The organism is Streptomyces sp. col6, assembly GCF_008042035.1.
Classification (GTDB): domain Bacteria; phylum Actinomycetota; class Actinomycetes; order Streptomycetales; family Streptomycetaceae; genus Streptomyces.
The window spans coordinates 536,499-580,719 of the sequence record NZ_RDBL01000006.1; the positions used below are offsets into that span (position 1 = coordinate 536,499).

Annotated in this window: 33 protein-coding genes and 2 pseudogenes (1 of these 35 running past the window's edge); 21 read left to right on the plus strand and 14 right to left on the minus strand. The window is 72.3% G+C overall.

Annotated features, from left to right (window positions below):
- Positions 1 to 187: the beginning of a DUF6234 family protein gene (locus tag EAO73_RS06585; RefSeq protein ID WP_224756191.1), read on the minus strand. Its footprint begins 230 nt before the window's first position; 187 of the gene's 417 nt are visible here — the first part of the coding sequence; the start codon lies at positions 185 to 187; its stop codon lies beyond the left edge, outside the window.
- A 304-nt stretch (positions 188 to 491) separates the two neighbouring features.
- Here EAO73_RS06585 and groES point away from each other — a divergent pair, with 304 nt between their 5' ends.
- Positions 492 to 800: a co-chaperone GroES gene (gene groES / locus EAO73_RS06590; protein WP_018101172.1), complete on the plus strand. Its 309-nt coding sequence runs from the start codon at positions 492 to 494 to the stop codon at positions 798 to 800.
- A 102-nt stretch (positions 801 to 902) separates the two neighbouring features.
- Positions 903 to 2,528 (plus strand): chaperonin GroEL, encoded by a 1,626-nt coding sequence (gene groL / locus EAO73_RS06595; RefSeq protein ID WP_018519251.1) that lies wholly within the window; start codon positions 903 to 905, stop codon positions 2,526 to 2,528.
- A gap of 263 nt (positions 2,529 to 2,791) precedes the next feature.
- On the opposite strand, the gene EAO73_RS06600 is transcribed toward groL, so the two are convergent.
- The 5 genes from EAO73_RS06600 to EAO73_RS06620 form a co-directional block, all read right to left on the minus strand.
- Positions 2,792 to 3,820: a hydroxyacid dehydrogenase gene (locus EAO73_RS06600; RefSeq protein WP_147970486.1), complete on the minus strand. Its 1,029-nt coding sequence runs from the start codon at positions 3,818 to 3,820 to the stop codon at positions 2,792 to 2,794.
- Between the two features lie 29 nt (positions 3,821 to 3,849).
- Positions 3,850 to 4,704, minus strand: coding sequence for a carbohydrate ABC transporter permease (locus tag EAO73_RS06605; protein ID WP_147970487.1), 855 nt, complete (start codon positions 4,702 to 4,704; stop codon positions 3,850 to 3,852).
- Positions 4,701 to 5,588, minus strand: a complete 888-nt coding sequence (locus EAO73_RS06610; protein ID WP_147970488.1) for a carbohydrate ABC transporter permease — start codon at positions 5,586 to 5,588, stop codon at positions 4,701 to 4,703. Before EAO73_RS06610 ends, EAO73_RS06605 begins: the two co-directional genes overlap by 4 nt.
- Before the next feature lie 4 nt (positions 5,589 to 5,592).
- Complete coding sequence (locus EAO73_RS06615; RefSeq protein ID WP_147970489.1) at positions 5,593 to 6,921, minus strand: ABC transporter substrate-binding protein; 1,329 nt, start codon at positions 6,919 to 6,921, stop codon at positions 5,593 to 5,595.
- 108 nt (positions 6,922 to 7,029) lie between these two features.
- A complete protein-coding gene (locus EAO73_RS06620) occupies positions 7,030 to 8,109 on the minus strand; it encodes a substrate-binding domain-containing protein (protein WP_147970490.1) in 1,080 nt (359 codons plus the stop codon).
- 214 nt (positions 8,110 to 8,323) lie between these two features.
- On the opposite strand from EAO73_RS06620, the gene EAO73_RS06625 reads away from it, so the two are divergent.
- Entirely contained in the window at positions 8,324 to 10,084 is a 1,761-nt protein-coding gene (locus EAO73_RS06625; RefSeq protein ID WP_147970491.1) for a DUF2264 domain-containing protein, read from the plus strand.
- Positions 10,085 to 10,102: 18 nt separating this feature from the next.
- Here the strand turns inward: EAO73_RS06625 and EAO73_RS06630 are convergent, their stop codons facing one another.
- Both EAO73_RS06630 and EAO73_RS06635 read right to left on the minus strand, forming a co-directional pair.
- On the minus strand, positions 10,103 to 10,876 hold the full coding sequence (locus EAO73_RS06630) for an SDR family NAD(P)-dependent oxidoreductase (protein WP_147970492.1): 774 nt from the start codon (positions 10,874 to 10,876) through the stop codon (positions 10,103 to 10,105).
- Between the two features lie 65 nt (positions 10,877 to 10,941).
- Entirely contained in the window at positions 10,942 to 11,613 is a 672-nt protein-coding gene (locus tag EAO73_RS06635) for an MOSC domain-containing protein (protein WP_191134012.1), read from the minus strand.
- Positions 11,614 to 11,702: 89 nt separating this feature from the next.
- On the opposite strand from EAO73_RS06635, the gene EAO73_RS06640 reads away from it, so the two are divergent.
- Positions 11,703 to 12,593: a LysR family transcriptional regulator gene (locus EAO73_RS06640; RefSeq protein ID WP_147970494.1), complete on the plus strand. Its 891-nt coding sequence runs from the start codon at positions 11,703 to 11,705 to the stop codon at positions 12,591 to 12,593.
- Positions 12,594 to 12,766: 173 nt separating this feature from the next.
- Positions 12,767 to 12,964: pseudogene (locus tag EAO73_RS06645) on the plus strand (WhiB family transcriptional regulator); the annotation flags it as partial.
- Here EAO73_RS06645 and EAO73_RS06650 read toward each other — a convergent pair.
- A pseudogene (locus EAO73_RS06650) lies at positions 12,918 to 13,229 on the minus strand (WhiB family transcriptional regulator); the annotation flags it as partial. The pseudogenes EAO73_RS06645 and EAO73_RS06650 sit on opposite strands and share 47 nt — an antisense overlap.
- A 492-nt stretch (positions 13,230 to 13,721) precedes the next feature.
- Between EAO73_RS06650 and EAO73_RS06655 the strand changes: the two are divergent.
- The 4 genes from EAO73_RS06655 (at position 13,722) to EAO73_RS06670 (ending at position 18,028) form a co-directional block, all read left to right on the plus strand.
- Positions 13,722 to 14,333, plus strand: a complete 612-nt coding sequence (locus EAO73_RS06655; protein WP_003948568.1) for a response regulator transcription factor — start codon at positions 13,722 to 13,724, stop codon at positions 14,331 to 14,333.
- A gap of 245 nt (positions 14,334 to 14,578) precedes the next feature.
- Positions 14,579 to 15,154 carry a sigma-70 family RNA polymerase sigma factor gene (locus EAO73_RS06660; RefSeq protein WP_018101160.1) on the plus strand — a complete coding sequence of 192 codons (576 nt, stop codon included), beginning with the start codon at positions 14,579 to 14,581 and terminating at the stop codon, positions 15,152 to 15,154.
- 138 nt (positions 15,155 to 15,292) lie between these two features.
- Positions 15,293 to 16,798, plus strand: coding sequence for an IMP dehydrogenase (gene guaB / locus EAO73_RS06665; protein ID WP_147970495.1), 1,506 nt, complete (start codon positions 15,293 to 15,295; stop codon positions 16,796 to 16,798).
- 105 nt (positions 16,799 to 16,903) lie between these two features.
- The gene (locus EAO73_RS06670) at positions 16,904 to 18,028 is read left to right on the plus strand and encodes a GuaB3 family IMP dehydrogenase-related protein (protein WP_018490868.1); all 1,125 of its coding nucleotides are present in this window, start codon (positions 16,904 to 16,906) and stop codon (positions 18,026 to 18,028) included.
- A gap of 82 nt (positions 18,029 to 18,110) precedes the next feature.
- On the opposite strand, the gene EAO73_RS06675 is transcribed toward EAO73_RS06670, so the two are convergent.
- Positions 18,111 to 18,641 (minus strand): hypothetical protein, encoded by a 531-nt coding sequence (locus EAO73_RS06675; RefSeq protein WP_147970496.1) that lies wholly within the window; start codon positions 18,639 to 18,641, stop codon positions 18,111 to 18,113.
- Positions 18,642 to 18,763: 122 nt separating this feature from the next.
- Entirely contained in the window at positions 18,764 to 20,026 is a 1,263-nt protein-coding gene (locus EAO73_RS06680; RefSeq protein ID WP_147970497.1) for a nucleotide sugar dehydrogenase, read from the minus strand.
- A 247-nt stretch (positions 20,027 to 20,273) separates the two neighbouring features.
- On the opposite strand from EAO73_RS06680, the gene EAO73_RS06685 reads away from it, so the two are divergent.
- A complete protein-coding gene (locus tag EAO73_RS06685) occupies positions 20,274 to 21,980 on the plus strand; it encodes a glycerol-3-phosphate dehydrogenase/oxidase (RefSeq protein ID WP_147970498.1) in 1,707 nt (568 codons plus the stop codon).
- Between the two features lie 39 nt (positions 21,981 to 22,019).
- Here EAO73_RS06685 and EAO73_RS06690 read toward each other — a convergent pair whose 3' ends face one another.
- Positions 22,020 to 23,087 carry a serine hydrolase domain-containing protein gene (locus EAO73_RS06690; RefSeq protein WP_191133956.1) on the minus strand — a complete coding sequence of 356 codons (1,068 nt, stop codon included), beginning with the start codon at positions 23,085 to 23,087 and terminating at the stop codon, positions 22,020 to 22,022.
- 166 nt (positions 23,088 to 23,253) lie between these two features.
- Between EAO73_RS06690 and EAO73_RS06695 the strand changes: the two genes are divergently transcribed.
- The 6 genes from EAO73_RS06695 to EAO73_RS06720 all read left to right on the plus strand — a co-directional run bounded on the left by EAO73_RS06695 (position 23,254) and on the right by EAO73_RS06720 (position 35,840).
- A complete protein-coding gene (locus tag EAO73_RS06695; protein WP_147970499.1) occupies positions 23,254 to 25,107 on the plus strand; it encodes a serine/threonine-protein kinase in 1,854 nt (617 codons plus the stop codon).
- Positions 25,108 to 25,296: 189 nt separating this feature from the next.
- Positions 25,297 to 28,344 (plus strand): protein kinase, encoded by a 3,048-nt coding sequence (locus EAO73_RS06700; RefSeq protein WP_147970500.1) that lies wholly within the window; start codon positions 25,297 to 25,299, stop codon positions 28,342 to 28,344.
- A gap of 122 nt (positions 28,345 to 28,466) precedes the next feature.
- Positions 28,467 to 30,113, plus strand: coding sequence for a serine/threonine-protein kinase (locus EAO73_RS06705; RefSeq protein ID WP_224756192.1), 1,647 nt, complete (start codon positions 28,467 to 28,469; stop codon positions 30,111 to 30,113).
- Between the two features lie 152 nt (positions 30,114 to 30,265).
- The gene (locus EAO73_RS06710; protein ID WP_147970501.1) at positions 30,266 to 31,891 is read left to right on the plus strand and encodes a succinic semialdehyde dehydrogenase; all 1,626 of its coding nucleotides are present in this window, start codon (positions 30,266 to 30,268) and stop codon (positions 31,889 to 31,891) included.
- A gap of 58 nt (positions 31,892 to 31,949) precedes the next feature.
- Positions 31,950 to 33,830 carry a GMC oxidoreductase gene (locus EAO73_RS06715; RefSeq protein WP_147970502.1) on the plus strand — a complete coding sequence of 627 codons (1,881 nt, stop codon included), beginning with the start codon at positions 31,950 to 31,952 and terminating at the stop codon, positions 33,828 to 33,830.
- 321 nt (positions 33,831 to 34,151) lie between these two features.
- On the plus strand, positions 34,152 to 35,840 hold the full coding sequence (locus tag EAO73_RS06720) for a peptidase (protein ID WP_147971424.1): 1,689 nt from the start codon (positions 34,152 to 34,154) through the stop codon (positions 35,838 to 35,840).
- Between the two features lie 313 nt (positions 35,841 to 36,153).
- Here EAO73_RS06720 and EAO73_RS06725 read toward each other — a convergent pair whose 3' ends face one another.
- Positions 36,154 to 36,477, minus strand: coding sequence for a chorismate mutase (locus EAO73_RS06725; protein WP_147970503.1), 324 nt, complete (start codon positions 36,475 to 36,477; stop codon positions 36,154 to 36,156).
- Between the two features lie 456 nt (positions 36,478 to 36,933).
- Between EAO73_RS06725 and guaA the strand changes: the two genes are divergently transcribed.
- From guaA to EAO73_RS06750, 5 genes are all read left to right on the plus strand, one after another.
- A complete protein-coding gene (gene guaA / locus EAO73_RS06730) occupies positions 36,934 to 38,520 on the plus strand; it encodes a glutamine-hydrolyzing GMP synthase (RefSeq protein ID WP_147970504.1) in 1,587 nt (528 codons plus the stop codon).
- A gap of 285 nt (positions 38,521 to 38,805) precedes the next feature.
- Positions 38,806 to 39,561 carry an SAM-dependent methyltransferase gene (locus EAO73_RS06735; protein WP_147970505.1) on the plus strand — a complete coding sequence of 252 codons (756 nt, stop codon included), beginning with the start codon at positions 38,806 to 38,808 and terminating at the stop codon, positions 39,559 to 39,561.
- A 166-nt stretch (positions 39,562 to 39,727) separates the two neighbouring features.
- A complete protein-coding gene (locus EAO73_RS06740; RefSeq protein ID WP_147970506.1) occupies positions 39,728 to 40,498 on the plus strand; it encodes a class II aldolase/adducin family protein in 771 nt (256 codons plus the stop codon).
- A 126-nt stretch (positions 40,499 to 40,624) separates the two neighbouring features.
- On the plus strand, positions 40,625 to 41,890 hold the full coding sequence (locus EAO73_RS06745) for a hypothetical protein (RefSeq protein ID WP_191133957.1): 1,266 nt from the start codon (positions 40,625 to 40,627) through the stop codon (positions 41,888 to 41,890).
- Between the two features lie 246 nt (positions 41,891 to 42,136).
- Entirely contained in the window at positions 42,137 to 42,646 is a 510-nt protein-coding gene (locus EAO73_RS06750) for a DoxX family protein (RefSeq protein ID WP_147970507.1), read from the plus strand.
- 156 nt (positions 42,647 to 42,802) lie between these two features.
- Here EAO73_RS06750 and EAO73_RS06760 read toward each other — a convergent pair whose 3' ends face one another.
- Positions 42,803 to 44,113: a PspC domain-containing protein gene (locus tag EAO73_RS06760; protein ID WP_147970509.1), complete on the minus strand. Its 1,311-nt coding sequence runs from the start codon at positions 44,111 to 44,113 to the stop codon at positions 42,803 to 42,805.
- Between the last annotated feature and the right edge of the window lie 108 nt (positions 44,114 to 44,221).

The following is a 44,221-nucleotide window of genomic DNA, read 5'->3' on the forward strand; positions in this document are numbered from 1 at the left end:
CGGCCTCCGCCATGTCCGGGTTCGGCGGCCGGGGGTCGGAGCCCGTGTACGCGTAGAAGAGGACCGCGCTCACCAGCGACTCCAGGGCGATGAGCAGCACGCCGAGCACCACGTCGAGGCAGCCGGTCACCACCGGGCCGGGGCGCGAGGGGGCCGGGCGGTCCGTGCCGGCGGATCGTATGCGCATCCCGCCACCGTCCACCGGAACGGACCGGGCGGCCCCGGCGTTGTCCCTACGGTGTCCGGAACGTTGCACGGCCGCAGCCGTACGGGGCCCGCAGGCCCCCGCGTACGCCACGAGGGGCGTGAATTGGCACTCCGCTTGACCGAGTGCTAATCGCAGTCATAGTGTCAGTGCTGGCACTCCCCACTGGAGAGTGCCAGCAGTACTGTGCGACCGGCAGGTCCGGCACCCGCGACGACGGGCTCACCTGGTCGCCCTACCCAAGACTGTTAAACCCCGTGAGATCTCCGAAGGGGGAGACCGGATCGTGTCGACCGCCAGCTCCAAGGTTGCGATCAAGCCGCTCGAGGACCGCATCGTGGTCCAGCCGCTCGACGCCGAGCAGACCACGGCCTCCGGCCTGGTTATCCCGGACACCGCCAAGGAGAAGCCCCAGGAGGGCGTCGTCCTGGCCGTGGGACCGGGCCGCTTCGAGAACGGCGAGCGCCTGCCGCTCGACGTCAAGACCGGCGATGTCGTGCTGTACAGCAAGTACGGCGGCACCGAGGTGAAGTACAACGGCGAGGAGTACCTCGTCCTCTCGGCTCGCGACGTGCTCGCGATCATCGAGAAGTAATTCACCCACGTTTGCTTCTGTTCTGCGCCCCTGGCCCCCTGCGACATCACTAGCCGGGCGGCAGGGGCGCAGTTCTTGTTTTTGAGAGGACAGTTCAGCTCCATGGCGAAGATCCTGAAGTTCGACGAGGACGCCCGTCGCGCCCTCGAGCGCGGCGTCAACAAGCTTGCCGACACGGTGAAGGTGACGATCGGCCCCAAGGGCCGCAACGTCGTCATCGACAAGAAGTTCGGTGCCCCCACCATCACCAACGACGGTGTCACCATCGCGCGCGAGGTCGAGCTGGACGACCCGTACGAGAACCTCGGTGCCCAGCTGGTGAAGGAGGTGGCGACCAAGACCAACGACGTGGCCGGTGACGGTACGACCACCGCCACGGTCCTCGCCCAGGCGCTCGTCCGCGAGGGTCTGCGCAACGTCGCCGCGGGCGCCTCCCCGGCCGCCCTGAAGAAGGGCATCGACGCCGCGGTCAAGGCCGTGTCCGATGAGCTTCTGGCGACCGCCCGCCCGATCGACGACAAGTCCGACATCGCCGCCGTCGCCGCGCTCTCCGCGCAGGACGCCCAGGTCGGCGAGCTCATCGCGGACGCGATGGACAAGGTCGGCAAGGACGGTGTCATCACCGTCGAGGAGTCCAACACCTTCGGTCTGGACCTCGACTTCACCGAGGGCATGGCCTTCGACAAGGGCTACCTGTCCCCGTACATGGTGACCGACCAGGAGCGTATGGAGGCCGTCCTCGACGACCCGTACATCCTGATCCACCAGGGCAAGATCGGCTCGATCCAGGAGCTGCTGCCGCTCCTGGAGAAGGTCATCCAGGCCGGTGGCTCCAAGCCGCTGCTGATCATCGCCGAGGACGTCGAGGGCGAGGCCCTGTCGACCCTGGTCGTCAACAAGATCCGCGGCACGTTCAACGCCGTCGCCGTGAAGGCCCCCGGCTTCGGTGACCGCCGCAAGGCCATGCTCGGCGACATCGCCACCCTCACCGGTGCGACCGTCATCGCCGAGGAGGTCGGCCTCAAGCTCGACCAGGCCGGTCTGGACGTGCTGGGCACCGCCCGCCGCGTGACCGTCTCCAAGGACGACACCACCATCGTCGACGGCGGCGGCAAGTCCGACGAGGTCGCCGGCCGGGTCAACCAGATCAAGGCCGAGATCGAGGCCACGGACTCCGACTGGGACCGCGAGAAGCTCCAGGAGCGCCTGGCGAAGCTGGCCGGCGGTGTGTGCGTGATCCGCGTCGGTGCCGCGACCGAGGTCGAGCTCAAGGAGAAGAAGCACCGTCTGGAGGACGCCATCTCCGCGACCCGCGCCGCGGTCGAGGAGGGCATCGTCTCCGGTGGTGGCTCCGCCATCGTCCACGCCGTCAAGGTCCTTGAGGGCAACCTCGGCAAGACCGGCGACGAGGCCACGGGTGTCGCGGTCGTCCGCCGCGCCGCCGTCGAGCCGCTGCGCTGGATCGCCGAGAACGCGGGCCTGGAGGGTTACGTCATCACCTCCAAGGTCTCCGAGCTCGACAAGGGCCAGGGCTTCAACGCCGCGACCGGCGAGTACGGCGACCTGGTGAAGGCCGGCGTCATCGACCCGGTCAAGGTCACCCGCTCCGCGCTGGAGAACGCCGCGTCCATCGCGTCGCTGCTGCTCACGACCGAGACGCTGGTCGTGGAGAAGCCGGCCGAGGAGGAGCCGGAGGCCGCGGGCCACGGCCACGGTCACTCCCACTAGCGTGTAGCTTTTGCGCAAGCGTGAGGCCCGGCGCCCCCTCGGGGGTGCCGGGCCTTCCGCTTTGCGCGGGGCGCGTTCGGCTCCGCCGGCGCATCCAGCCTGACCGGCGGTAACCCAGCCCCTCCGGCGTTTGAGGAGCGGGGTCCGGGGCGGAGCCCCGGGGGCGCTGCCCCCGAACCCCCGCGCCTCAAACGCCGGCGAGGCTGGAAGTTCCGGCTGGACGCGCCCGGCGAGGCTGGACGCACCGGCGAAGCCGGTTCCGGTTACGCCGAGCGGCTGAGCGCTGCCGGGTGTACCGGGTCCGCGAACGGGCGGCCCGCCGCGTAGCGTTCCAGTTCGTCCAGCGCGTGGTCGGTCATGCGGTGCAGCTCGTTGCCGAGGGAGCCCGCCACGTGCGGGGTCAGGAGGACGTTCGGGAGCTCGTACAACGGGGAGTCCGCGGGCGGCAGTTCGGGGTCCGTCACATCCAGTACGGCGTGCAGCCGGCCCGGGACCAGTTCGCGCAGCAGGGCCGCCTCGTCGATCAGGGAGCCGCGGGCGGTGTTGATCAACGTCGACCCGGTGCGCATCAGCGACAACTGGCGGGCGCCGATCATGTGGTGGGTCTCGGGGAGCTGGGGGGCGTGCACCGAGACGACGTCGGCGCGGGCGCACAGCTCGTCCAGCGCGACCGGTTCGACGCCGAGGCGCGCCGCCTCCTCCGCGGTGACGAAGGGGTCGTACAGCAGGACCCGCAGGTCGAAGGGGCGGAGCAGCTCGACGACGCGGCGGCCGATGCGGGAGGCGCCGACGATGCCCACCGTGCGGTGGTAGTTGCCGGCCCCGTCCAGCTCGGCGCGCCAGTCGTGGTCGGCGCGGACCTCGCGGTAGACGTGCGCGGAGTGCGGGACGCGCTTGTTGGCGAGGAGGATCGTGGCCAGCGTGTACTCGGCAACGGGCAGGGCGTTGGCCCCGGCCGCCGAGGAGACGGCGAGGCCGCGTTTCCAGCAGGCGTCCGTGAGGTGGTGCTTGACGGACCCGGCCGCGTGGACGACCGCCTTGAGGCGGGGTGCGGCGGCGAGGATCCGGTCGGTGAGCGGGGTGGCTCCCCAGCAGGTGAGGAGGACCTCGGCCTCGGCGAGGGCGGCGGCGACGCGGGGGTCCGGGCCGGCCAGGTCGTGGGCGACGAGGGCCGGATCGGTACGGGCGAGGGCCGTGAGCCGTTCGCGGTGGCGCGGCTCGAAGAGGCGCTCGTAGATGTCCGGGCCCATCGCGAGCAGGAGCGAGGGCCGGTGGGCGGAGGTGGGCTGCATGGTGATGGGGCTCCCTAGAACGCGGTGGGCTACTTGACGCTGCCGGCGGTGAGTCCGGCCTTCCAGTGCCGCTGAAGGGAGACGAAGGCGACGATCAGGGGGATGACGGCGAGGAGGGAACCGGTGACCACGAGCGGGTAGAAGCCGGGCTCGCTGTGGGTGTTGGTGTTCCAGGAGTACAGCCCGAGGCTCAGCGGGAAGAGCTTGCGGTCCGAGAGCATCACCAGCGGAAGGAAGAAGTTGTTCCAGATCGCGGTGAACTGGAAGAGGAACACCGTCACGAAGCCCGGCATCATCATCGGCAGCCCGATGGAGAAGAAGGTGCGCAGCTCGCCGGCGCCGTCGATGCGGGCGGCCTCCAGGGCCTCGGCGGGGATGTAGCCGGCGGAGAAGACCCGGGCGAGGTAGACGCCGAAGGGGTTCACCAGGACGGGGATCAGCACCGACCAGTACGTGTTGACGATCCCGATCTTGCTGGCCAGCAGGTACATGGGCAGGGCCAGCGCCGTCGTGGGCACGAGCACGCCGAGCAGGACGAGCCCGAACAGCTTCTCCTTGCCCCGGAACTCGTACTTGTCGAAGGCGTACCCGGCCGCGACGCAGATCAGCGAGCAGACGACGGCGCCGGCTCCCGCGTACAGCAGGCTGTTCCCGTACCAGCGGAAGTAGACCCCGTCCCCGTAGGACGCGATGTCGGAGAGGTTCTTCGAGAGGTCGAAGCCCTCGAAGGAGAAGGTGTCCCCGGCCAGCAGCGAGCCGGTGTCCTTGGTGGCGGCGGTGACCAGCCAGATCAGCGGGAAGAGCATGTAGAGGACGGCCAGGAGCAGGGCTCCGTTGACGGCGGCCTTCGACAGCCAGGGGTTCTTGCGGGTCGTGGTGCTCATGCGTGCGCGCCCTTCCGGCCGGTGAGGCGGGTGACGACGAAGGACAGCAGGGCGGCGGCGAGCGCGAGGAGTACGGAGGCGGCGGCCGCAAGTCCGAAGTCGTTGCGGGAGAAGGCCGCGGTGTAGGCGTACATGTTCGGTGTCCAGGAGGAGGAGACGGCGGACCCGGAGCCGGTGTTGAGGATCAGGGGTTCGGTGAACAGCTGGAGCGAGCCGATGATCGTGAAGAGCACGACCATCAGGACCGAGGAGCGGATCAGCGGGAGCTTGATGCTGAACGCGATGCGTCCGCCGCTCGCCCCGTCCACCGTGGCCGCTTCGAGCACCGAGCGGTCGATGGCCTGCAGCGCGGCGTAGAAGATCACCATGTTGTAGCCGAGCCACTCCCACAGCGCGATGTTCACGATGGAGGGCAGCGCGCCGCCGGGGGAGAAGAAGTCGAAGCCGATGCCGCCTGAGTGCATCGCGGAGACGACGGGGCTGAGGCCCGGCGTGTAGAGGTACAGCCAGATCATCGCGGCGATGATGCCGGGCACGGCGTGCGGCAGGAACAGGGCGAGCTGGAAGAACCGCTTGGCGCGGGCGAGCGCCGAGTCGAGCAGCAGGGCGAGCGCGAGGGCTCCGCCGACCATCAGCGGGATGTAGAGCGCGCAGTAGCCGAGGAGGACGAGGAAGCCGTCGCGGAAGACCCGGTCACCCAGCGCCGCCGTGTAGTTGCCGAGGCCGGTGAAGACCGTCTCGGAGCCTCCGAAGCCGAGCCCCGACTGCTGTTCGGTGAAGAGGCTGAGCCAGACCGCGTAGCCGATCGGGATCAGCATCACGGCGGTGAACAGGACGAAGAACGGGGTCAGCAGGGTCGCGGCGGCGCGGGTGCGGGCCTTCATCCGGTCAGCCCTCGACCTTCAGGCCGCGCTTGGACAGCTCGGCGACGGTCGCGTCGTGGGCGGCCTTCACGGCGTCGGGGATGGTGGTGCCGCCCCCGGCGACCTTGCCGAACTGGTCCTTGAGCGTGGTGTTGGTGGTGCCCATCGAGGGGCCCCAGGTCCAGCCCTGCTTGATGGCGGAGCCGCCGTCCTCGAAGACCTGGTAGATGTCCTGGCCGCCGTAGAACTTGGTGTCGAACGCCTTCTTCGCGGCCGGGCGCAGGGAGAGCGCGGCCGGGAACGCGCTGGAGGTGCCGGAGGAGATACGGGCCTGGATGCCGTCCTCCGTGGTGGTCATCCAGGTGGCGAACTCGACGGCCGCGGCGGCCTTCTCGCTGTTCTTCGGCACGGCGAAGGTGGTGCCGCCGAGCATCCCGCTGGCGGGCTTGCCGTCCCAGGTCGGGATCGGGGCGACGGCCCACTTGCCGCTCTGCTCGGGCAGGGTGCCGCCGAGGACGCCGCCGCCCCAGGAGGCGCCGAGGTAGCCGATGGTGCCGCCGGTCTTCAGGGAGTTGGTCCAGGCGGGGGAGAAGGAGGCGTCGCTGCGAACCAGACCGCCCTTGACCAGGCCCTGCCAGTAGTCGGCGACCTTGGTGGTGGCGGCGTCGGTGGTGCTGACCTTCCAGGTGTCGCCGTCGGCCTTGAACCACTGGGCGCCGGCCTGCCAGACCATCGCCTCGAAGGTGGTCGGGTCGTCCGGGAAGAAGGTGCCGATGCGAGCCTTGGAGTCGGCCTTCTTGACCTTCTCGGCGGCGGACTTGAACGCGTCCCAGGTCTTGGGGACCTCGATGCCGTACTTGGCGAACAGGTCCTTGCGGTAGAAGAAGGCCTGCGGCGCGGCGTCGAAGGGGACGGCCCAGGTCTTGCCGCCGAGGGTCGTCTGCTCGACGGCCTGCGGGAGGAACTTCTTCCGGGTGTCCTCGGTGAAGTACTTCCCGATGTCCTGGAAGCCGCCCTGGCTGACGTACTCGGGGAGCTGCGGGTACTCGACGGAGACCAGGTCGGGGGCGTTGCCCGCCTTGATCGCGTTGGAGATCTTGGCGTAGCCGCCGGCGTTGCCTGACGGGGTCTCCTCGAACGTCACGTGGATGTTCTTGTGCGAGGCGTTGAACGCGTCCACGACCTCCTTGGTGCCCTTGGCCCAGCCCCAGAAGGTGATGTTCACGGGCTTGGCGGCGGTGCCCGTGCCGCCGCCGTCGGAGTCGTCGCCGCTCCCGCCGCAGGCCGTGACGACGGCGAGGGCGGTGACGGCTCCGGCTATGGAAAGAGTCGTTCTGCTCCAACTGCGGTTCACGGCGTAGCTCCTGAATCAGCGGCGACATTGACGTTGGGCGTGATCCTTGGCCCAGCAATGTCCGAAGTCAAGAGCGAAAGATTGATTGATCGAGAAAAGATCAGAACGTTATCGAGCGGTCGAAGCCCGCACCCGCAGACGCGGGAGCAGTGCCAGGTGCTGGCCCGGCTCGTCCTCCTGCTGCCCGGTGCCGAGTCTGCTGACCAGCAACTCCGTTGCGTAGCGACCGATTTGACGCTTGGGCGGGCTGACGGCGGTCAGCGGGATGTCGCCGAGCGCGGCCACCTCGTCGTCGTACGCGATCACCGCCAGGTCCTCGGGCACGCGCACCCCGAGGTCGGACAGCCGCTGGATCAGGTGGATCGCGTCCACGTCGTTGTGCACCAGCGCGGACGTGGCCCGGCCGGAGACCACCGCGTCGCGCACCTCCCGCACCGCCTCGTCGAAGCGGACCGGGTCGACCTCGGGGCCGGACGTCCCGATCATCGCCGGGGCCCCGGTGTGCCCCAGCACCGCCAGCGCGTCCTCGTACCCGGCGCGCACCGCGAGCGCGGTCGGGCTGTCGGCGCGGGCGACGAGGAGCGGGGTGCCGTGGCCCAGGCCGACCAGATGGCGCACGGCGAGAAGGACCCCGTGCCGGTGGTCGGAGCAGACCCGGTCCAGGCCGTCGAGGGGCGACCCGGGTGCGGGGGTGCGCTCCAGGAGCACGGTGGGCACCGGCAGCCCGGCCATCCAGTCCCCGTACGCGGCCTGGTCCTCGGCGCCCCGCCAGGCCGGGGCGATGAGCAGCCCGTCGGCCCCGGAGGCGAGCAGCCCCTCGGCGCGCGCCCGGTCCTCCTCGGGGCGGTAGTCGGAGATCCGCAGGACCAGGCGGGCCCCGGCGCGGGCCGCCGCCTCGTGCGCCCCGCGGATGACCTCCGCGAAGTAGTACGTCGCCGACGGCGCGATCAGCCCGATCACCGGGCCGCCCGCCGGGCCGGGCGCGGCGGGGGAAGCGGCGTCCCGGGGCCAGGAGACCGATCCGTGGACGCGGTCGAGCAGCCCGCGCTCGGCCAGCGCCTCGACATCGCGGCGCACGGTGACGGGGGAGACCCCCAGCAGGCCGGCCAGATCCGAGACGCGGGCCGATCCGCGCTCCCGTACCAGGGCCAGAAGTCGGTCGTGACGTTCAGCAGCACTCTCGCGCACGGCGGCGGCCCCCTTGTGGATCGCGATCTGATGGCTCGGCTGACCAGACCCTAGGGTCTCCGGTTCGGGTCAGGCCGGGCTCGCACCGCTGACCCTAGTGCAGTGTGATCGATTGACGGAAGTTTCGATCATTCGCTACTCCCTCCCTTGACGTTCGATCAATCCGCGGTTCAGGATTCCTGGCGACGCCGAAGTCCGCCTCCAGGGGAGCATCATGCCCACGACGAGCCCGTACACGGGACGCACCCGTGCCGACTGGGAGCGGTCGGCCGACCAACTGCTGCTCGCCGTACGCCCCTACGCCTCGCCCCGGCACGGCCGCATCGACCTCCCCGGCCCCCGGCCGAGCTGGTCCGGACCCGTCTCCGACGGCCTCGAAGGCTACGCCCGCACCTGGCTGCTCGCCGCGTTCCGGGTCGCCGGGGCACGCGGCGAGGACCCGCACGGATTCCTCGGCCGGTACGCCGAAGGGCTCGCCGCCGGTACGTCGGAGCCGGAAGGCGGTCCCGACGCCTGGCCGGGGATGGCCGGCACCCCCCAGGCCGTCGTCGAATCCGCCTCCGTCGCCCTCGGCCTGCGCCTCACCCGCCCCTGGCTCTGGGACACCCTCGACGACGCCACCCGGCAGCGCGCCGTCGACTGGCTGCTCCCCGCCCTCGGCCCGTCCCCGGTGAACAACAACTGGTGGCTGTTCGGGCTCACCGTCGCCGGCTTCCTCCAGGACGCGGGCATCGAGACCGACCGGGCCCGGCGCACCATCGACCGCGCGCTGGAACGCGTCGAGGACTGGTACCTGGGCGACGGCTGGTACAGCGACGGGCCCAACCGCTCCTTCGACCACTACAACGCCTGGGCGATGCACTTCTACCCCGTCCTGCACGCCCACCTCGCCGGCGACCGGGACCTCCTGGCGCGCTACGGCCCCCGGCTGCACCGCCAGCTCGACGACTACAGCCGGATGTTCGGCGCGGACGGCGCCCCCATGCCGTTCGGCCGCTCCCTCACCTACCGCTTCGCCGCCGCGGCCGCCCCCTGGCTCGGCGCCCTGACCGGGTACACCCCGCTCACCCCGGGCGCCACCCGCCGCCTGGCCTCGGGCACCCTCGGCTACTTCCTCGACCGGGGCGCCACCGACCGGGACGGCCTCCTCACCCTCGGCTGGCACGGCCCCTACGCGCCCATGCTCCAGACGTACTCCGGCCCCGCCTCCCCGTACTGGGCCTCCAAGGGCTTCCTCGGGCTGCTGATGCCCCCGGACCACCCCGTCTGGACGGCCGTCGAGGAGCCGCTGCCCGCCGAGAGGGAGGACGCCGTGACCGTCCTCGGGCCGACCGGCATGCTCCTCCAGTCCACCGCCGCGGACGGCCTGGTCCGGCTGCACAACCACGGCTCGAACCACGTGGGCGACGACGAGGACCCCGGCTACGCCCGCTTCGCGTACTCCACCCGTACCGGGCCGACCCACGGCGACGCCGTACGCGACAACCACTTCGCGCTGATCCTCGACGGCGCACCCACGGCCCGCCCCACCGCCGGCCCCCTCGGCCCGGCCGCCTCCGCGCACACCCCGCGCCCCGGCGTCCGTGTCGTCTCCGCGACCCTGGCCCACGGCCGCGCGGAGGTCCGCGCGCACCTGGTCACCGGCGCACCCGGGGGCACCCCCGTGCGCCAGACGGGCTGGGCCACGGGCGACCCGGCGCTCACCGCCCAGCTCCACCCGGTCCACGGCTACGACGGCGAGGCCCGCGAACTGCCCGGCGGGGCCACCATGTTCGGCGAGACCTCCGGGCTCCTCGCCGTCGATGGCGTCACCACCGGGCCCCGGTCCCTCTTCGTGTCCCTCGCCTCGCTCACCGGTGAGGCGGAACCGGCTGCCGTCGCCACCCTCGCGGACATCCGTGTCCAGAGCCCTCACGAGATCCACGCGACCTGGCACGACGGCACCACCGCCGTACTGCGCCTTCCGGGGGAGTGAGGGGCGGGCCTGCCGCGCCTACTGGGGTCCGTACTTGCGGCCCGTCCGCGAGGTCAGCCCTCCGAGCAGGCTGCGGGGTGTCAGCTTCACCGCCCCCATCAGGACCTTGTAGCGCGGGTCCGGGACCGACACCGACTTCCCGCGCGCCAGGTCCGCGAGCGCCGCGCTCACCAGCTTGTCCGCGTCGAGCCACATCCAGCCCGGGATGTTGCCCGTGCCCATCCCGGCGCGCTGGTGGAACTCCGTACGCACGAAGCCGGGGCACAGCGCCATCAGCCGCACCCCGGACCCGGCCAGGTCCTTCGCCGCACCCTGGCTGAACTGCACGACCCACGCCTTGGACGCCCCGTACGTGCCGCGCGGCACGAACGCCGCGACCGAGGCCACGTTGACGATGCCGCCCCGGCCGCGCTCCTTCATCCCGGCCGCGGCGGCGGAGGTCAGCCGCAGCACCGCCTCGCAGTGCACCTTCAGCATCGCCAGCTCGTCGGCCATCGGGACGTCCAGATAACGGCCCTTGTTGCCGAAGCCGGCGTTGTTCACCAGCAGGTCGACCGGCCGCCTGCGGTCACCGAGCCGCTCCTCGACCGCGCCGATCCCCTTGTCCTCGGACAGGTCGGCCCTGAGCACCTCGGCCTCGATGCCGTGCCGGTCGTGCAGCTCGGTCGCCTGCTCGCGCAGCCGCTCCGTGTCCCGGGCCACCAGGACCAGGTCGTACCCGTCGGCGGCGAGCCGCCGGGCGAAGGCGGCACCGATGCCCGCCGTCGCGCCCGTGATCAGTGCAGTCGTCATACGCGGCACGTTAGAGCATCCGGAATCGGCGCCCCATGCCCCGTTCGCCGCCCGTGCTTTCCCCGTCAGGAGGCGGCGAGCCCCGCCTCGTACGCACGCGCCTTGCGCAGCGCCTCGGGGTGCAGGGCCGCGCCGGCCGGCAGGAGCAGCGGCAGCAGATCGCGCCGGGTCGTCACGGCCCGGAACTGCAGTTCCACCGTCACCTCGTGGTCCGGCCGGTGCACGATCTCGACCGGGTCACCGGCCCGGACGGTGCCCGCGGCGACGACCCTGAAGTACACCCCGGGGGCGGCCGCCTGTGTGAACCGCTTGACCCAGCGGGCCTCGCCGAGGTGGCCGGCGAAGGTGCGGCAGGGAATCCGCCCGGAGGTGACCTCCAGGACCAGTTCGTCCCCGATCCGCCAGCGCTCGCCGATCAGGGTCTCGCCGAGCCGCACCCCGGCGGTGGTGAGGTTCTCGCCGAAGCAGCCGTTGCGCAGCGGCCGGCCCAGCTCCCGTTCCCAGACGTCCAGGTCCTCGCGGGCGAAGGCGTACACGGCCTGGTGCGAACCGCCGTGGTGGCGCAGGTCGCACACCGCGTCGCCGGCGAGACCGCTGCCGCCCACGCCCTCGGGCCCCGGGTCGGCTACCCGCACCGGCCCCTCGACGGGGTGCTTGTCGATCCCGGTCCTGCCGCCCGGGGCATCGGTGTAGGACGCCGCCGTGGGACGCCCCGCGTTCACGGTCAGCACAGTCATCGCGGTCATACCGGAACGTTAACCAATGCCACCCCAAAGTCGCGCGCGAATAATTCGCTACGTTCCCAAGCATCGCTTATGATCGAAGGGTGATCGAAGCCCGCCACCTCCGCGTCCTGCGCGCCGTGTCCACCACCGGCTCCTTCTCCGCCGCCGCGCGCGAACTGGGCTGCACCCAGCCCGCGGTGAGCCAGCAGATGAAGGCCCTGGAGTCCTCGGCGGGGACCACGCTGCTCATCCGTACGGGACGCGAGATGCGGCTGACGCAGGCGGGCGAGGCGCTCGTGCGGCACGCCTCCGGCATCCTCGCCGGGCTCACCGCCGCCGAGGAGGAGGTCGCCGCCATCGCCGGGCTGCGGGCGGGCCGGGTGCGCCTCGTCTCGTTCCCCAGCGGCAGTTCGTCCCTGGTCCCCGGCGCCCTCGCCGCGCTGCGCGCCGCGCACCCCGGGACGCGGGTGTCCCTCGTGGAGGCCGAGCCGCCCCGGTCCGTGGAGATGCTGCGCGACGGCGACTGCGACATCGCGCTGGCCTTCCGGTACGGCGAACCGGGCGTCGAGTGGGACGACCTGGTGGTGCGCCCGCTGCTCACCGACCGGCTGACCGGCCTCGTCCCCGAGGGGCACGCGCTGGCGGAGCGGGACGCGGTGGGCATCGCCGAACTCGCCGGTGAGTCCTGGATCGCCGGGTGCCCCCGGTGCCGCAGGCAGCTGGTGGAGGTGTGCGAGGAGTCCGGGTTCACCCCGCGCATCGACTTCGCCACCGACGACTACCCGGCGGTGATCGGCCTGGTCGGCGCGGGCCTGGGTGTCGCCGTGCTGCCGTCGCTGGCCATCGAGTCGGTACGCCCGCGGGGGGCCAGGACCGTCACGGTGGAGCCGGCCATCGAGCGCGAGATCGTCGCGCTGACCCTGCCCGACCTGGCACGCGTCCCGGCCGTGGCGGCCACCCTGGACCAGCTGGCCCTGGCGGCTGCCCGCTGAATCCGGCTACCGGCCACACCTCCAGCCTCGCCGGCGTTTGAGGCGCGGGGCCCGGGGCGGAGCCCCGAAATCCCAGCCCTCCGGCGCTTGAGGAGCGGGGGCCAAGGGGGCCCGGGGCGGAGCCCCGGTTTCGGGAAGGTTTCCGACTCAGCACGGTTTCGAGGGGACAAGCAATGGCCGATTTCTCCCGCCTTCCCGGACCCAACGCCGATCTGTGGGACTGGCAGCTGCTGGCGGCCTGCCGCGGGGTCGACAGCTCGCTCTTCTTCCATCCCGAGGGGGAACGCGGAGCCGCCCGGAGCGCACGCGAGACCTCCGCGAAAGAGGTGTGCATGCGGTGCCCCGTACGCGCCGAGTGTGCGGCGCACGCCCCATCAGCTCCTCGCGCTCGTCCTCGGTCAGCCCGCCCCACACCCCGTAGGGCTCGCGGACGGCCAGGGCGTGCGCCGCACACTCGGCGCGTACGGGGCACCGCATGCACACCTCTTTCGCGGAGGTCTCGCGTGCGCTCCGGGCGGCTCCGCGTTCCCCCTCGGGATGGAAGAAGAGCGAGCTGTCGACCCCGCGGCAGGCCGCCAGCAGCTGCCAGTCCCACAGATCGGCGTTGGGTCCGGGAAGGCGGGAGAAATCGGCCATTGCTTGTCCCCTCGAAACCGTGCTGAGTCGGAAACGTCGTCGTCGTTCGTCGTGGACCGTGTCCGTCGCGAACCGCGTCCGTCGTGGACCGGGCTCGTCGTGGACCTGCTCGTCGTGGGTGGGTGCTCGTCGATGACCGTGTACAAGACCGTACATCTACGGTGTTAGTAGATGTAAATATGACTGATTGCGAATCTAGCCACAGACACCAGCAAAAGGGAAGAAATCCCGCTAAATGGGGCACGAGTGCATCAAAAGTTTCGGTTGACGACTGGACGACTCGTGGCGCTCTCCTCCGTGAGCGCTTCCTCACGTAGAGTGCCGAACTCGGTCTTCCCACCCGTAACTCTTTCGAGTGACCATCGTTGAGAGTGCGGAGGCGGTTGGCAGAAAGAGCGATCGGGCAGATGTCCGAGAGCGTCAACCGCACAGGTGACGACTTGTAACAGCCTGGAGGCTCAAGGTGACGCGCATCAGCTGCGGAGGGCGGTCATGACATCCGTCCTCGTCTGCGACGACTCCCCGCTTGCCCGAGAAGCGCTCCGTCGCGCGGTCGCGACCGTGCCCGGCGTCGAGCGGGTGACGACGGCCGCCAACGGCGAGGAAGTCCTCCGCCGCTGGGGTGCCGACCGTTCGGATCTGATTCTCATGGACGTACGCATGCCCGGTCTCGGGGGGGTGGAGACGGTCCGGAGGCTGCTCTCCGCCGACCCGGGGGCCCGGATCATCATGCTGACCGTCGCCGAGGACCTGGACGGCGTCGCGCTCGCGGTCGCCGCCGGCGCCCGCGGTTATCTGCACAAGGACGCCTCCCGGGCCGAGCTCCGGGCGACCGTCACCCAGGCCCTGGCCGACCCGACGTGGCGGCTCGCCCCGCGTCGGCTGCGGTCGGCCGAGATGGGTGCGGCGCCCACGCTCACGGCGCGCGAGATCCAGGTCCTCGAAGGGATGAGCCACGGCCGCTCCAACGCGGAGATCGGCCGCGAGCTGTTCCTCTCCGAGGACACGGTGAAGACGCACGCCCGGCGGCTGTTCAAGAAGCTCGGTGCGTCGGACCGGGCCCACGCGGTGGCCCTCGGCTTCCGGTGGGGCCTGGTCCGCTAGGGCCTGGTCCCGGCGGGGGGTGCGGCGCGAGCCGTACCCCGCCGACGGAGGCCGCCGCTCCGGCGGTATGTGACGCTTCCCGGCCGATGCCGCATCCTTGAGACGTGGAGTTCCTCGGGAACGATTCGGTCGAGCGGAAGGGGAGGGCGCAGGACATGACTTCCGGCGCACCCGCTCATAACGCTTCGGTGCACAACTACGGACGCGGTGCCGCGGATGAAGCGGCACCGGGGCACCATGGTTCGATGCGCGACGACGGAACGACGGTGATCGGTGCCCTGGTGCACCGCGCCGTCGAGGGCGACGCGCAGGCCACCCACGATCTGCTGGCCCACGTCCACCCGCTCGCGCTGCGCTACTGCAGGTCCCGGCTGAACCGGCTGCCCGGTGACGCCCGTCACTTCGTCGAGGACCTGGCGCAGGAGGTCTGCGTCGCGGTCCTGATGGCGCTGCCGCGCTACAAGGACACCGGCAGACCCTTCGAAGCCTTCGTCTTCGCCATCGCCGGTCACAAGGTGGCCGATCTCCAGCGCGCCGCGATGCGGCACCCGGGGTCGACCGCCGTGCCCTCCGACGAGATGCCGGAGCGGCCCGACGACTCGCTCGGCCCCGAGGAGCGCGCGCTGCTCAGCAGCGACGCCGCCTGGGCCAAGAAGCTCCTGGCCAACCTGCCGGAGAACCAGCGCGAGCTGCTCGTGCTGCGCGTCGCCGTCGGGCTGACCGCCGAGGAGACCGGGCAGATGCTGGGCATGTCCCCGGGCGCCGTCCGGGTCGCACAGCACCGCGCGCTGAGCCGGCTGCGGGCCCTCGCCGAGCAGTGAGCCGCGGCCCTCGGAGACGTACGCCACTGCCGTAGGAAGCTACAGAACCTGCGGGTGATCTTGCTCGTGGAATGAGACGCCTCCCGAGCCCGTTAGCATGGACATCCGCACCGATCAAGGCCATTTGGGGAAGGTGTCATGACTGCAAACGTCGACGGAGTGCCCGAGAAATTCGCGACGCTCGGGCTGACATACGACGACGTGCTGCTGCTGCCGGGCGCGTCGGACATGGCGCCCGACCAGATCGACACCTCCTCGTACATCTCGAAGAACGTGCGGGTGAACATCCCGCTGCTCTCCGCCGCGATGGACAAGGTCACCGAGGCGCGCATGGCGATCGCCATGGCCCGGCAGGGCGGCGCCGGTGTGCTGCACCGCAACCTCTCCATCGCCGACCAGGCCAACCAGGTCGACCTGGTCAAGCGCTCCGAGTCCGGCATGGTCACCGACCCGATCACGGTGCACCCGGACGCCACGCTGCGCGAGGCCGACCAGCTGTGCGCGAAGTTCCGCATCAGCGGTGTCCCGGTCACCGACGCGGCGGGCAAGCTCCTCGGCATCGTCACCAACCGCGACATGGCCTTCGAGTCGGACCGCTCGCGCCAGGTGCGCGAGGTCATGACGCCGATGCCGCTGGTCACGGGCAAGGTCGGCATCTCCGGTGTGGACGCCATGGAGCTGCTGCGCCGCCACAAGATCGAGAAGCTTCCGCTGGTCGACGACGCGGGTGTGCTCAAGGGCCTCATCACCGTCAAGGACTTCGTCAAGGCCGAGAAGTACCCGAACGCGGCGAAGGACGCCGGGGGCCGGCTGCTCGTCGGTGCCGCGGTCGGCGTCGCGGGCGACGCCTTCGAGCGGGCCCAGGCCCTCGTCGAGGCGGGTGTCGACTTCATCGTCGTCGACACCGCCCACGGCCACTCCCGTCTCGTCGCCGACATGGTCGCCAAGATCAAGTCGAACGCGGCGGGCGTCGACGTCATCGGCGGCAACATCGCCACCCGGGACGGCGCCCAGTCCCTCATCGACGCGGGCGTCGACGGCATCAAGGTCGGCGTGGGCCCCGGCTCCATCTGTACGACCCGCGTCGTCGCCGGCATCGGTGTCCCGCAGGTCACCGCGATCTACGAGGCGTCGCTCGCGGCCAAGGCGGCCGGCGTCCCGGTCATCGGCGACGGCGGCCTCCAGTACTCGGGCGACATCGCCAAGGCCCTGGTGGCCGGCGCGGACACCGTGATGCTCGGCTCGCTGCTCGCGGGCTGCGAGGAGTCCCCGGGCGAGCTGCTCTTCATCAACGGCAAGCAGTTCAAGTCGTACCGCGGCATGGGCTCGCTCGCCGCGATGCAGACCCGGGGCGACCGCAAGTCCTTCTCCAAGGACCGCTACTTCCAGGAGGGCGTCGCCTCCGACGAGAAGCTGGTCCCCGAGGGCATCGAGGGTCAGGTCCCGTACCGCGGCCCGCTGCACGCCGTCGTCCACCAGCTCACCGGCGGGCTGCGCCAGTCGATGTTCTACGTCGGCGGCCGCACCGTCCCCGAGCTCCAGGCCAACGGTCGCTTCGTGCGGATCACCTCGGCGGGTCTCAAGGAGAGCCACCCGCACGACATCCAGATGACGGTCGAGGCACCGAACTACAGCAGGAAGTAACGCGACAGCGCAGGTGAGGGGCGGACCGGGGTTCCCGGGACCGCCCCTCACGTGTGTGTCGGGGATACTGGACAGCGCAGACGCAGAGGGAAAGGCCACATCATCGTGACTGAGATCGAGATCGGGCGCGGCAAGCGCGGCCGTCGGGCATACGCATTCGACGACATCGCCGTCGTCCCGAGCCGCCGGACCCGCGACCCGAAGGAGGTCTCGATCGCCTGGCAGATCGATGCCTACCGCTTCGAGCTGCCGTTCCTGGCCGCCCCCATGGACTCCGTGGTGTCCCCGCAGCACGCCATCCGCATCGGCGAGCTCGGCGGCCTCGGCGTCCTCAACCTGGAAGGGCTGTGGACCCGGCACGCCGACCCGCAGCCGCTGCTCGACGAGATCGCCGAGATGCCCGTCGAGACCGCGACCCGCCGGCTCCAGGAGATCTACTCCGCCCCCATCCAGGAGGAGCTGATCGGCCAGCGCATCAAGGAGGTGCGCGACTCCGGCGTCGTCACCGCCGCCGCGCTCTCCCCGCAGCGCACCGCCCAGTTCTCCAAGGCGGTCGTCGACGCGGGCGTCGACATCTTCGTCATCCGCGGCACCACGGTCTCCGCCGAGCACGTCTCGGGCGCGGCCGAGCCGCTGAACCTGAAGCAGTTCATCTACGAGCTGGACGTCCCGGTGATCGTCGGCGGCTGTGCCACGTACACCGCCGCCCTGCACCTGATGCGTACGGGCGCGGCCGGTGTCCTCGTCGGCTTCGGCGGCGGCGCCGCGCACACCACGCGCAACGTGTTCGGCATCCAGGTTCCGATGGCGACCGCCGTGGCCGACGTGGCCGGTGCCCGCCGCGACTACATGGACGAGTCCGGCGGCCGGTACGTGCACGTCATCGCGGACGGCGGCGTCGGCTGGTCCGGCGACCTGCCGAAGGCCATCGCCTGCGGCGCGGACGCCGTGATGATGGGCTCCCCGCTGGCCCGCGCGACGGACGCGCCGGGCCGGGGCCGGCACTGGGGCATGGAGGCCGTTCACGAGGACGTGCCGCGCGGCAAGCTGGTGGACCTGGGCTCGGTCGGGACGACGGAGGAGGTTCTGACGGGCCCCTCGCACACCCCGGACGGCTCGATGAACATCTTCGGCGCCCTGCGCCGCGCGATGGCCACCACGGGCTACAGCGACCTCAAGGAGTTCCAGCGCGTCGAGGTGACGGTCGCGGACTCCCAGCACCGCCGCTGAGTTCTTCCGTACGTACCCCGGAGGGCCCGGACCGCAGTCGCGGTCCGGGCCCTCCGGGGTGTCTCGGGTGGGTGGCCCGGGACTAGTCGGCCGTCTTGCGGGCCGTGGAGAACGCCACCACGGCGGCGATCGCGAAGAAGACGAAGCTCAGGAAGTCGGAGTCTTCCTTCCACACCTTGTTCAGGTCGCTGAAGTGGTCGAAGAAGATGTCCGTGACCGACAGCGGGAGCTGCTTGCTGATGATGATCGCCTCGCCCAGCAGCTGGCCGAGGTAGACACCGAGCAGCGCGAAGAGGCCGCTGAGGACGGGCAGGGCGGGGTTGCGGCCGCCGAGCTTGCCGGCCGCGAAGCCGACGATGGCACCGACACCCACGGCGGCGTAGCCGATCTCGTGCTTCGTGGCGCCGATGATCGCGCCGTAGATCCCGGCGGCGACGAGGGCGGCCACGAACGCGACGACAGCACCGAGCGCGATGTTGTTGCGCGCCGGCGGGGCCGGGGTGAACGGGGCGGGGCCGCCGAACGGGGCGCCGGGCTGCTGGCCGGCGAACGGGTTGCCGCCCTGGGGCTGACCGCCGTAGGGCTGGTTCGGCGGTGGTACGGACTGGCTCATGCTGGGATCTCCCCCTGGGGACGTCTACGCACTGCTGTGCGAGGAGTGACGCCGCAGGCTAGCAGCCGGTTCCGACATCGGCCCACCGGAATCCTTGGGGGGACTGGGCTGAGGGCCCGTCATCAGAGCCGGTGCGCGGCTCCGGCGGGGGTCGCGCCACGGGTGTCGAGGAGGAGTTGCGCCTTCACGGCGAGGCCCTGGAGGTCGTACGTACGGTGGTGCTGGAGCAGCACCGTGAGGTCCGCGCCGGCGGCCGCCTCGTACAGCGAATCGGCGCGGGGGACGGGGAGTTGGCGCACGCGCCAGTCCAGGACGTGCGGGTCGTGGAAGCCGATCTGGGCGCCCATGTCCATCAGCCGGGTGGCGATCTCGCGGGCGGGGGATGCCTCCTGGTCGGCGAGGTCGGGCTTGTAGGTGACGCCGAGAAGAAGGATTCTGGCGCCGCGCACGGCCTTCCCGTGTTCGTTGAGAAGAGTGGCGCAGCGCTGGATCACGTACTGCGGCATCCGGTCGTTGATCTCCTGCGCCAGCGAGACCATCCGCAGCGGGGGCCCGGGGGTGCGGCTGTTGTACGGGAGGTGGCCCGGGTCGACCGGGGCGCCGTGGCCGCCGACGCCGGGACCCGGGCGGAAGGGCTGGAAGCCGAACGGCTTGGTCTCGGCGCAGCGGATGACGTCCCAGAGGTCGACGCCGAGGTCGTGGCAGAGCACCGCCATCTCGTTGACCAGGGCGATGTTGACGTGCCGGAAGTTGGTCTCCAGGACCTTCGTCATCTCGGCCTCGCGCGGGCCCTTTGCGCGGACCACCTTGTCGGTGAGCCGGCCGTAGAAGGCGGCGGCGGACTCGGTGCAGGCGGGGGTGAGGCCGCCGATGACCTTGGGGGTGTTGGTGTAGACGTGGGTGCGGTTGCCGGGGTCGAGCCGGCTGGGGGAGTGCGCGAGGTGGAAGTCGCGCCCGCCGCGCAGCCCCGAGCCCTGCTCCAGGATCGGGAGCAGGAAGTTCTCCGTGGTGCCGGGGGGTACGGCCGATTCGAGGAGCACGGTGGTGTGCGGGCGCAGCCGGGCGGCCAGGGCGCGGGCCGCGTCGCCGACGGCGCTCAGGTCGAGGGCGCGGTCGGGACCGAGCGGGGTCGGCGCGCAGATCACGGCGGTGCGGACCCGGCCCAGCTCGGCCTGGTCGGTGGTGGGCCGGAAGCCCCCGGAGAGCATGCGGCGGATGTCGGACGCCGGGAGCGAGCCCTCGACCGGGGCGCGGCCGGCGGCGACCTCCGCGAAGGCCCGGGGGTCGGTGTCGTAGCCGATGGTCTGGATGCCGGCGTGGACGGCGGCCTGAGCGAGGGGCAGGCCGAGGTGGCCGAGTCCGATGACGGCGAGGTCTGCGGGCACGTGGGTGGCCGTCCTTCCCTTAAGACCAGGAGACAGAAAGCGCAACCGCTGTGGACAGCGCTATGTCAGGTTAGGCGTAAATATGACCTATATGTCGCATTGTCGGGCCCTTGTCGTCGGGGTGTTGTCCACAGGCGGTGGCTGAAGTCGCCGAGCGCGGACAGAATCGATCTGTGGGCACGGGTCCCGAACGCACGGTCGGGGCCGTATTCCGTGCCGGACCACCCCGATCCACCGGGAGGCAGCAGTGAGGACAGCGACACTGGGACCCGCGGAGCGCGCCGAGGCGCTCGCCGCCATGGCCGAGCGCGAACTGGACGTGCTGGTCGTGGGAGCGGGCGTGGTCGGCGCCGGCACGGCGCTGGACGCGGCCACCAGAGGGCTCTCGACCGGCCTGGTCGAGGCGCGCGACTGGGCGTCCGGCACGTCGAGCAGGTCGAGCAAGCTGATCCACGGCGGGCTGCGCTATCTGGAAATGCTCGACTTCGCCCTCGTACGGGAGGCGCTGAAGGAGCGCGGGCTGCTCCTCGAACGGCTCGCCCCGCACCTGGTGAAGCCGGTGCCCTTCCTCTACCCCTTGCAGCACAAGGGCTGGGAGCGGCTGTACGCCGGTTCCGGCGTCGCGCTGTACGACGCGATGTCGGTCTCCTCCGGGCACGGCCGGGGCCTGCCCACGCACCGCCATCTCTCCCGCCGCCGGGCCCTGCGCATCGCTCCGGCCCTGAAGCGGGACGCCCTGGTGGGCGCCCTGCAGTACTACGACGCCCAGATGGACGACGCCCGCTATGTGGCCACGCTGGTGCGCACCGCCGCCCTGTACGGCGCGCGGGTGGCGAACCGGGCGCGGGTGACCGGCTTCCTCCGGGAGGGCGAGCGCGTCGTCGGCGCCCTGGTGGAGGACGTCGAGGCGGGCGGCGAGTACGAGGTCAGGGCCAAGCAGGTGGTCAACGCGACCGGGGTCTGGACGGACGACACCCAGTCGCTGATCGGCGAGCGCGGGCAGTTCCACGTCCGCGCCTCCAAGGGCATCCACCTGGTCGTCCCCAAGGACCGCATCCACTCCTCCACCGGCCTGATCCTGCGCACCGAGAAGTCCGTCCTCTTCGTCATTCCCTGGGGCCGGCACTGGATCGTGGGCACCACGGACACCGACTGGGACCTGGACAAGGCGCACCCGGCCGCGTCCAGCGCCGACATCGACTACCTGCTCGAACATGTGAACTCGGTCCTGTCGACGCCCCTGACCAGGGACGACGTCGAGGGTGTCTACGCGGGCCTGCGGCCCCTGCTGGCCGGTGAGTCGGACGCCACCAGCAAGCTGTCCCGCGAGCACACCGTGGCCCACCCGGTGCCCGGTCTCGTCGTCGTGGCGGGCGGCAAGTACACGACGTACCGGGTGATGGCCAAGGACGCCGTGGACGAGGCGGTGCACGGCCTGGACCAGCGGGTCGCGGACTGCGTCACCGAGGACGTCCCGCTGCTGGGCGCCGAGGGCTACCGCGCGTTGTGGAACGCGCGGGCCAGGATCGCCGCCCGCACCGGCCTCCACGTCGCCCGGGTGGAGCATCTGCTCAACCGGTACGGCTCGATGACCGAGGAGCTCCTGGAGCTGATCGTCGCCGACCCCGTGCTGGGCGAGCCGCTGCCGGCCGCCGACGACTACCTCAAGGCCGAGATCGTGTACGCCGCCTCGCACGAGGGGGCGCGTCACCTGGACGACGTACTCACCCGGCGCACCCGGATCTCCATCGAGACCTTCGACCGGGGCACCCGCTCGGCCCGGCTCTGCGCCGAGCTGATGGCGCCGGTCCTCGGCTGGGACGCCGGCCAGATCGACCGGGAGGTCGCGCACTACGAGAAGCGGGTGGAGGCGGAACGCGAGTCGCAGCGCCAGCCGGACGACCTGACGGCGGACGCGGCCCGGCTGGGGGCGCCGGACATCGTGCCGCTCTGAGACCGGGTTGTGCCCGGGTCCGGGCCCGAGGCCCGGGGTTCAGCCCGCTTCCGGGCAGAACTCCGCCTCCAGGAGGCCGGATTCCAGGGCGTCCGCTCCGGTCAGGGTGTCCGTGTCGACGCGGTAGGTCAGCGTGTGGCGGCCGTCGCGGGTCGCGGCGGTGCGGACGTAGCTGCCCGCGATGCGGCCGTTGTGGCCCCAGACGGTGACCCCGCAGGACAGCCGCTCGGGGTAGACGCCGAGGCCGTAGGCGCCGTGCGCCGCCGAGGTGTCGAGCAGGGCGGACAGCTGAGCCGGTTTCAGCAGCCGCCCGTCCAGCAGGGCCGCGTAGAAACGGCTCAGGTCCCGGAGCGTGGAGATCAGCTCGCCCGCCGCCCCGGCGGTGCGCGGGTCCAGCTCGGTGACGTCGGTGAGGCGGCCGTCCGCCCGGGAGTAGGCCCGGCCGTGCGGCGCGGGCAGTGTGGTGCGGCTGCCGGGGAGGGAGGTGCCGGTGAGGCGGAGGGGAGCGATGACGCGGCGGCGGATCTCGGTCGCGTAGTCGTGACCGGTGACGCTGCGGACGACGAGGCCGAGTACGGCGTAATCGGTGTTGGAGTACGCGTAGGTGCCCGGGGCGGACGCGGGGCGGTGGGCGGTCGCGGTGCGGACGGCCGCTTCGGCGGAGAGGGGGTGTGCGGTGGCGTCGGAGGTGTAGTCGTACAGGCCGCTGGTGTGGCCCAACAGGGCGCGCAGGGTGATGCGACGGCCGTCGTTGCCGTGCCCCCGGATCAGGCCGGGCAGGAAGCGCTCGACGGGGTCCGTCAGGCGCAGCCGCTTCTCGCCCGCGAGTTGGAGGACGACGACCGCGACGAACGACTTCGTGACGCTGCCTGCCCGGAAGCGGTCCGCGTACCGGATGCCGGCCCCCGTCGAACGGAAGGTGTCCCGGGGCGAACGGGCCGGATCGCGCGCGAGCAGCGCCGCGTCGGGGGCGCCCCCCTGGACGGTGAACCGGGGGAGGTACAACGCCGCGGGGGTGAGGTGTGATTCGCTGGGCATGCGTGCCGTTCCGAGACCGCACAGGGCAAGCACCACCAGGGTGACGAGCCCGGCCCTCGGCATCGGCATGACGGTATGTCCCTTCCGGGGCCACGGCCTTCGGGCGTACCGCGGGACTGTACGGACACGGCCTCGGCCCCCATCATGGCCGAGCCCAGGACCCGGCACCGGGACCGGTCCCGGGGTGAGGGACAATGAACGCTCTGCCAGGGCGGGTTGATCGCAGAGGGGACGCATGTCGGAGGCGGAGCAGGCACGGGAGCCCCAACGGGACGAGGACGGACGGCTCCTTGCGGGGCGGTACCGGCTCGGGGAGGTGCTCGGCCGGGGCGGTATGGGCACGGTCTGGCGTGCCGTCGACGAGACGCTGGGCCGCACGGTCGCGGTCAAGGAACTGCGGTTCCCCTCGGCCATCGACGAGGACGAGAAGCGCCGTCTCATCACGCGTACGCTGCGCGAGGCCAAGGCGATCGCACGCATCCGGAACAACGGCGCGGTCACGGTCTACGACGTGGTCGACGAGGACGACCGGCCGTGGATCGTCATGGAGCTCATCGAGGGCAAGTCGCTGGCCGAGGCGGTGCGCGAGGACGGTGTCCTGACACCGAAGCGGGCGGCCGAGGTCGGTCTCGCCATCCTCGACGTGCTGCGTTCGGCGCACCGCGAGGGCATCCTGCACCGTGACGTGAAGCCGTCCAACGTGCTGATCGCCGAGGACGGCCGGGTCGTGCTCACCGACTTCGGCATCGCCCAGGTCGAGGGCGACCCGTCGGTCACCTCCACCGGCATGCTCGTCGGCGCCCCCTCCTACATCTCGCCCGAGCGGGCGCGTGGTCACAAGCCCGGCCCGCCCGCCGACCTGTGGTCGCTGGGCGGCCTGCTGTACGCGAGCGTCGAGGGCTGCCCGCCGTACGACAAGGGCTCCGCGATCGCGACCCTGACCGCCGTGATGACCGAGCCGCTGGACCCGCCGAAGAACGCGGGCCCGCTGGAGGAGGTCATCTACGGGCTGCTCGCCCGCGACCCCGAGCAGCGGCTCGACGACGCGGGGGCACGCGCCCTGCTCAACGACGTCATCAGCTCCTTCGAGCAGCCGGAGCGCCCGGTTCCGCCGCCGGCCGACGCCACGCAGGTGATGGCGCTGCCCAAGGGCGTCGCCGAAGCCGGCCCCGCGAAGTCCGGCGAGGCGGGCGGCGGTCCCGGCGACCGGCTGCGCGGCGCGCTGCGCTCCGTGCGCAACGCCAAGGCGACGCCCGCCGCCGGCGCGGCAGCCGCCCCCGTCACCGCACCCCGGGCGTCGCTCACGGACGTGGTGCCGCGCCGCACCCTGGCGATCATCGCGGCCGTCATCGTGCTCGCCGTCCTCGGCACGGTGCTGGCGCTCACCCTCGGCGGCGGCGATGATTCCGCCGACGACTCCGGCAGGAAGAGCACCGGCGCGTCCGCGCCCGCCGGGACACCGAGCAGTGACGGTTCGTCCGGGTCGGCCGACTCCGAGCAGGGCGGCAGCGGCAAGGAGCAGGACGCCGGCCAGGACGCGGACAAGGGCAAGGGCGCCGGCCAGGGCGAGGACGACGACGCGGACAAGCAGGGCAAGGACGGTGCGAAGGACGGCAAGGCCGACGACGCCGTGCCGGCCGGCTACCGCACGGTGACCAACAAGCGGTTCCACTTCTCCATCGCGATGCCCAAGGGCTTCCGCTTCGACACCACCTCCGGGCAGGGCGCCGGCGCCATCTACAACGCCGACGGCGGCTTCCCCCGGCTCCAGGTCGACTACACCTCCTCGCCCGGCAACGACGCCGCCGCCTCGTGGAACTCCGCCCGGGGCGGGGTCGCCGCCTCCAGCACGAACTACCACCACCTGGGCATCAAGGAGGTGCAGTACAACGGCTATCCGACCGTCGCGGACTGGCAGTTCGAGCGTACGCAGCACGGGCAGCGCGTCCGGGTGCTCAACCGGGGCTTCAAGGCGGACAGCGACCACGGGTACGCGATCATGATCAGCTGCAAGGCCGACGAGTGGGACGGCAAGGAGTGCCGGACGCTCCGCGAGACGGCGTTCGGCACGTTCAAGCCCGTCGACTGACGGCCTGGGGTGTGTCCGCGCGGCCGGGATGCGCCGACCCTGCCGCGCGGCCGCCGCATGCCACGTATGGTGAGAGCCCGGAGACCGTACGCAGCCGAAACACGCAGTCAATTGCAGCGCAGGTGACTGTGATTGACCAGTTCGGTGCGGTCTTCGTGACCGGGGGACAGCGCGCTCTGGGGAGGCGTCGTGGACGACTACGCGGGTCGGGTGCTTGCCGACCGCTACCGCCTTCCGCTGCCCCCGTCCGATGCCTATGAACTCGTCGAGACCCGGGCCTTCGACACCTACAGCGGGCAGGAGGTCCTGGTCCGGCAGGTGCCGCTGCCCGAGGTGGTGGACGCGGAGTTCATCGAGGGCGGCGGGCGGACGTCCGCCGCGCCGAGCGCCGTCCGTCGGCCCGCCGACCCGGCCGTGCGGCGTGCCATCGAGGCAGCCCAGGCGGCGGCCCAGGTGCCCGACCACCCGCGCCTCGACCAGGTCTTCGACGTCTTCGCGGAGGCGGGCTCGCTCTGGATAGTGAGTGAGCTCGTCGCGTCCCGCCCGCTGGCGGCCCTGCTCGCCGAGCGCCCGCTGAACCCGTACCGGGCCGCCGAGATCGGCTCCGACGTCCTCACCGCGCTGCGCGTCCTGCACGCGCACGGCTGGACCCACCGCAACATCACCGTCCGCACGGTGCTCGTCTGCGACGACGGACGCGTCGTCCTGACCGGGCTCGCCGCCGGGGCCGCCGAGGAGGCGCTGTGCGGCTACAGCCCGGTGCCGCGCCCCGACGACGAGGAGCCGGACGAGGACGGCTACGGCGGCCCCGCCGTCGAGAGCGGCCCCACCGGCCCCTACGTACCGCCGGCCGAGGACCCGGACACGGCCCACGACACGGGCCTGCTGCCCGCGTCCCGGGGGCCGGCCTCGATCGAGTCGGGGGCGTACGACGAGGTGTCGTACGACGACGAGGTGTCGTACGGCGGTGAGGGGCGGTACGGCGAGTCCCGGTCGTACGACGACGAGGTGTCGTACGGCGATGCGGGGCGCTACGGCGAGTCCCGGTCGTACGACGACGAGGGGGCGTACGACGAGGAGCGGTACGGCGAGTCCCGCGCGTACGGGGATCAGCGGCCGTACGGCGATGCGGGGGACCGCCGCGATGCGGAGGATCGCCGCGACGCCGGGGGACGCCGCGATTCCGGGGCGTACGGTGACGAGGAATGGCCCGTGCCCCGGCCGGTGCCGCCCGCCGGGCTGCCCCTGCCCGCCGCCGGGACGGACACCTCGGCGCGGGCCAGGGCGAGCGCCATCGCCGCGTACCGCGCGGGCGCCCGCGCCGCCGCCCGCATCAGCGAGGAGGAACGCCGCACGGACCGGGGGGCCCGCCCCGCGCTCCCGGAGGCGTCCGACGACGAGGCCCGCGAGAGGCGGCCGGACGGTACGTCGCCGTACTCCCGGCAAGCCCTGCCTCAGACGCCCGGTGACGAGGAGGGCGACGGACCGCGCCCCGGTACGCCGCCGCGCCCCCGTCCCGAGCTGCCGCAGCTTCCCGGGGGCTGGGTGCGGGACCCCGACGCGCCGGGGGCTTACGACGTCCACCCGTACGACGACGAGGACGACGAGGACGACGAGGACGGCGGGCCGCCGCCCCGGCGGCTGCACCTCACCGGTTCCTGGGACGACGGCCCCTTCTCCGGACGGCCCGTGCCGGCGGGCGGCTCCCGGGACGCCCTGCGCGCGGACGCCGCGCGGCGGGGTGCCGTACCCGGCGGTCGCGCCGAACTGCCGCCGGCCGGCCGTCAGGCACCCGGACGCGAGGTACCCGGCCGTCGGACGGCGGGCCACGACGCCCCCGGCCAGGAGGCGGCCCCCTCCGGTGGGTGGGACGGCGACGACGAGGGCGGAGCCGGCTACCGGGGCCCCGCCACCGCCCTCGCCGCCGAGCGGGCGCGGCAGGCGCGGATCGCCGTCGTCGGCGCGGTCACCGAGCGCTGGGCGCCCGAGCAGGCCGGCGCCGTCCACGGCAACTGGCAGCTCGCCCCGCCCATCGGCCCCGCCACCGACCTGTGGGCGCTCGGCGCGCTGCTCTACCGCGCGGTCCAGGGGCACGCGCCCTACCCGGAGGACAACGCCGCCGAGCTGGTCCAGATGGTCTGCGGCGAACCGCCCGCCTTCGCCGAGGAGTGCGGGCCGCTGCGCCCGGTCGTCGAATCGCTGCTGCGTCAGGACCCCACCGAGCGGCCGGACGTCGAGGAGCTGAGCGGCTGGCTGCGCTCCCTCGTACGGTCGGCCCCGGAACCGGAGGCCGGACGCGACGTCGTGACGCTGCCCGCCGAGGACGCCACGCGGCTGCCCGTCGTACGCCGGCGCGGCGAGCTCGTCCGCAAGCGCCGCGCCCGTCGCGGCGCGGCGGCGCACGGCAAGCACCGCCACACACGGGAGGCCGTCGACCGGACCGCCGTCACCCACCACGAGCCACGGCTGAAGGCGCCCCGTGAGCCCAGGGCGCTGCGCACGCCGAGCCCCCGGCAGGGCGGGGAACCGCGCCGGCTGGGCCGGATGCTGCTCGTCCTGATCCTGCTGGTGCTCGTCGGGGCGATCGCGTACGCGGTGATGTTCATGCCGAAGTCCGGGGAGGACGGCAAGGACAGGGGGACCGGCGCCGCCCCCTCCCGTACCGCGTCCGCACCGCCCGCGTCCGCGACACCCGAACCCACGCCGAGCGCGTCGGGGAAGCCTTCACCCGCCAAGTCCTCCGGGGCGCAGAAGCCGCAGACCAGCCGGTCCGCCGCCGCGCTCGCGCCCGGGTACACCCTGCGCAAGGACTCCGAGGGCTTCGAGGTCGGCCTGCCCAAGGGCTGGCAGCGCAGCCCGGCCAACGCGGAGCGTCAGGTGCGTTACGGCAGCGACGGCTTCAGCGTGCTCATCGTCCCCGGGCGCGACACCGCCAAGGCCAACGGCAGCGACCCGCTCGACTACCAGCGGGACAAGGAGCCGGAGTTGAAGCCGTTCCGCGACTCCAGCTGGTCGTCGGCGAGCGGGCTGCGCCGCACGGACGTGGGCCGACAGGCCATGGCGGAGGGCCAGTTCACCTGGCAGGACGCCAACGGTCGTGAGGTGTACGTACGCAATCTGGTGATGCTCGTCGGCGGGCGCTACCACGTCCTCCAGGTCATCGGCCCCGAGGACGAGCGCGACCGGATCACCGAGATCTACCAACAGGCCAGTCTCTCCTACCGCGTGACGGGCTGACGACCGGGGTCGTTCCGCCGGGCGACAAGCATCACAGTGCGGTCTCGTGGGCGATGCGAGGTTCCGTGGCCCCGCGTCCCCTCCGTAACCTGTCCTCCGAAGCAACGGGGGCGGGGACACAGGTGGATCGATCACAGAGCACGGAAGCGGGGCTGTTGCTGGCCGGGAGGTACCGGCTGGGCGACGTCCTCGGACGCGGCGGCATGGGCAAGGTGTGGCGCGCCCATGACGAGGTGCTGCACCGCACGGTGGCCGTCAAGGAGCTGACCGCCGGCCTCTACGTGGCCGACGCGGACCGCATCGTGCTGCACCAGCGGACCCAGAAGGAGGCCCGCGCGGCGGCCCGGATCACCCACCCCGGTGTGGTCACCGTCCATGACGTCGTCGAGTACGACAACCGGCCGTGGATCGTCATGCAGTACGTCGACGGGCCGTCGCTCGCCGACCGGGCGAAGGAGTCCGGCGGCGAGATCGAGGCGCGCGAGGCCGCCCGGATCGGCCTGCACGTGCTGGGCGCCCTGCGCGCCGCGCACGGGGCCGGGGTGCTGCACCGCGATGTGAAGCCGGGCAACGTGCTGCTCGCCCGGGACGGCCGGGTCCTGCTCACCGACTTCGGGATCGCCGCGATAGAGGGCGACTCCACCATCACCAGGACCGGTGAACTCGTCGGTTCCATCGACTATCTGGCGCCCGAGCGGGTACGCGGCGGCGATCCCGGCCCCGCGTCCGACCTGTGGTCGCTGGGCGCCACGCTGTACACGGCGGTCGAGGGGCGCTCGCCGTTCCGCCGGACGTCCCCCATCTCGACGATGCAGGCCGTCGTCACCGAGGAACCGCCGCCGCCCGCCAGGGCCGGGGCGCTGACCCCCGTCATCACCGCGCTGCTGCGCAAGGAGCCGGAGGACCGCCCGTCGGCCGAGGAGACCGAGCGGATGCTCCTGGAGGCCATGGAGGGCCGTACGCCCCGGGACGCCCAGGCGTTCGTCCCGACGCAGCACGTCTCCGAGGAGATGCTGCGCGGCGGCACCGCCGTGCTGCCCCGGCCCGGTCCCGCCGTGGTGCCCGCGCCCGTGCCGGCGCCCGCCCCCGCCGCGCCCGCCCGCCGCAGCCGGTGGCGTACGACGGTCCTGGTCCTCGTCCTGGCCGCGCTGCTCGGCGGCGGCGCGGGGATCGCCGCGATGCTGTACGCGCACCGCACGGAGGCGGCCGGTTCCACGAGCGGCGGCACGGCCTCGGGGGGCACCCGCACGCCGGGGCCGCCCAAGCCGAAGCCGACCCCGACGGGCTCGCCCTCGACGGACACGGCGACGCAGAACGTGCCGGACGGCTGGCGGCGCGTGGAGGACCCCTCCGGGTTCAGCGTCCTGCTGCCGGAGGGCTGGAAGCGCAAGGTCACCAAGACCAACATCGACTACAGCCCCGACGACGGCGTGCACTACTTCCGGGTCAGCGTCGACCCGGCCCCCGACTTCGACAACTCCTACGACCACATGACCGGGATGGAGAAGTCGCTCAGCACCCGCCTGCCGGAGTACAAGCGGGTGGAGCTGAACTCCAACCTCTACCGCGACTACCCGGGGTCCATCTGGGAGTTCACCTGGACCGAGAACAACGGTGAGGCGCGGCACGCGATCGACCAGATGTACTTCGCGAAGGAGGGCGGCCCGGAGTACGCGCTCTACATGACGGGCCCCGCGGAGGACTGGGACGACACCCTCGACCGGTTCAACGCGATCCTCCGCAGCTGGCGTCCCCCGGCCGAGCAGTAGCCCACGAGGCGAGCGATAGCCCCTGATCAGGGCTTATGGTGCCAGTGATCACTGGCCGGGTCCGCGTGGGTGTGGCGGGACTCCGGGAGAGACGGTGAAAAGCTGTTACCCACGGGTACCCAAAGCCCTTCGGCCGACGTACTCTCGCCCTCATGACGGACTCGCAGGCCCCCACGTCCCCCGCCGCCGCTGTCGGCACCAACCCCGTGGCCGCCGCCCCCGCGGGCGTGCGCACGGCCGCCGATGTCGTGACGCCCGAGGTGATCGCCCAGCTGACGCGCGGCGTCGTCGGCTCCGGCCGTACCGCCAACCACACGCCGTTCACCGGCGAGAAGCTGGCGGACCTGCCGGAGTCCACCCCCGAGGACGTGGCCACCGCCTTCGAGCGGGCCCGTGCCGCCCAGCCGGCCTGGGCCGCCCTGCCGGTCCGGACCAGGGCCGCCGTGCTCCTGCGCTTCCACGACCTGGTCATCGGCCGCCAGTCCGAGGTGCTCGACCTCATCCAGCTGGAGACCGGCAAGGCCCGCCTGCACGCCCATGAGGAGGTCCAGGCGGTCGCCGTCGCCGCCCGGCACTACGGCCGCAGGGCGTCCGCGTACCTGAAGCCGAAGCGGCACACCGGTGTGGTGCCGACCCTGACCAAGGTCACCGAGCTGCGCCAGCCGCGCGGGGTCATCGGCCAGATCGCCCCGTGGAACTACCCCTTCGAGCTGTCCGTCGGCGACGCGCTGCCCGCCTTCGTCTCCGGCAATGCCGTCGTGATGAAGCCCGACACCGAGACCGCGCTGACCGCCCTGTGGGCGCGTGACCTGCTGATCGAGGCGGGGCTCCCGGCCGAGGTGTTCCAGGTCGTCCTCGGTGACGGACCCGTCGTCGGCCCCGAGGTCGTCAAGCACGCCGACTACGTCTCGTTCACCGGCTCCACCCGCACCGGCCGCGAGGTCGCCCAGGGCGCGGCGGCCCGGCTCGTCGGCGTCTCGCTGGAGCTCGGCGGCAAGAACGCCATGCTGGTCCTGGCGGACGCCGACGTGGAGAAGGCCGCCGCCGGCGCCGTCCGCGCCTGCTTCTCCTCGGCCGGCCAGCTCTGCATCTCCATCGAGCGGCTGTACGTCCACGAGTCGGTCGCCGACGACTTCGTGGAGCGGTTCGCCGCCCGTACGAAGGCGATGCGGCTCGGCAACTCCCTCGCGTACGGCGCCGACATGGGCTCGCTGGTGGGCGAACGCCAGTTGGAGACCGTCAGCCGGCATGTCGCGGAGGCCGTCGAGAAGGGCGCCAAGCTGGTGGCCGGCGGGGTCGCCCGCCCCGACATCGGCCCGCTCTTCTACGAGCCGACGATCCTGGACGGCGTCGAGGCACCCATGGCCGTCTGCACCGAGGAGACCTTCGGCCCGGTCGTCTCGATCTACCGCTTCCGCGACGAGGACGAGGTCGTGGACCTCGCCAACGCGACCCCGTACGGCCTGAACTCCAGTGTCTGGACCAAGGACTCCGGGCGGGGCCACCGCGTCGCCGCCCGGCTGCGCACCGGCACGGTCAACATCAACGAGGGGTACGCCCCCGCGTACGGCAGCGTGCAGTCCCCGATGGGCGGCATGAAGGACTCCGGTCTCGGCCGCCGCCACGGCTCCGAGGGCATCCTCAAGTACACCGAGGCCCAGACCGTCGCCCAGCAGCGGCTGATCCCGCTGGCCCCGTCGTTCGGGATGGACGACGAGAAGTACGCGGCGTTCATGAGCCGCAGCCTGAAGGCGATGAAGGCCCTCCGCCTGCGCTGACGCCCCCTCAGCTCCCGCGCACCGCATCAATTCTGTCCTTTTCGTACCGAGGAGTGCCATGTCCCAGGACAGCCCTGCCCAGAATCAGGACCGGCCGGCCGGTGCGGCCGACGACGACGCCGCGTACGACTACGACGTGCTCGTCGTCGGCTCGGGCTTCGGTGGTGCGGTCTCGGCGCTGCGGCTGAGCGAGAAGGGGTACCGGGTCGGCGTCCTGGAGGCGGGCCGCCGCTTCACCCCGGGCACCCTGCCGAAGAACTCCTGGGACCTGAAGAACTACCTCTGGGCGCCCGCCCTCGGCCTCTTCGGCATCCAGCGCGTGCACCTGCTCGGCAAGGTGATGGTGCTGGCCGGTGCCGGGGTGGGCGGCGGCTCGCTCAACTACGCCAACACGCTGTACGTGCCGCCCGTGCCGTTCTTCGAGGACCGCCAGTGGGCGCACATCACGGACTGGCAGGACGAGCTGAAGCCGTACTACGACCAGGCGAAGCGGATGCTCGGAGTCCGGCTCAACCCCACGACGACCCCCTCCGACGTCCACCTCAAGGCGACCGCCGAGGCCATGGGCGTCGGCGACACCTTCCACCTCGCCCCGGTCGGCGTCTTCTTCGGCGACGGCGAGGACGCGGACGGCACGGCGACCGCGAAGCCCGGGGGCACGGTCGCGGACCCGTACTTCGGCGGCGCGGGCCCGGCCCGCAAGGCGTGCACCGAGTGCGGTGAGTGCATGACGGGCTGCCGTCACGGCGCGAAGAACACCCTCAACGAGAACTACCTCCACCTCGCCGAGAAGGCCGGCGCGGTCATCCACCCCATGACCTCCGTCATCGGCGTCACCGAGCACCCCGACGGCGGCTACCGCGTCGCCACCGTGCCCACCGACCGCCGGAAGAAGGCGAAGCCCACGACGCTGCGCGCCCGCAAGGTGGTCGTCGCGGCGGGCACGTACGGCACCCAGACCCTGCTGCACACCATGAAGGACAAGGGTCTGCTGCCCCGGATCTCCGCGAAGCTCGGCGAGCTGACCCGTACCAACTCCGAGGGGCTCGTCGGCGCGCAGACCTCCGACCGGCGCTACCGCAAGAAGCACGGGACGAAGCCCGACTTCACCAAGGGTGTCGCCATCACCTCGTCGATCCACCCCGACGCGAACACGCACATCGAGCCGGTCCGCTACGGCAAGGGCTCCAACGCCATGGGCGGCATGACCATCCTCCAGGTGCCGTTCAGCACCCACCGGGTCCTCGCCTGGTTCGGGAACCTGGCCAAGCACCCCACGCTCGCCGTCCGTTCGCTCTCCAACCGGCGCTGGTCGGAGCGGACCATCATCGGGCTCGTCATGCAGTCGCTCGACAACTCCCTGACCGCGTACCGCAAGCCCAGCGGCATCGGCAAGGGCCTGCTCACCGCCCGCCAGGGCCACGGCGCGCCCAACCCGACGCAGATAGCCGAGGCGACCCAGAGCGCCTCTCTGCTCGCTGACGAGATCAACGGCTTCCCCGGGTCCAACATCGGCGAGCTGATGGGCACCCCGCTCACCGCCCACTTCCTCGGCGGCTGCCCCATCGGCGCCGGCGCTGAGGAGGGCGTCATCGACCCGTACCACCGGCTGTTCGGGCACCCGGGCATCTCCGTCGTCGACGGCTCGGCGGTCTCCGCGAACCTCGGCGTCAACCCGTCGCTGACGATCACCGCCCAGGCGGAGCGCGCCATGTCGTTCTGGCCCAACAAGGGCGAGCCGGACCCGCGCCCGGCACAGGGCGAGGCGTACGCGCGGCTGGCGGCGGTGGAACCGCAGGCCCCGGCGGTCCCGAAGGAGGCGTTCGGCGCGCTGAGGCTGCCGTTCCTGGGGATGCCGGCGGTGCCGCCGAAGGCGGAGAGGGCGCCGAAGAATGCGGCGGCCGAGAAGACGTCGGCGAAGGCGCCCGAGAAGGCGTAGGCACAGCAGAAGGGGCTGCACCCCCCTCCCAGTGCAGCCCCTCACGCTGTAACCGGTCCGTCGTACAACAACCGACAACCGGTGTTCCGCATGCATGACCTGCCGGACGCCCCAATGGTTGTCCTCGCACTCACGAAATCCTTATGTGAGGTGGATCACCCCACGCTCGCTCCGTCCGTCGTGCCCGATCCGTGATCTCGTCCCGGGCAACTTTTCCCGCCCGCCTCCGGTCGTACCCCCTGTCGCTGCCACAGCGGTCACACAGCTCCCGACGACCCCAGAGGGCCCGAGATGAGAAGCGCGATTCCGTTCCGCCGTGCGATGGGCGTCCTGGCCTCGGCCGGTCTGCTGGCCGCCGGCATGCTCACGACGGCCGGTCCGGCGCAGGCCGCCGACCCCGAGTTCACGCTCGGCGGGCCCGCCGAGACGGCCCTGCACCCGTATCCGGCGACGGGCTCCCCGCAGAAGGCGAGCCTCGGTCTCACGGTCACCAACCCGTCCGAGGACGAGGAGAACGGGGCCTTCGAGGGCGAGTACACCGTCCGCTTCGACTTCGGGAAGCTGGCCGGTGTCGCGGACGTGGCCTTCGGTGAGGACGGCGGCGCGGACTGCGAGCGGACCGGGACCACCGCCGTCTGCAACGACTACGGCATCCGGCCCGGCCTGAGTACCCTCGCCGAACTGGAGGTCACCGCCGCCCGGGGCAGCGAGGAGGGCGACTCCGGCACCATCGAGGTCACCGCCGAGGCTGAGGGCGCCACCTTCCGGCCGTTCACCGCGCATGTGTCGATCGGCGGGCCCGACCTGTCGATGAAGCCGCTGCCGTTCAGGACGGAGCTGAAGCCCGGCGACACCCAGCCGGTGCCCGTCACCTTCACCAACAACGGCACCCGCGCCGCCCGGGGCGTCCTGCTCACCCTGCGCCACACGCGGGGCCTGGCCTTCACGGAGCGGTACCAGAACTGCGAGTACAGCGAGGACGACGGGGGCATGGGCAGCCCCGGCGCCTGGACCACCGCCCTGTGCGCCTTCCCCGGCAGCTTCGAGCCCGGCGCCACCTACACGCTGGCCGAGCCGCCGGTGCTGCGGGCCACCGACCGCGCGTTCTACGACACCCTCATCTTCCGGATCAACGAGGACGACACCGACGCCCGCGCGGCGCAGCGGGCCGGGGCGCACTTCAGCCCCGGCAAGGGCGCCACGCTGTCCCTGGGCAAGGCACCGGCGGTCCGCTCGGCCGACCTGGAGCCGGGCGACAACCAGCAGGAGGCCGACTTCCGCACCACGAACACCGCCGACTTCGCGGCCTACGGCAGCCAGGCCGGCGGCAAGGCGGGCGACACCGTCGACGTGACCCTGGGCTTCCGCAACCGGGGGCCCGCCTGGATCGGGTACATCCGCTCCGGCGAGGACGTCGCGACCGTCGACTTCACCGTGCCCGACGGCTCCCGCGTGGTCTCCAAGCCGGACATCTGCCGGGGTGTGACCAAGGACGGCGGCTACCTGGAGGACCAGACGAACGCCCGGCGCTACTTCTGCTCCACGCCCATGTCCGTACGCGAGGACGCGGACTTCGCCCTGCCGTTCCGGCTGAAGATCGTCACGGTGGAGGTCGGGGCGATCGGCGCGGTCGTCGTCCGCAACACCCACCTCCAGGCCCCCGCGCTGCCCTTCGACCCGGTGCCCGCCAACAACAGGGCGAACGTGGAGCTGAACGGCGAGGACACCGGTGCCGCGAGGGGCCAGTCCGGTTCCGGCGGCTCGACGGACACGGGCGGCGGTTCCGGTTCCGCCGGCGGCTCCGGTGGTTCCGGTTCCGCCTCCGGCTCCGGTGGTTCCGGTTCCGTCTCCGGCGGCGCGTCCTCGTCGGGCACCTCGGGCTCCGGTGGCTCCGGCGGTGCGCTCGCCTCCACGGGGACCGTCGCGCTCGGTGCCTCCGCCGCGGCGCTGGCCGCGCTGGTCGCGGGCGGGGTCCTGTTCACGGTGTCGCGGCGGCGCGCGGCGCGCTGAGGCCCCCACGGAAGAACGGCCGGCCCCGGGCGTCCCCGGAGCCGGCCGTTCCCGGAAGGACCGAGTGTCCCTCCGAGTGACCGGGCTGCTGTCCCCTGCCGACCGGTCACGCACGCCGGTGCGCGGTCCCACGGCGTACACGCGGTACGCCACACACCCCGGCGGAGCCACGCGTGGTTTCCATCGAGAGCCGCCCCTGGCTGGCACGGACAACGGGACCAACGAACCCGCGCCGGGCCCGGTCACGCGCCGTACGGGTGAGACTCCGCCCGAACTGGGATACGCCCCTACAGCCCTGGGGACGCGCCCCGGGTCAGACCCGGCCGCGGCACAGCTCCAGCAGCGTCATCGCCAGCGGGGTGCCCGGCTTGCCCAGCGCGTCCCGGTAGCGGCCCAGGATCTCCATCTCGCGGGACAGATTGACCCGGCGGCCGCCCGAGGTCATCCGGGCCTCCTGGATCACCGCCGAGACGGCCATCCGCTCCTGGACGAGCCCGATGATCCGGTCGTCGAGCGTGTCGATACGGGTACGGGCGTCGCCGATCAGGGACGCGGCCTCGTCGGTGCGGGCGCCGGTCACCTCGGTGCTGTTCGCGTCGACGGTGGTCCTGGAGGCGGGGGTGCTGGTGCTGCTCATGTCGGGTCTCCCGGTGGGGTGCGGCTCCCCGGAAGCCGACGGGCCCGGAACGCCAGAACGCCCCGGGCCTGTCGGCCCGGGGCGCCTGGAACGTTGCTTGTCAGTTGCTCAAGCAGCACGACCATGGCAGCCGGCGGGCCGGATGCCATAGGTAAAGACGAAGGTCGTGTGCTGACGCATGGGGACAGTATGGCCCCACCCCGGCCCCGGGCCCACGGCAGGCCCGGATCGTGAGACGGCCCCCGCTGCTCGCGTACGCGGGCCGGGATCGTGAGGGGGCACCCGACCGCGCGTACGGCGGGCCGGGATCGTGAGACGGTCCCCGCCCCTCGCTCGCGGCGGCGGGATCGTGAGACGGCCCACGTCCGCCGCCGGGCGCCCGCAGCCGGGGCAGGTCACTTCCGGCCGCCGGTAGAATTGGAGGACCGACCCCTCTCCACCGCCGGAAGGCCGCCCGTGCCAGCAGCACCCCCCGCCGCCCCCGACACCACCACCGACGTGGTCCTGGTTGTCGACTTCGGCGCGCAGTACGCCCAGCTCATCGCCCGCCGCGTCCGTGAGGCCCGGGTCTACAGCGAGATCGTGCCGTCCACGATGCCGGTGGCCGAGATGCTGGCCAAGAACCCCCGGGCGATCATCCTGTCCGGCGGTCCCTCCTCGGTGTACGCCGAGGGCGCGCCCTCGCTGGACCGCGCGCTGTTCGAGGCCGGGGTCCCCGTCTTCGGCATGTGCTACGGCTTCCAGCTGATGGCCACGACGCTCGGCGGCACCGTCGACGACAACGGTGCCCGCGAGTACGGCCGCACCCCGCTCACCGTCTCGAAGTCCGGCTCGACCCTCTTCGAGGGCACCCCGGACGAGCAGTCGGTGTGGATGTCGCACGGCGACGCCTGCTCCGCCGCCCCCGAGGGCTTCACCGTCACCGCGTCCACGGACGTCGTCCCGGTCGCCGCCTTCGAGAACGACGAGAAGAAGCTCTACGGCGTCCAGTACCACCCCGAGGTCATGCACTCCACGCACGGCCAGCAGGTCCTGGAGCACTTCCTGTACCGGGGCGCGGGCATCGAGCCCACCTGGACCACGGGCAACGTGATCGAGGAGCAGGTCGCCGCGATCCGCGCGCAGGTCGGGGACAAGCGCGCCATCTGCGGCCTGTCCGGCGGGGTGGACTCCGCCGTCGCCGCGGCCCTCGTGCAGAAGGCCATCGGCTCCCAGCTCACCTGCGTGTACGTCGACCACGGCCTGATGCGCAAGGGCGAGACCGAGCAGGTCGAGAAGGACTTCGTCGCCGCGACCGGCGCGAAGCTGAAGGTCGTCGACGCCGAGAAGCGCTTCCTCGACGCCCTGGCCGGCGTGTCCGACCCGGAGCAGAAGCGGAAGATCATCGGCCGCGAGTTCATCCGCGTCTTCGAGCAGGCCCAGCTGGAGATCCTCCAGGAGGACGGCCCCGAGGTCGCCTTCCTCGTCCAGGGCACGCTCTACCCGGACGTCGTGGAGTCCGGCGGCGGCACCGGCACCGCCAACATCAAGTCCCACCACAACGTGGGCGGCCTCCCCGAGGACATCGAGTTCGAGCTCGTCGAGCCGCTGCGCCAGCTGTTCAAGGACGAGGTCCGGATGGTCGGCCAGGAGCTCGGTCTGCCCGACGAGATCGTCCAGCGCCAGCCCTTCCCCGGCCCCGGCCTCGGCATCCGTATCGTCGGCGAGGTCACCAAGGACCGGCTCGACCTGCTGCGCGAGGCCGACGCCATCGCCCGCGAGGAGCTGACCGCCGCCGGCCTGGACCGCGATATCTGGCAGTGCCCGGTGGTCCTGCTCGCGGACGTTCGCAGCGTCGGCGTCCAGGGCGACGGCCGCACCTACGGCCACCCGATCGTGCTGCGCCCGGTCTCCTCCGAGGACGCCATGACCGCCGACTGGTCGCGGCTGCCGTACGAGACCCTCGCCAAGATCTCCACCCGCATCACCAACGAGGTCGCCGACGTCAACCGCGTCGTGCTCGACGTGACGAGCAAGCCGCCGGGGACGATCGAGTGGGAGTGACCCTCCCCGCGGGACCCTGACGATGCCGCCGCCCGGCGTACCGGGCGGCGGCATCGCAGTATGCGGTCCGCCTGTCCAGCCCCGCGAAACCAAGCCCCGCCGGCGTTTGAGGCGCGGGGTCCGGGGCGGAGCCCCGGTTTCGGGAAGAGTGGGGTCTCCCCTGCTCGAACGAAGTTGAGAGCTTGGGGATGGGGAGGGGAACAGGCCCGCCGCAGGCGCACCCCACCCGCACACACCCGAAAACGCATGGCGCGCGCCGAGGCACCCATGGCAGGCTCCGCCCCCATGTCGTCCGAAGAGATCCGCGCCCTGATGTCCGCCGCCCCCAACGACCGCCTGACCTGGAACACCCCGCTCTCCGAGGAGCACGCCGCCCGGCTCGTCGCCGCCTGCGCCCCCGCGCCCGGTGCGCGGATCGTGGACCTCGGCAGCGGCTGGGGCGAGCTGCTGATGCGCCTCGTGGAGTCGGCGCCCGGCAGCACGGGTGACGGCGTCGAGACCGACTCGGAGGCCGTCGCGCGCGGCCGGGCGCTCGCCGGGCAGCGTGGCCTCGCGGAGCGCGTACGGTTCCACGAGGTGCCGGCCGCCGAGTGGCCGGAGAAGGACTACGACCTGGCCGTGTCGATCGGCGCCTCGCACGCCTGGCCCGGCGGGACCACCGAAGCACTGGCCGCGCTGCGGGCGACCGTACGGCCCGGCGGGCGGGTGCTGTTCGGCGAAGGGTTCTGGGAGCGGGAGCCGGACGCGGCGGCACTGGCCGGGCTCGGCGCCGAACCCGGTGACTTCGGCTCGCTGCTCGACCTGATCCGGCAGGCCGAGGCCGTCGGACTGCGACCGCTCCAGGTGACCGCCGCCGACCGGCGCGAATGGGACATTTTCGAATCGGACGCCAACATCGGCCGGGGCGAACGCTGGGCGCTGGCGCACCCGGACCACCCGCTGCACGACGGGGTCGTCGCTGCCGTCGACGAGCGGCGCACCGGCTACTACGGCGGCTACCGGGGGACGTTCGGCCTCGCCTATCTCGTGCTGAGCGCCTGAGCACCGGTGCACCGGTGCACCGGTGCGTCTGGGCGTCTGGGCGGGGCGTGAGGTTCGTGTGGGCGGGGCGTATCCGTACGGAATCCGTGCGAGATCTCCCTGGCCACCGGGGGTGACCGGCGGTAGCTTCCGACGGAATGCCCCTGGGAGCCCCCGAGGAGTCGCCATGTCCGAGCCCACGCCGCTGCCCGTCGAGCAGCTGCACTTCGCGATGCCGCCCGTCCACGGGACGCCCGAGGAGGAACGCGCCCACCGCAAGGAGCGGCTGGCCGGCGCGCTGCGGCTGTTCGGCTCCTACGGGTACGAGGACGGCGTCTCCGGCCACATCACCGCACGGGACCCCGAGTTCACCTCCTGCTTCTGGGTCAACCCGTTCGGCGTCCCGTTCGACGAGCTGCGCCCCGAGGACCTGGTCCTGGCCAACGCCGAGGGTCAGGTCGTCGAGGGGCGCCACCACGTCAACCAGGCGGCGTTCACGGTGCACGCCCAGGTCCACCTGGCCCGCCCGGACGTCGTGGCCGTCGCACACGCCCACACCGAGCACGGCGGGGCGCTGGCCGCGCTGGGCGAGCCGGTCGAGCCGATCACCCAGGAGTCCTGCGCCTTCTACGAGGACCACACGCTGTACGACGCGTACACCGGAGTCGTGGTGGACGAGGACGAGGGGCGCAGGATCGCCACCGCGCTCGGCGGCCGCAAGGCGCTGATCCTGCGCAACCACGGGCTGCTGACCGTGGGGGACTCGGTGGACGCGGCGGCCTGGTGGTTCCTCGCGCTGGAACGGTCCTGCCGCATCCAGCTGGCCGCCCGCGCGGCCGGGAAACCCGTATTGATCGAGCACCGGGACGCGGTCGCCACCCGCGAACAGCTCGGCAGTGACCTCGTCGCCTGGATCAACTACCAGCCCCTGTGGCGCCGCGTCGCTCGAACGTTCTGACGAACAGGCCCGCCCGGTGCGCCCCGATGCGGCAACCACCGGCCCGGTACGGCACAATTCGCAGCGATCACACATGAGTTGGCCGGCCGATGGCGGCAACAGGGGCGGGAAAGGGCGGCGTTCTCCGTGGCGTTGGACGAGGCACGACAGGGCGCGCACGGCGGCGGCTGCACCTGCGGCGACTGCCCGCACGGGGCGCGCCAGGGACACCGGCGCGCGGTGGCCGCCTTCCTGACCAAGCGGGACGAGTTCGCCGCGGGACAGGGGCTGCCCGCCGGGGTCGCCCAGTCCGCGTCCGCGACCCGGCAGTGGGTCTCCGACGAACTCACCGAATCCGCCCGCGAGGTGGCCGACCGGGGCCGCGAGGCCGGGGACGCCTGGCTGTACCGGGTGTGGCAGCGCACCCTGCTGATCGTCTGGGGCGGCCTCGCCGCGCTGGCCCTCGCCCAGGCCGCCACGGCGATCGGCGCGGGCTGGACCCATGCCCGCTCCGCCGGACTGCTCGCCGGCCTGGTCACGGCCGGGCTGCTGACCGCCGCCGCCCACGTCCACCGGGCGCGCGGCGGCCTCCTCGCGCCGCTGATCGGCGAGGACAACCGGCTCTCCACCTCCCGCGCGGTCGCCGCCTCCTGGGTGCTGCTCGCCGTCTTCTCCGTGCTCGTCCTCGCCCTCGAACTGGCCGCCGCCTCCGGCCCCGCCCGCCGCGACGAGCTGATCGAGGGCCTGGACCTGGCGCGCGGGGCCGGCGTGGTGTCCGTCCTCGCTCTGGTGTGCGCCGTCGCTGTGGCCGTCCGCCGGGTGGTGAGTGTGCGGGTGCTGTCCGGGCGGCTCCAGAAGCTGCGGGCCGACCGGCCGCGCGCGGCGGACCTGCTCACCGACGACTCCGGGCGCGGCGGCTTCACGGATGTGCAGTACGTGCTGGTGTCCACGGTCGCTGTGGTGTTCGCCGCGGTCCGCCTCGCCCGCAGGCCCGAGCAGCTGCCCGACCTGCCGTGGGGCCTCGCCCTCCTGGTGGCTGTGTCGGCGGCCGTCTACTTCACCGGGAAGTACGGCGAGGGCGGTCGGCCGGTCGTGCTCTCCGTCGTCCGGTCCCGGGAGGCGGGCGACCTGGACGCGCCGATCCGCACCGGCGACGACATCGAGATCCGGGGCGCGGGCTTCGTGCCGCCCGGCGCCGGGGCCCCGGACCGGCTGGCCCGGGTCGTCGTGCGGATCGGTTCCGTGCACGTCCACGTCCCGCTGGTCCCGGTCACCGGCGGCTTCGCGAACCCCTCCGACACGCTGCTCACCGTGCCGGTACCGGTGGAGGTCGAGCCGGGCGTGGTCGAGGTCCAGGTCGTGACGGCCGCGGGCACGGAGTCCAACCGCGTCGCGATCGACGTCACCGACTGACACGCGCCCGACGCGCCTGCCGTCCCCGCCCGACGTGCCTGCCCGAGGGGCGGGCCGGGGCACCCCGTGCCGCACCCGGACCACGCGGGTGCCTCCTTCCCTGTGAACCCGACCGCGCCGGTCCCTTCCGCCGGGTTCGTACGTAAGGTCGGGTGACGGGCCGTACGGTCCGGTGGCAGCGGCCGGGGTGCCGCACGACGGCACGGCACGGCCGCGGACGGCACGGCGGCGGAAGGCGGAAGCAGCATGTACGGGTACGGCGGTAACGGGCGGGGCCTCGGCGAGGCCAGGAGCCTGCGGGACCTGGCGCGGGAGCACGCCCTGCTGCCGCTGCGGATCTTCCTCGGTGTCACCTTCCTCTACGCGGGGCTCGACAAGCTCACCGACAACGCGTTCTTCCACGCCGACGGCCCCGGATCGATCGGCGAGCAGATGCACGCCGTCCGCGACTCCGCCGCGATCCCCGGCCTCGTCGACCTGGCCCTCCACGGCCCCGCCGGCTTCGGGTACGCCATCGCCATCGGAGAGCTGGCCGTCGGGATCGGCACCCTCCTCGGCCTGTGGGCCCGGATCGCCGCGCTCGGCGGCGCCCTGATCTCGCTGAGCCTGTGGCTGACCGTCAGCTGGCAGGTCTCCCCGTACTACCTCGGCAACGACCTGATCTATCTCATGGCCTGGCTCCCGCTGCTGCTGGGCGGGGCAGCGTCACTCTCCCTGGACGCCCTCCTCACGGCGCGCCGGCGACGGATCCGGTAGCCGATCCAGGTGACCCAGGCGGCCGTCCACAGGCCGCCGGCGAACAGCGCGACGAAGAACTGCGGCGGGGTGTCCCACAGGCCGGCCGCGTCCGCCGCGTATCCGGCGGCCAGGGTCAGCATCACCAGGCCCGCGACGGCCCGGCCGGGCCGGAACTCATGACGCGGCACGGTTGACCTCCACCTGTCCGTAGTCCACTTCCAGATCGAGCTCGATCGTGCCGCCCGGGGCGCCGTCCCCGGTCGGCGCCAGCGTCCGGCGCTCGTCCTGCGAGGTGCGGATGTCCAGGTCACCCTTGCTGTGCCCGTCCACCAGGACGAGCGCGCCGACCCGGGTCCGCGCGTGCACCCGGACGGTGACCTCCGGTGGGACGTGCACCAGGACCCGGCCCGCACGGGCCTCCACCCGGGTCCGCACGGTGTCGCCCTTGGGCACGGTGATCCGGGTCAGGTCCAGCTCGGCCTGCCCCGATCCCACCGCGTAGCGCGGCTGCACCGCGGCGACGGTCGCCGGACGCCACTCCTCGCGCACCCAGTGCGTGCTGATGTCCTTGGGCAGCTCGGCCGCGCCCAGCAGCAGTCCGGCCGTGATCATCGCCAGCAGCAGTGTGCCGAAACCGGTCCGTCCGACGAACGCGCTGATCAGCAGCGCGAGACCGAACACCGCGAGCGCGGCGGCGAACCCGATCTGCAGGCTCGTGCCGAGCGGCTGGGAGTCCCAGCTCAGCCCCGTGCCGAGGCCGCCCGCCAGCAGCGCGGTCAGGAACGCCGGGCCGGCTATGGACCGCGGACCACGGATCTCCCTGGACCGGGGCGGCGGCGGACGGAACGGCGCGTCGGGCGTCGCCCCGCGCGGCTCCCCGGGAACCGCCGTGTCCACGGGCCCCCACAGATAGCCGATCGCCACCTTGCCGGTCGACCCGTCCTTGATGATCGGGTCGCGCCACCAGGACGGCCACGACAAGGTCGGCGGTGCCTTGACCTCGGGCGGCGCGTCCGAAGCCGCCTGCGCTGCCGCCTGGTGCAGCGGATCCTCGGGCCCCGCCTTCTTGCGCGCCTGCGTCCACATGGAGAAGCCGAGGACCGCGATCGACAGCATCGCGGAGAAGGCGAGCGTGCCGCCGTTGCCCAGCATCGACAGGAACAGACCGCAGCCGATCAGCGCGCACAGCATCGCGCTCAGCGATGCGAGCTCGACGCGCCCCGACAGCAGTCTGCGCGCCTCGTTCTCGTCCTCGCCCTCCAGCGGGATCAGCAGCCAGGCGAAGCCGTAGAAGATCAGCCCGAAGCCACCGGTCACGGAGAGCACCCCGAGCACGATCCGGAAGATCACCGGATCGACGTCGCAGTACCGGCCGAGCCCGCCGCACACTCCGGCCACCACCTTGTGCCGCGGGCTGCGGTGCAGGCGCGGAGCGGGGGCGGAAGGCGGTGCGGCGCCGGGCGGCGCGTCCTGGGGAACGGTCATGGCTCCATGGTGACGGGCCCCGCGCCCCTCCGGCACCCGCCCCGACCCTGGCCGGTCCCTGATATTGGTCCACCAGGTTCTCAGGGACACCGGGCCGCCCGTCCCGCC

Coding starts and splice junctions, on each gene's coding strand:
- EAO73_RS06635 (WP_191134012.1), bottom strand. CDS start 11,613: ATGACTGTGCTGACCGTGAACGCGGGGCGTCCCACGGCGGCGTCCTAC.
- EAO73_RS06740 (WP_147970506.1), top strand. CDS start 39,728: ATGTCCGAGCCCACGCCGCTGCCCGTCGAGCAGCTGCACTTCGCGATG.
- EAO73_RS06715 (WP_147970502.1), top strand. CDS start 31,950: ATGTCCCAGGACAGCCCTGCCCAGAATCAGGACCGGCCGGCCGGTGCG.
- guaB (WP_147970495.1), top strand. CDS start 15,293: ATGACTGCAAACGTCGACGGAGTGCCCGAGAAATTCGCGACGCTCGGG.
- EAO73_RS06630 (WP_147970492.1), bottom strand. CDS start 10,876: ATGACGACTGCACTGATCACGGGCGCGACGGCGGGCATCGGTGCCGCC.
- EAO73_RS06655 (WP_003948568.1), top strand. CDS start 13,722: ATGACATCCGTCCTCGTCTGCGACGACTCCCCGCTTGCCCGAGAAGCG.
- EAO73_RS06675 (WP_147970496.1), bottom strand. CDS start 18,641: ATGAGCCAGTCCGTACCACCGCCGAACCAGCCCTACGGCGGTCAGCCC.
- EAO73_RS06750 (WP_147970507.1), top strand. CDS start 42,137: ATGTACGGGTACGGCGGTAACGGGCGGGGCCTCGGCGAGGCCAGGAGC.
- EAO73_RS06710 (WP_147970501.1), top strand. CDS start 30,266: ATGACGGACTCGCAGGCCCCCACGTCCCCCGCCGCCGCTGTCGGCACC.
- EAO73_RS06760 (WP_147970509.1), bottom strand. CDS start 44,113: ATGACCGTTCCCCAGGACGCGCCGCCCGGCGCCGCACCGCCTTCCGCC.
- EAO73_RS06625 (WP_147970491.1), top strand. CDS start 8,324: ATGCCCACGACGAGCCCGTACACGGGACGCACCCGTGCCGACTGGGAG.
- EAO73_RS06610 (WP_147970488.1), bottom strand. CDS start 5,588: ATGAAGGCCCGCACCCGCGCCGCCGCGACCCTGCTGACCCCGTTCTTC.
- EAO73_RS06660 (WP_018101160.1), top strand. CDS start 14,579: ATGCGCGACGACGGAACGACGGTGATCGGTGCCCTGGTGCACCGCGCC.
- EAO73_RS06600 (WP_147970486.1), bottom strand. CDS start 3,820: ATGCAGCCCACCTCCGCCCACCGGCCCTCGCTCCTGCTCGCGATGGGC.
- EAO73_RS06725 (WP_147970503.1), bottom strand. CDS start 36,477: ATGAGCAGCACCAGCACCCCCGCCTCCAGGACCACCGTCGACGCGAAC.
- EAO73_RS06690 (WP_191133956.1), bottom strand. CDS start 23,087: ATGCCGATGCCGAGGGCCGGGCTCGTCACCCTGGTGGTGCTTGCCCTG.
- EAO73_RS06735 (WP_147970505.1), top strand. CDS start 38,806: ATGTCGTCCGAAGAGATCCGCGCCCTGATGTCCGCCGCCCCCAACGAC.
- groL (WP_018519251.1), top strand. CDS start 903: ATGGCGAAGATCCTGAAGTTCGACGAGGACGCCCGTCGCGCCCTCGAG.
- EAO73_RS06695 (WP_147970499.1), top strand. CDS start 23,254: ATGTCGGAGGCGGAGCAGGCACGGGAGCCCCAACGGGACGAGGACGGA.
- EAO73_RS06605 (WP_147970487.1), bottom strand. CDS start 4,704: ATGAGCACCACGACCCGCAAGAACCCCTGGCTGTCGAAGGCCGCCGTC.
- EAO73_RS06720 (WP_147971424.1), top strand. CDS start 34,152: ATGGGCGTCCTGGCCTCGGCCGGTCTGCTGGCCGCCGGCATGCTCACG.